The organism is Actinoallomurus sp. CA-150999, from assembly GCF_050942425.1.
In the GTDB taxonomy this organism is placed as follows: domain Bacteria; phylum Actinomycetota; class Actinomycetes; order Streptosporangiales; family Streptosporangiaceae; genus Actinoallomurus.
Window position 1 is genome coordinate 4,117,965 of record NZ_CP192063.1, and the last position, 53,815, is coordinate 4,171,779.

Below are 53,815 nucleotides of genomic sequence, written 5' to 3' on the forward strand. Positions count from 1 at the left end.
ACGGCGACGACCTGGCCGCGGACCTCGCGCGGCTCGCCGAGGACGAGACGACGCGGCGGTGGTGGCTGCTGACCGATCCGTGCCAGCAGCCGGTCGAGTCGGCGGCCGAAGGAGAGTGGTGGGCGCCGATGGAGGAGGTCTTCCACGACGGCGGATCGTAGGGGAGGGATGCCCGGCCTTCTCCCATGAGTCGTGTCCGCCGACTCTTGTGCGTTCATGGACAATGTGACATTTTACTGCCTGTGAGCAGCACTGACGTGGTCATCGTCGGCGGCGGAGTCGTCGGCGCCGCCTGTGCGTACTACGCCGCGCGGGCCGGGCTGAGCGTGACCGTCGTCGAGCGCGGCGCGGTGGCCGGCGGCACCACCGGCGCGGGCGAGGGCAACCTGCTCGTCTCCGACAAGGAGCCGGGCCCGGAGCTCGATCTCGCGCTGCACTCCTCGGCGCTGTGGGCGGAGCTGGCCGCCCAGGACGGGCTCGGCGCGGCCTTCGAGTACGAGGCCAAGGGCGGGCTCGTGGTCGCGGAGACCGAGGAGGGCGTCGCCGGACTGGCGGAGCTGGCGGCGCGCCAGCGCGCCGCGGGCGTCGACACGGACTCCGTGCCGGCGGCCGACCTTCCCGGCTACGAGCCGCAGCTGGCCCCGGACCTGGCCGGCGGCATGTTCTATCCGCAGGACGCGCAGGTCCAGCCGATGCTGGCCGCCGCACACCTGCTGCGCGCGTCGAAGGCCGAGGTCCGTACGGGCGTCACCGTGACCGGTATGCTGCGCGCCGGCGACCGGGTCACCGGGGTGCGCACGGACCGCGGCGATCTCGCCGCCGGGGCGGTCGTGAACGCGGCCGGGACGTGGGGCGGGGAGGTGGCCGCCCTCGCCGGGGCGCACGTGCCGATCCTGCCACGCCGGGGGTTCATCCTCGTCACCGAGCCGCTGCCGCCGCTGATCCGGCACAAGGTGTACGCGGCCGAGTACGTCGCGAACGTCGCCAGCGACGACGAGGGACTCGAGTCGTCCGCGGTCGTCGAGGGCACCCCGTCCGGCACGATCCTGATCGGCGCCAGCCGCGAACGCGTGGGGTTCGACCGGACGATGTCGCTGCCGGCCCTGCGACGGCTCGCCCGCCAGGCGATCCGGCTGTTCCCGGTGCTCGGCGACGTCGCGGCCATCCGCGCCTACTGCGGGTTCCGGCCGTACTGCCCCGACCACCTGCCGGTCATCGGACCGGACCCACGCGCTGAGGGCCTCATCCACGCCTGCGGCCATGAGGGCGCCGGAATCGGCCTGGCCACGGCGACCGGTCACCTGATCGCCCAGTCCCTGACCGGCGCGCGGCCCGACCTCGACCTTGGACCGTTCCGCCCCGACCGTTTTCCGGAGGCCGTATGACTGAGATCGTCTTCGAGGGGCGGCCCGTGCCGTTCGAGCCGGGCCAGAGCATCGGCGCCGCTCTGACCGCCGCCGGGATCCGGTCCTGGCGGACGACCCGGTTCGACGAGCGGCCGCGCGGGCTGTTCTGCGGGATCGGCGTGTGCTTCGACTGCCTGATCACCGTCAACGGCCGTCGGTCCCTGCGGGCCTGCATGGTCGAGGCGCGGTCCGGCGACGTGGTCGAGGGCGGTGGTCCCGATGCATGACGTCGTGGTGATCGGGGCCGGGCCGGCGGGCCTGGCCGCGGCGGTGACGGCGGCGACGGCCGGGCTGGACGTCGCGCTCGTCGACGCCGGGCGGCGCCCCGGCGGGCAGTACTACCGGCACCACGCGGCCGAGACGGGCGGCCTCCACCACGGCTGGGACGCGTTCGTCCGGTTGCGCGACGCGCTCGACCGGCTGACCTACCTGCCGGGCCACCGGGTCTGGCACGTCGAGGACGGCTTCACCGTGCACGCCCTCGCGGGGGACCGCGACGAGCGGCCGGTACGGATCGACGCGCGATCGGTGATCGTCGCCACCGGAGCGTACGACCGTTCGCTGCCGTTCCCCGGCTGGGACCTGCCGGGCGTCCTCACCGCGGGCGGCGCACAGGCCCTGCTCAAGGGCGACCGGGTCACGGCGGGCGAGCGGATCGTCGTGGCGGGCACCGGGCCGTTCCTGTTCCCCGTCGCGACCGGCCTCGCCGGGGCCGGCGCCACCGTCGTGGGCGTCTTCGAGAGCAACCGGCCGTACGGCTTCGCCCGTCACCTCGCCCGGAATCCGGGCAAGGCATGGGAGGGCGCGGGGTACGCCGCCGCGCTGGCGCGGCACCGGATCCCGTACCTCACCGGGCACGCCGTGGTCGCGGCGCACGGCGACGGCCGGGTCGAGGCGGTCACCGTCGCCCGGCTCGACCGGGACTGGGCTCCGGTGGACGAGCGGATCATCGCCTGCGACACGGTCGCGGTCGGCTACGGCTTCACCCCGCAGCTGGAGATCCCCCTGCAACTCGGCTGCGCCACCCGCATGGACGCCGACGGCAGCCCGGTGGTCGCGGTCGACGTCGCCCAGCGCACGAGCGTGCCCGGCGTGTACGCGGCGGGGGAGACCACCGGGGTCGGCGGCGCACAGCTGTCGCTCGTCGAGGGAGAACTGGCCGGGCTCGGGGTCGCCGAGGCGGCGGGCGGGGTCGCGCCGGACCCGGCCCACGTGAGCCGGCTGCTCGCGAAACGACGGCGGCTGCGGGCGTTCGCCGAGGCCATGCACGAGGCGTACCCGGTCCGCCCGGGATGGATGGGCCGCCTGGACGACGACACGCTCGTCTGCCGCTGCGAGGAGGTGACCTGCGGGCGGCTCGCCGAGGCGGCCGGTCTGGGGGCCACCGATCCGCGGTCGGCCAAGCTGCTCAGCCGCGCGGGCATGGGATGGTGCCAGGGCCGGGTCTGCGGCTACGCGACCTCCTGGCTCACGGCCGCGGCCTGCGGCCGGTCGCCGAGCCCGGACGACCTGCTCGCCGCGGCGCGACGACCGATCGCCCAGCCCGTACGCCTCCGCGACCTCGCGGAGGACGAGTCCGTGTCTCCTCGGGACGCTGCGGAGGGCCCGCCCGTACGCCTCCGCGACCTTGCCGGCGACCAGTCCGTGCGTCTCCGCGACGCCGCGGAGGATCCGCCCGCACGTCCTGGCGGCCTCGCTGACGACCAGTCCGTAGGTCTCCGCGAGGCTGCGGAAGATCCGCCGGTACGTGCCGGCGGCCTCGCCGACGACCAGTCCGTGCGTCTCCGCGACGCCGCGGAGGATCCGCCCGCACGTCCTGGCGGCCTTGCCGACGACCAGTCCTGACCGTTCCGCGTCGTACCGGCGCGGGAACCATCCGATTAACCCGGCATAACGGACGTATCACGAGTCCGGGGACATCTTGACGGCCACGCTCAGCAGAACGTGAAATGTCACATCGCATCAGGGAGAACCGCATGATCGCCCACCGTAAGCCCTGGCACGGCATCCTGGTCGCCACCGCGCTGCCGCTGCGAGAGGACCTGTCGGTCGACTTCGACCGGTACGCCGAGCACGTCCGCGCGCTCGTCGACGCCGGCTGCGACGGCGTGTGCCCCAACGGCTCGCTCGGCGAGTACCAGAATCTCACCGACGACGAGCGGGAGCGGGTCGTACGGACCGCCGTGGAGGCGGTCGGCGGAGATCGGGTCGTCCCGGGCGTCGCGGCGTACGGCTCGGCCGAGTCGCGGCGCTGGGCGGAGCAGGCCGCCGAGGCGGGCGCGGGCGCGGTCCTGCTGCTCCCGCCGAACGCCTACCGCGCCGACGACCGGATCGTCGAGGAGCACTACGCCGACGTGGCCAAGGCCGGCCTGCCGATCGTCGCGTACAACAACCCCTACGACACCAAGGTGGACCTGACCCCGGAGATGCTGGCCGGGCTGCACGAGGCCGGGCACATCGTCGCGGTCAAGGAGTTCAGCGGTGACGTGCGCCGCGCCTACCGGATCGCCGAGCTCGCGCCCGAGCTCGACCTGCTGATCGGCGCGGACGACGTGCTGCTGGAGCTGGCCATCGCGGGCGCCAAGGGCTGGATCGCCGGGTACCCGAACGCCCTGCCGAAGGCGAGCGTCGCGCTGTACCGGGCGGCGGTCGACGGCGACCTGGAGCGGGCGCTGCCGCTCTACCGCGCGCTGCACCCGCTGCTGCGCTGGGACTCCCGGACCGAGTTCGTGCAGGCCATCAAGCTGTCCATGGACGTCATGGGCGGGTACGGCGGACCGTGCCGCCCGCCCCGCCTGCCGCTGACCGAGGAGCAGGCCGTGACCGTGCGGGCGGCCACGGAGGCCGCCGCGCACCTGGAGACCAATGCGTAGCAAGCACGTGTTCCACGCCGTGGACTCGCACACCGAGGGGATGCCGACCCGCGTCATCACGGGCGGGGTCGGCGTCATCCCGGGTGCGACGATGTTCGAGCGGCGTGCGCACTTCATGGAGCACCTCGACCACATCCGCACGCTGCTGATGTACGAGCCGCGCGGGCACGCGTCGATGAGCGGCGCGATCCTGCAGCCGCCGACGCGGCCGGACGCCGACTACGGCGTCCTGTTCATCGAGGTCTCCGGCTGTCTGCCGATGTGCGGGCACGGCACGATCGGCGTCGCCACCGTGCTGGTGGAGACCGGGATGGTGCCGGTCACCGAGCCGGTCACGACGATCCGGCTCGACACGCCCGCCGGGCTCGTCGTCGCCGAGGTCGCGGTGCGCGACGGCGCGGCGAAGAGCGTGACGATCCAGAACGTCCCGTCGTTCGCCGACGCCCTGGACGAGACCGTCGAGGTGCCGGGGATCGGCCCCGTCACGTACGACATGGCCTACGGCGGCAACTTCTACGCGATTCTGCCGATCGAACGGGTGGGGCTCCCGTTCGAGCGAGCCCGCAAGAACGACATCCTCACCGCCGGACTGGCGATGATGGACGCGATCAACGAGCAGCGCCGTCCGGTGCACCCGGAGAACCCCGACATCGCCGGCTGCCACCACGTGCAGTTCGTCGCGCCGGGCTCGGACGCGAAGCACTCCCGGCACGCGATGGCGATCCACCCCGGCTGGTTCGACCGCTCGCCGTGCGGCACGGGCACCTCGGCCCGGCTCGCTCAGCTGCACGCGCGCGGCGAGCTGGCGCCCGGCCAGGACTTCGTCAACGAGTCGTTCATCGGCAGCCGGTTCATCGGCCGGATCGCCGAGGAGACGACCGTCGCCGGCTCGCGGCCCGCGATCGTGCCGACGATCACCGGCCGGGCCTGGGTGACCGGCACCGCGCAGTACTTCCTCGACCCCGACGACCCCTTCCCCGAGGGGTTCCTGCTGTGACCCCCCTCTCCTGACACCGACCATCCCCGACGCGGCGCGGCCATCCCGGCCGCGCCGCCATCTCCTCCTACCTGTCACACATCGGAGATCGTTATGAGAAAAGCAGCGCTCGGCGTCGCGCTGGTGGCGACCGCCCTGACCGCCTCAGCCTGCGGCCAGGGTGTGCTCGGCGGCGGCAGCAAGAAGGACAAGGGCCCCATCCTGCTCGGGATGGACATCCCCCTGTCCGGCAGCAGCGCGGACATCGGCCCGTACATGAAGAACGGCGCCCAGATGGCGATCGACGAGATCAACGCGAAGGGCGGGGTGATCGGCCGCAAGCTGCAGCTGCGCGCGGAGGACGACGCGTGCGACCCGAAGACCGCGGTCGCCGCCGCGAACAAGCTGGTCGCCGCGAACGTCGCGGTCTCGGTCGGCGGCTACTGTTCGGGCGCGACCCTGCCCACGCTGCCGGTCTTCGACCGCCGCAAGATCCCCATGATCATCCCGGCGGCGAACTCCACCGAGCTGGTCGACCAGAAGCTCAAGCACGTGTTCTTCGTCAACGGAACCGGCGACCAGCAGGCCGCCGCCGCGATGGCGTGGCTGACCAAGAGCGGCGCCAAGAAGGTCGCGCTCATGCACGACAACACCTCGTACTCCAAGGACATCGCGGTGCGCACCGCCGCCGAGCTCGACAAGCCCGGCGGCCCGGACAAGGCGACGCTGGAGGCGGTCACGCCCGGTGAGTCCGACTACTCCGCGAACATCACCAACGTCCTGCACGCGAACCCGGACTTCATCTACTGGACCGGCTACTACCAGGAGGGCGGCCTGATCCTCCGCCAGCTGCGGCAGGCCGGGTACAAGGGCAAGTTCATGGTCGGCGACGGCGCGGTGGACGCCAAGCTCGTCAAGATCGCCGGTGGGACGGCCGCCGAGGGCACGTACGCCACGATGACCCAGACCCCGGACACCATCCAGGGCGCGGAGAACTGGATCAGCAGCTACAAGCAGAAGTTCGGCGCCGAGCCCGGTCCGTACTCCACCCAGTCCTACGACGCGGTGCGCGTCGCGGCCGAGGCCATCAAGAAGGCCGGCAGCACCGACGGCGACAAGCTGGTCACGGCGCTGGAGGGCATCGACGGGCTGCAGCTGTTCTCCGGCCCGCTGAAGTTCACCCCGCGGCACACCCTGACCAGCGGCGGCTTCGTGATCCTCGTCGTCAAGAACGGCAAGTTCGTTCTCCAGGACGCGCTGAAGTAGGCCCGCGTCAATGTCACAGCTGATCTGGAACGGCCTCTTCGTCGGCTCGTTCTACGCGCTGGTCGCGCTGGGCTACAGCATGGTGTACGGCGTCATCAAGCTGCTCAACTTCGCCCACGGCGACCTGTACATGCTCGGTGCGTTCAGCGGGTTCGCGATGCTCGGGGCGATGGGCGGGCTGGTGAAGTCCTCCTCGCTCGTCGCCCTGTTCGTCGTGCTGATCCTCACGATGGTGGCGACCGGCCTGTCCGGCGTCGTCATCGAGCGGATCGCCTACCGCCCGCTGCGCGGCGCGCCCCGGCTGTCCCTGCTGATCACCGCGGTCGGCGCGTCGTTCGCGCTGGAGTACGGCACCCGCATCGTCGCCGGTCCGAACCCGAAGGTCTACCCGGTCCGGCTGGACGGCACCTCGCTGAACGTCCTGGGCGCGCGCATCACCTGGCAGCAGATCGCCCTGATGGCGGTCTCCGTCGTCCTCATGGTCGCGCTGAACGTCCTGATCACCCGGACCCGCCAGGGCCGCGCCATGCGGGCCATCGCCCTCGACCCGAAGGCGTGCCTGCTCATGGGCATCGACGTCGACAAGGTCATCTCGCGGACGTTCTTCATCGGCTCGGCGCTCGCCGGGGCGGCGGGCGTCATGGCCGGCGGCTACTACGGCAAGATCGACTTCCTGATGGGCTTCATCATCGGGCTCAAGGCGTTCACCGCGGCCGTCATCGGCGGCATCGGCAACATCCCGGGCACGATGCTCGGCGGCCTCCTGCTCGGCCTGCTGGAGTCGTTCGGCACCCACTTCGTCGGCGGGCAGTGGCGTGACGTCTTCGCGTTCGGCTTCCTGATCCTGTTCCTGACCGTGCGGCCCACCGGCCTGCTCGGCGAACGTGTGACGGAACGCGTATGAGCGCGGGCGAGGGAGCGGGCGTGAGCGCCGGCAACGGCGCGGGTAACGGCGCCGCCGTGCAGGACCCGCCGGTCAAACCGGTGAAGGGCCGGGGCCCGACGTTCGTCACGCGATTCCTGGAGAGCCGCCACCTCGGCTGGGCGGGCCTGGCGATCGGGCTGCTCGCGCCGTTCATCATCGCCACGCCGTACGCGATGGACGTGATGACCAGCGCGGTCGTGTTCGTCATGCTCGCGGTCGGGCTGAACATCGTCGTCGGCTACTGCGGCCTGCTCGACCTCGGGTACGCCGCGTTCTTCGCGGTCGGCGCCTACACCAGCGGGGTGCTGTCCACCGAGTTGAAACTCCCGCTGCTGGCGACCATCCCGGCGGTGATCGTCGTGACGGTGCTCGCGGGCGTCATCATCGGCGGGCCGACGCTGCGGCTGCGCAGCGACTACCTGGCGATCGTGACGCTCGGCTTCGGGGAGATCATCCGGATCACCGCCAACAACCTGAGCATCACCGGCGGCCCGTCCGGCATCTACGGCATCCCAGGCCTGTTCGGCGACGCGACGTCCGACCCGGTGGTCTTCTACTACGCCGTGCTGGTCATCGTCGCCGTGGCCGTGCTGCTCGCGGCCCGGCTCGGCCGGTCCCGCATCGGCCGGGCCTGGCGGTTCGTCCGCGAGGACGAGGACGCCGCCGAGGCGATGGGCATCAACACCTACAAGGTGAAGCTCGCCGCCTACATCGCGGGCGCCGTCTGGGGCGGCCTGGCCGGCGTGCTGTTCGCCGCGCAGCTGTCGGCGATCTCCCCGGCGAGCTTCACGTTCCTGCAGTCGGCGCTCGTGCTGATGGCGGTCGTGCTCGGCGGTATGGGCTCGACGCCCGGCGTGGTGCTCGGCGCGATCGTGATCAGCCTCCTGCCGGAGGTGCTGCGCGGCCTGGCCGACTACCGGTTCTTCGCCTTCGGCGTCCTGCTGATCATCGTCATGATCGCCCGTCCGCAGGGCCTGTGGCCCCATCGATCGAGGGAGCGGTGATGCTGGAAGTCGAGGACCTGCGGCTGTCCTTCGGCGGCGTGCTCGCCGTGGACGGGCTCAGTTTCAAGGTCGGCGCGGGCGAGATCGTCTCGGTGATCGGCCCGAACGGCGCGGGCAAGACGTCGGCGTTCAACTGCGTCACCGGGTTCTACAAGCCCACAGCGGGCTGGATCCTGATCGACGGCGCGGACGTCACCGGGCGGCGGCCGTCGCTGATCGCCGGGAAGGGCGTCTCGCGGACGTTCCAGAACCTGCGGGTGTTCGGCGAGATGTCCGTGCTGGACAACGTACGGGCCGGCACGCACCTGTGGCTGCGGCAGCGGGTCGTCGACGCGCTGCTGCACACGCCCCGGTACCGCCGCAGCGAGCGCGAAGGCACCGAGGAGGCGAACAAGTGGCTCGACTTCGTTTCGCTGCGCGGCGACCGGACCGGCCTCGTCCGGAACCTGCCGTACGGTGAGCAGCGCCGGGTCGAGATCGCCCGCGCGCTGGCCCGGCGCCCGAAGCTGCTGCTGCTCGACGAGCCCGCGGCCGGCCTGAACCACGGAGAGAAGGCCGAACTGCTCGACCTCATCCGGCGGATCCGCGACCTCGGCATCGCGATCGCGCTGATCGAGCACGACATGGGCCTGGTCATGGAGGTCTCCGACCGGGTGGTCGTGCTCAACTTCGGCAAGGAGATCGCCGACGGGCCGCCCCAGGAGGTCCGGGGCGATCCGGCGGTGATCGAGGCGTACCTCGGGCGGGACGCCGACGAGGCGGAGGTCGAAGCGGCGAGAGAGGAGGTCAGCGGTGCTCGAGGTGAGTGACCTGGAGGTGAGCTACGGCGGGGTCCAGGCCCTGCGCGGGATGTCGCTCACCGTGGGCGAGGGCGAGATCGTCGCGCTGCTCGGCAACAACGGCGCCGGCAAGACGACGACACTGTCGGCCGTCTCCGGCCTCGTCCGGCCGGGCGCCGGGCGGATCGCGTACGAGGGCGCGGACATCACCCGCGAATCCGCGCCCAAGATCGTCGGCCGGGGTCTGGTGCACGTCCCGGAGGGCCGCCGGATCTTCAGCACCCTGACCGTGCACGAGAACCTGCTGCTCGGCGGCTACCTCGTGCGCGACGCCAAGGAACTGGCCCGCCGCGTCGACCGGTCGTACGCCCTGCTGCCCAAGCTGGCCGAGCGGCGCGACCAGCACGGCGGCACCCTGTCCGGCGGCGAGCAGCAGATGCTCGCCATCGGCCGCGCGCTCGTCGCCGGCCCCCGACTGCTCATGCTCGACGAGCCGTCGATGGGGTTGGCACCGCTGATCGTCGCGGCGGTGATGGACGTCATCCGCGACATCAACGAGGCCGGCACGTCGGTGCTGCTCGTCGAGCAGAACGCCAAGGCCGCGCTGAAGATCGCCCATCGCGGTTACGTGCTCGAGAACGGCCGCTGCGTCCTCGACGGGCCGGCGGCCGACCTGGCCGCCGACTCCCGCGTGGTCGAGGCCTACCTCGGCGGCGTCACGTGAGTCCCTCCCCGCGCGCCGCGGAGTCGCGGCCGGCTCGCCCGAGCCGGCCGCGACGGCGCGGCGGCGAGCGGGTGCCGTCGTGTGGCGGTGAGCGGGTGCGGCCGGGAGGTGGTGAGGTGTGGCCTGGCGGTGATGAGCGGGTGCGGCCAGGCGGTGGTGGGGTGTGGCCCGGCGGCGGTGAATGGGTGCGGCCGGGCGGTGGCGAACGAGTGAAGCCAGGCGGTGGCGAACGGTGTGGCCGGGAACCGGCGAGCGGGTGCCGCTCGTAGAGGCATACGTGGTGGCGCGAGCGCCGGAGGCCGTGCATTCGCGCCGGTACGGGCCTGGGAGGATCGTCTCGTCGCCGGGGCCGTCATAGGAAGGACGGGGCATGAGTGAGCTGAACCTGCCGCAGCTGGGGGCGCGGCAGAACGTCCGCGAGCAGATCGCGCAGGCGTTGCGTGCCTCGCTCGTGGCCGGGGAGATGCGGCCGGGCGTCGTGTACTCCGCGCCGGCGTTGGCCGAGCGGTTCGGAGTCTCACCGACCCCGGTCCGCGAGGCGATGCTCGACCTGGTCAAAGAGGGCCTGGTCACCGTGGTCCGGAACAAGGGCTTCCGGGTCACCGAGCTGTCCGACCGCGACCTCGACGACATCACCGAGATCCGCGCGCTGATCGAAGTCCCGACCGTGGGCCGGGTCGCCGCGTCCCCCGCCGGGGTCGAGAAGCTGCGGCCGCTCGCCGAGGCCATCGTCGACGCCGCCGAACGCCGCGACATCCTCGGCTACATCGAGGCCGACCAGACCTTCCACCTGGAGCTGCTCGCCCTGACCGGCAACGCGCAGCTCGTCGAGGTCGTGCGCGAGCTTCGCCACCGCTCCCGGCTGTACGGCGTGCCGAAGCTGGCCGAGCGCGGCGAGCTGCTGCCCTCGGCGCGCGAGCACCTCGACCTGCTCGACGTGGTCGCCCGCGGCGACGTCGGCGGCGCCGAGGCGCTGATGCGCCACCACCTGCGCCACGTCCGCGGCATCTGGGCCGGCCCCGCCAACGGGACCGGCAGCTGACCTCCACGGGGGATCGGCGGCCGGCTCGCGCGGGGATCGGATGTTGACCCGCGCGCGGACTGGGAGCTGACCCCCGAGGGGACCGGGAGCTGACCCGCGCGCGGACTGGGAGCTGACTCCCGCGGGGATCGGGAGCTGACCCGCGCGGGGACCGGGAGATCCACAGCATCGTACGGCCCGGAAAGCCGGCGATTCCGCACGCGGCGGAGCGCCACGGCGTACTCCCCGGGGAGTAGGCGGTGCATCGGCGGCCTACCGTGGTCGGCGCAGCGTCGCTGCATCTTCCCGCCCGATGACCGGCCGCCGGCCCTCCCGCCATCCTTCAGGGAGCGAACGGGAGGCATCATGACAGCTCCATCGAGCGCCCGGACGGCGAGGACGGCCCTGACCATCCGAGGCGCGAAGAACACCGGCCGGGTCCGCCGCCGGTGGGCGGGTCTGCGCCGGATCGAGCGCGCCTGTCTGCTCATCGGGGCCCTGCTGATCGCTTCGGGGGTCTTCCACTTCGGGGTGTTCCTGGTCCGGGGCGGGCCGTGGGAGGGGCCGGTGTCCTGGCGCAAGCCGACGACGTTCGGTCTGTCGTTCGGGCTGACCCTGATCACGATCATGTGGGTCGCGTCGTACCTGACGTTGCGCCCGCGCGTGCGGGCCTGGCTCCTCGGCGTCTTCGCGGCCGACTGCGTGCTGGAGGTCGCCGGCATCACGGTGCAGGCATGGCGGCACGTCCCCTCGCACTTCAACACCGAGACGCCGCTGAGCACGGTGATCGCGATGAGCCTCGCCGTCGGCGGCGCGGTCCTCATCGCGGTGCTCGGCACCCTGGCGGTCGTGGCGTTCCGGGGCCGGACGAGCGGCCCGGCGGATCTGCGGCTGGCGCTGCGGGCGGGCTTCGGGCTGCTCATGGTCGGGCTGGCGACCGGCGCGGCGATGATCGCCAAGGGTGAGGTCCTGATCCGGTCGGGGCACCGGCAGGAGGCGTACGACACCGCCGGATCGCTCAAGTGGGTGCACGGCATCACCCTGCACGCGGTCCTCGTCCTGCCCGCCCTCGCGGTGCTGCTCGGCGCCCTCGGCTGGGCGCCGCGGCGCCGGTCCAGGGCCGTGGCGGCCACCGTCGCGCTGTACGTGGCCGCCACGATCGCCGTTCTGGTGATCTCTCTGATCCGGTGAGAGCGGCTTGACTTCAAGTCGGCTTGAAGCAGCAGGATGCCGCGCATGTCCACGAACTCTGACATCGACGCCCTCATCCGCCGTCTCGACACGGCCGACGCCATGCCCGGCGCCGCCGACCTGCGGGCCCGCTCGTACGAGCTCCTCCAGCCGATCTCGGACGCTCTGGTCGTCGACGTGGGGTGCGGCGCGGGCCGAGCCGTCGTGGAGCTGACCGAACGCGGGGCGAAGGCGGTCGGCCTCGACGCCAGTGAGCGGATGGTGGCGGTGGCGCGGCGGCGGTGGCCCGGAGTCGACGTCCGCCTCGCGGACGCCTACGAGCTGCCGTTCGGCGACGGCGAACTCGCGGGTTATCGAGCGGACAAGGTCTACCACGAGCTCGACGACCCGGACCGCGCCGCCGCCGAGGCCCGGCGAGTGCTCGCGCCGGGCGGGCGCGTCGTGCTCATCGGCCAGGACTGGGACGCCTTCATCATCGACTCCGCCGACCCGGTGCTGACCCGGACCATCGTTCAGGCGCGGTCCGCCACGATCCCCGCTCCGCGCGTGGCCCGCCGCTACCGGAACCTGCTGCTCGACGCCGGGTTCGCGGACGTCACCGTCGAGGTGCGGACCGCGGTGTTCACCGGTACGGCGATGCTGCCGATGCTCGACGGGCTCGCCCAGGCGGCGAAGGCGACGGGCGCGATCGCGGGCGAGCGGGCCGACGCCTGGATCGCCGAGCAGACCGAACGCGCCCGGGCGGACCGGATGCTCCTCGCGGTCCCGATGTTCGTGGCGGCCGCCCGGAGACCCTGAGCGCCGTCACCGTGGCCGGAGGCCGTGAGGCGTCATCCGGTCACGCGCGCTTGCGGGCGAGTCCGCAGAAGAGGGCCACTTCCTCGGGCTCGCCCCACGGCTCCGCCTCGGGCCGCCATCGCGAGCAGGACACGACGCCCGGCTCCAGCAGGTCCATCCCGTCGAAGAACGCCGCGATCTGCTCGGGCGTGCGCTGGGTCAGCTTCGGCGTGCCGAAACGGTTCCAGTACTCCACGGCGGCGTCCATCGCCGGGCCGTACGTGGTGTGGGAGATGGCCAGGTGGCTGCCGGCCGGTGCGGAGTCCATGAGCCGCCGGACGATCGCGTACGCCTCGTCGAGGTCGGCGATGAAGTTGACGATGCCCAGCAGCATGATCGCGATCGGCCGGTCGAAGTCCAGGGTCTTGGCGGCGGCGGTCACGATCGCGTCCGGGTCGTGCAGGTCGGCGTCGACGTAGTCGGTGCTGCCCTCGGGGGCGCTCGTGAGCAGGGCCTGGGCGTGGACGAGGACGAGAGGGTCGTTGTCGGCGTACACGATCCGGGCCTCCGGCGCGACCCGTTGGGCGACCTCATGGGTGTTGTCGACGGTGGGCAGGCCGGTGCCGATGTCGAGGAACTGGCGGGTCCCCGCCTCCTCCGCGAGGTATCGCACCGCGCGGCCGAGGAACGCCCGGTCGGCCAGCGCGTACGTGATGATGCCGGGATGGAGCCGCTCGATCTCGTCGCCGACCTGGCGGTCCACCGGGTAATTGTCCTTGCCGCCGAGCCAGTAGTTCCAGATCCGGGCGGAATGCGGCCGGGACGTGTCGATCTTCGCAGCCGGCCGTGACGGGGAAGTGCCGTCGGTCATGAAGACTCTCCTGGCGCAGTGGTCACGGGCATCGATCACACCGTAGGCCCACACCGTCCCAAACGCCGCTATTTGCGGTAAGTTGCCACATCTGGCGAATTGCGGATCAAGATCACTGATCTGCCGTTATATAGGCCGCATGCCCTCCGTGGCTTACGAATCGTATTATTTCGCGGACGAGGCCGCCAAAAACGCGTCGAAGGCCCCTATTCGTACAGTGCCAGGTCGAGCACGATCGCCGTCATGACGATCAGCGTGCGGGCCGGCTCGGGTGCGGGGCCGGTGAACGTCACCTTGTAGTTGTCGGCCGGCGTGAGCCATTCCTTGACCGGCCCCGCCCAGGTCTTGCTCAGGTGGGCGATCCGCGCGCCCGAGGACCCGGTGACGTTGAAATGCTTGAGCGACAACTCCCCGACGATCTCCGCCACGACCTGCTCGCGGTCGTCGGTGAGGCTGTAATGGCGGGTGGTCCCGGTCGCGAGGATCCGGCCGACCAGGCCGCCGTCCGGCTGATGCACCTCGCTGAGCCGCCCGTCCGGATGCCGGGTCAGGAGCAGGATCGGGTCTTCGCCGGCCGCCGTGACCGTGAGGATCCGGGCGTTCGCCGGCGGTGTGGTGGGCAGCGTCGCCTTCAGTATTTGGAGACGCGTGCGCTTGTCGGTTTCGGTGGCGGACGCCAGGCGGTTGCGCCTGTCGTCAAAGATCTCGTATTTCGCCTGGGTGGGCAGAATCTTTCCAGGCTGCCGCACCCGTACGACCGGGGAATCGAAGAGCACGTCCATACTCACTGAGTATGCCTCGCTTAATTGTCCGTCTGGCAGGTCGGCGTGCATCATCTTGGACTCTCCGACTCGTTCATCGTCGGAGGGCGTTCGGGCCGTCGCGCGGACCTCAGTGACCGGATGTGGTGCGGATGTCATCCCCGTGATCGCGCAGCTCGCTCGCGCGAATCCGCGCGGTGCCGGAAGCGGTCTCGAAAGTGAAGCTCAGCGCGGTACACGCGTCATCCAAGATCTTGAACATGATCTGATGATCGGGCGCCGATCCGGAGATGATGTCGAGGCGTTGGGTCATCACGGTGTCCGTGACCATCTCGCCGGGCTGGATGAGGCGGCGGTACGCGGCGATTCCCGGGAGCCTGCGGACTTCCGCGGCCCCATGCGCCGCGGCCAGTTTCGCGGCCTGGCGAGGGGCCGGGTTGAAGTACTGGAAGAACACGTCGTTCGTCGCGGGAGCCGGGTGGCGGCCGACGTCTTCTCCCAGCGCGGTCCGTCCGGCGAGCTCCACCAGGTCCAGGCCCATGGCGCGGAGGTACAACTCGGTGAGATGGCCGCCCACACGGCCGTTGACCTCGATGATGTGCGGCCCGTCGCCGGTGAGCTTGATCTCGGTGTGCGTGACCCCCGAGTCGATGCCGAGCGCTTCCAGCGCCTTGCCGGCGAGCTCACAAAGGGCGGCGCATTCGGCCGACGACAGGCTGGACGGCCAGAAGGCGCCGGTCTCCCGGAACGGCGGGAGCAGCGGGTACTTTCCGGTGACCGCGACATGTGACACGCGGCCATGGGAGGTCACGCTCTCCACCGACACGTAATCCCCGAACGGACCACTGTCGCGGCCTCGCAGGTACTGTTCGAGCACCATGGGGCCCGGCAGTTCCCGCATCGTGCGCAGCCCATCCGCCTCGTCCTCGATGAGGTAGGTGCTGCGGCTGCCTTCGCCGATCAACGGCTTGAGGACGGCGGGCAGGCCGACGTCCCGGACACCTCGCGGCCAATCCTCTGGGCCGGTGAGCGTGGCACTCCGGATGGGGTCGACGCCGGTGCCCCGGAGGCGTTCCCGCTGGAGGGACTTGTCGGTGAGCAGGACGGCGGTGGTCTTCCGGTGGCCGGGGAGTCCGAATCGCTCGGTGAGCGCGGCGGTCAGCCGCACTCTGCGTTCACTGAAGGTCAGCACCGCGTCGGGCTTCAGCCGTGCCACCTCGTCGATCGCGGCCGGTTCGGCGTCGGGAACGGGGACGACGTCGCCGAGTTCACGGAGCAGCGGTGCGAGACGGTCGTTGTGGGCCGAGGGCGGCAGAACGAAGGTGACGTCCCCCAGCCGGGCGAGACCGGTGCGGATCTCCATCGGGCTGGCGGACCCCTCGTCGTACACGACGACCAGGTTCGGCATGTCTCCTCCTCCGTAGGCGGCCACCGGCTGCGTCGGACCGTACTTGATCACGAGGGGACCGCGTGTGTTCCGCTTGATCGAAAGATCGCTTCTTGGGAGGGTGATCACCATGATCCGCTCGTGTTCGGCGATCGGCCGTTGATGCCCGTACCGCAGGCCGCTTCCCTGCCGGACCTGTTCCGAGCGATCTGCGCCACCCGGCCGGCCGCCGTCGCGGTGATCGACCAGGGCACGTCGCTCACCTACGCCGAGCTCGACGCGGCGGCGGAGGCGGTCGCGTCCCGGCTCGTCGCGCGCGGTGTGCGGCGCGGTGAACTCGTCGGCCTGCAGACCGACCGCTCCGCCGCCGTCGTGATCGGAATCCTCGGGATCCTCAAGGCCGGTGCGGCCTACGTCCCGCTTGATCCGGCCTACCCGGAGGCGCGCCTGAAGACCATGGCCGCGGACGCCGGCCTCCGATTCGCCGTCGGGGACCGCGGCCACGCGGTGAAGTGCGGGCTGAGTGCGGATCAGGCCGTGCCCACCACTGCGGACGGCGCCGCCGGGTCCGTGGACCGGGTGATGGAACGGGATGACACCGCGTACGTCATCTACACCTCGGGGTCGACCGGGCGGCCGAAGGGATGCGTGGTCACGCACGGCAACGTCCTGGCCCTCCTCGAGGCCGCGTTGCCCTTGTTCGAGGTGGATCGCCGGGACCGCTGGGCGCTGTTCCACTCGACCAGCTTCGATTTCTCGGTCTGGGAGCTGTGGGGCGCGCTGGCGACCGGAGGCACGGTCGTCATCGTGCCGCAGCACGCCGCGCTCTCGCCCGAGGACTTCCTCGACCTTCTGATCCGGGAGCGCGTCACCGTTCTCAACCAGGTGCCCTCGGTCTTCCGCTATCTCGACCTGGCCTTCGACGAGGCCGATCGGCCGGCGCTGGAGGTCCGATACGTCATCTTCGGCGGCGAGAGCGTGGACCTCGAGGTGCTCCGGAAGTTCGTGGCCAAGTTCCCGGAGGAACGGCGGCCGACGGTCGTCAACATGTACGGGATCACGGAGACCACCGTGCATGTGACCTTCAAGCTGCTCGACGAGCAGGCCATGACCGGACCGGCGCGATCGCCGATCGGTGTCCCGCTGCCGCACCTCACGGTCGAGCTGCGTGACGAGGAGGGGCGGCCGGTCCCGCCGGGCGAGCCGGGGGAGATGTGGATCTCCGGTGCGGGCGTGGCCGCCGGATATCTCGACCGGGCGGAGCTGACCGCGGAACGTTTCGTGACGTTCGAAGGTCGCCGTTTCTACCGGTCCGGTGACCTCGCACGCCGGTCCGTCGACGGCGAGCTCGAGTACGTCGGACGCGCCGACCAGCAGGTGAAGCTGCGTGGTTTCCGCGTCGAGCTCGGCGAGATCGAATCGGTGCTGAGAGGGTGCTCGGAGGTCCGTGACGCCGCGGTGACCGTGGTCACGACCCGCGCCGGGGCCCGGCTCCTCGTCGCGTGCGTCGTCCCTCGCGAGGACTCCGTCACGGCGGCGGTGCGTCGTCACGCCGCGGCGATGCTGCCGCGCCATATGGTGCCGGACCGCTACGTGACCGTGGCGGCACTGCCGTTGACGCCCTCCGGGAAACTCGACCGGCGCGCCCTGGACGGACTGGCCGGGTCCGGACGGCGTTGACCTTGAAAGGGAGACCTATGTCCGGGTCGGTGACCGACACCTCACCCGCCGTTTCGCGGGATGAGGTCGAAAAGCTGTTCATCGACATCTGGCAGAACATTCTCGACGTCGAGGTCGGGCCGGACGACAACGTCTTCGACCTCGGAGGTTACTCACTTCTGGTCGTCGAGGCCGTCGCTCAGGCGCGCAAGGCGGGCGTGCGGGTGAAGGTGCTGGACGTCTTCGAACATCCGACGCCCGCGGACCTCGCGGGGTTTCTGACCCCTGCGGACGACGCGCCGGCGGCGGATCCGGTGGCGCTCGGTGACCTGGTCGCGCGTACCTGGCGCACGAGCGCCACGCCCTGGGATGCCACGGCGCCTCCCGCGCTGGTTCCCCTGCTGCCCGACGGTCAGGGTGAGCCGCTCTTCTGCGTTCATGTCGGCACCGGTCACGTCCGGTTCTTCACGCCGATCGCGGAGACCTTGCGCGCCGGACGTCCGGTCTACGGCTTCGAGATGCCCGGCATCAAGGCGGCCGTCCGCCCATTTCTCACGATCGCGGAGACCGCGGAGCAGTACCTGCGGGAGCTGCGGACGGTCCAGCCCGAGGGGCCGTACCACCTGACGGGATTCTGCTCAGGGGCGCTGATCGCGTACGAGATGGCTCAGCGACTCCGCGCCGCCGGCGAGGACGTGCACACCCTCGTCCTGGCCGGACCTCCGGTGCCCGAGCTCGACCCCGGCCTGGGGCTGAACGACCTCTTCCAGTACCTTCTCGGCACGCTGCACAGCCGGTTCGGGCTGGGCGGGCCGGGCGACGCACCCGAGGTCGTGCGCAAGCTGACGGACCTCACGTGGTTCGAAGAGGAGCTCAAACCCGAGGACCTCTACCGGCGCACCGTCCTGTGGGCCGCGATCCTGTTCGCCCAGGAACACTACGACCCCCGGCCGTACGACGGTCCGATCACCGTCTGCATGTACGGCAATCAGGACGTGACGGCCTACTGGCGGGCCCGGGCCCCGCAGGCCGACGTGATCCGGCTGGAGGCCGTGACGACACTGGGGCTGCTGCAGGAGCAGCGGTTCGGCGACGTTCTCCGGGGTCTACTGGCGTGAACCGACGCGCTGCGGCGCGTCGCTGGGCTCGGCGCGGGTCCGTTCCGCCCACGAGATCACCGGGCGGCCCGCGGCGAGTGCCGCGAGAAAGACGGCGGCGAGGACGAGCCAGCCTCCGAAATGCCATCGGCTGGTCAGCGCGGTGACGGTGACCGGCCCCAGCACCCGGGGACCCACCTGCCCGAGCCGGAACGCCGCTCCGTACTGGCCCTGGGCACCGGCCGGCGCGAAGCCGAAACGCAGCGCCCACCGAGAGCCCTGCCCCCACATCTCACCGGCGGTGAGCGCCACGACGCTCACCACGAGCAGGCCGCTCGCGGGCCAGGCCGAGAAATGTCCGGCCAGTCCGGCGAGCAGGCACATGGCGATGAGGGCACAGAACGCCCACCGTTGCGTTCGCACGGCTCCCGCCAGAGTCTCCGCCGACCGTGCCGCACGGACCTGCAGCCCGACCACGAGCAGCGTGTTGAGCGCCACGAGCCAGGCGGCGAGTGAGCGCGGCGCCGACGTCCCCGACACCAGCCACAGCGGCAGTCCGACGAAGAGGACGGTGTCGCTCAGCAGCGTCACATTGCTGATCTGCGCCACGGCCAGGTACGGCAGGTCCCGGACCGCGCGCAGCCCGCGTACCGGGGCTTCGCCGGGAGGGACACCGGGCGGTTTCGGCAGCCGGAGATAGGACACGGCGGTCGTCAGCGAGGCGAGGACGCACCCCCAGAACAGCGCGAGGTAGGCCGTACGCGTGTCGGCCGTGAGCGCGAGGCCCGCGCAGAACGCCCCCGCGGTGATTCCCACGTTGAACACGCTGCGCAGATAGGCGGAGGCGCGGATGCGGGACGAGCCGGAGATGGCGCCGGCGATTATCGCCTCGTTCGCGACACTCCAGCCGCCGTCCGCGATGCCGAAGACGGCGACCGCCAGCAGGAACTGCCAGTACGCGTGAATCCAGGGGAAGGCCGCCAGGGGCACCGCCTTGAGCACGGACATCGCGATGGCGGTCGTGCGCGGTCCGTGCCGGTCCGCCAGCTGCCCGATCGGGATGCCGAACAGCAGTCCGGCCAGGCCCGCCAGGGACAGCCCCAGTCCGACCCGGTTCTCCGCCATTCCGGCCGACCGGACGAAATAGATGGCGCTGCCGGACTGGTAGAGCCCGAAGCCGAAGCTGCCGAGTAGGGAGGTCAGGGCCAGCAGCCTGGCCGGCCCGGGGTCCGGCAGAACGGCGGCCCAGAGCCTGCTGAACCGTCCGGCGGGGATGCTGGCCATCGAGACTCCTGCGCGGCGAATCGGGTCACTGCCGGCGTAGCCGTACAGCGGTGCGGAATGCGGCGTCGAGTTCGTTGCCCCGGCACCGATCCACGAGGCGGGTGGAGGTTACCGGCGTCATGAACCACGGCTGTGTCGAACTCAGCAGAGGTGAGAAGACGGGGACGAACCCTTGGTCGGAAAGAGAGACCGCGTAGTCGATCGACACGATCCCACCGGCGTCGACCACACCCACCCCGTGCCAGGGCAGCACGCACGAACCGCCGAGGTAGGAGAACCCGAGGCTGCCCGGCCGCGGGTTGGGCGTCAGCCGGACCCGCCCGGGAAAGAACGCCGTGTCGTCGCAGTCGAACTCGCCGTCCACCTGCATCACCGCCAGGTACCGGACGGTGTCGTGCCACGCCGTGGCGAGGACGGTGCGACGGCCGGCGGTGATCTGCGGACCGGCGGCGGGACCGACGACGTCGAAGACGTCGGCGTAGAGCTGCCTCGCCCAGTTCGTGCGAGCCGGGGAAGGCGGCAGGTGCACGGAGTAGACCAGCGAGTGGAACAACGCGGAGAAGGAAAGGATCGGCGTGCCGTCGGGGCGGTCGCCGATGAGCCCGCGGCAGGCCCGGCTCGCCTCCTCCAACGCCTCGATCGGCGCCTTCGTGACGTCGATCCCGGCCAGTGCCGTCTCGATCAGCCCGACGTACTCCTCGATCCGCCGGATGCGGCGATGCGACCTGAGCGGGCCGAGGTGGTCCGCGACCACGTCGTTCAGATCCACGATCTCCAGGACGTCCGAGCCGCCGACGAGACGGAGGTACTCCTCGAGTTTCTCCCGGTAGGCCCGCAGCGTCTCCGCCGGGCGCGAGCGGTAGTGGTTGCCGTCGGTGAGGATGGTGATCCGCAGACCCGGCGGGTAGACGTGCGTGATGGTGCGCTGGAGTTCCCGGAGCCGTACGAGGGCCGCGAGCTCCGCCAGGTCGGGCAGGGCCCCTGCCGTCTTGAGGCCGTTGTAGTGCAGCTTGACGGGAAACCCGCAGGTCACGACCGGCAGCGGCGCTCCGCGTTCCACGAACGGGCGGACGGCCTCTTCGGTGAAATGGCGGCGCGGGCCCTTGAGGAACTGTTTGCGGGTGAGGAGGTGATGCACGAGCGCGACCGTCGATCCGGTTCCCCGCCGCACCGCGCTCTCCGCGGTCTGTTCCGCCGCGTGGTCCGCCGCCGTCGTCAGGGCGTCGACGATCTGCAGCGACTCCGGTGCCGTCAGGCGTACGGCGTGATCGTCCGCGACCGGGTGAGCGGACATCTCGCCGATCCGCAGCTCGGCCGGGGACCGCGTGTGCGACAGGGCCGGCCCGGCCATGAGGCGACCGCGCGGGACGGTCTCGAACGTCCTGACGACCGGAGCCCCGTCACCTGTTCTGCCGCCGGGCGGACGCTCGGCGACGAATCCCGGGAGCTCGACGGCGACCATCTGCGCGGACGGCAGTTCCTTGGCCATGGCCTGCCGGTTCTCGCAGAGATCGTCGAAGATCGCCAAGACCTCGAGATCGGCCAGGGCACGCAGGTTCTCGCTCTTCAGCTCGTGAACGGGCCGCACGCGGTCGTCGGGCAGCATCAGCAGCCGCGGGCGCACGATGCCGGCCTGGGCCAGCGCGTACTCGGTCGGCGCGCGTACGCGATGCCGCCGGGCGGTGTTGAAGACGACACACCCTCCCGCGTCATGGACGTCCCAGACGAAGCGCGACAGCCCGGGGGCCGGGGCATCCCAGCTCAGCTGCTCCCACGGCCGGTAGAACGCCCAGCGGTACTCCGCGAGCACCTGGTCCCAGTCGACGTCCGGATACCGGCCGCGCAGGCCCGCTCCGGTGACGAACAGGTCCCATGTCGGCTCGTGGTACGTGGGGAGGTCCGGGAACCGATCCGGCGTGGTGAACTCCGTGATCCCGTCCGGCGCGCCCGGCCGGGGCGCGGCCACCACCTGGAGTGCGTGGACCGTACGCCGCCGCGGGTCGAGAGCGCACAGGTCGACATCGAGCACCACGGCGGGCCGGCGTACCCGCGGATCGAGGCGCCGGCGCCGCGCGTGGTCGGCGACGCGCCGCAGGATCTCGGTGAGCACGTCATGCTGCTGCGGATCCACCGTGTGGAGCAGGTCGTTCTCCGCACCGCTCAACGCGGCGTGGGACTCGGGCCGCAAGAACCGCAGCTCCGCGCCGAGGCGCGCGTCGACCGCCGCGCGAACGACCTCGACGGGCTCGGTGACCCCGCCGATGCCCGCCGTCGCGAACAGGACGCCCAGCCGTCGTACGGTGGAGCGGATCGCCGACAGCACGTCTCGGGCATCCGGTGGTTCGGTCGCGTCCGTCACGACGACACGTCCGGTCGCCCGGCGCCCGGACGACAGCTCATAGGCGAGGCTCGACGGGCCGGGCGGGCGGAATCCGTGGTCCAGGCATGCCCGGAAGACCCGGGCGAGCGGACTCACGAGACGATCCAGGAAATGCTCCAGTGCGTCTTCACGAGAGTCGCGTGCTTCGACGATCTCGCGCACGGCGCTCCGGCCGGCGTCGTCGTCGGTCAGGGCGGTCACGCCGAGGACCACGGTGCCCGCCGTTCGACCGGGGTGAGCGGGTACCGGCTCGGCGGCGCCGTCCGGCAGCATCGCGCAGTACAGCCGGAGCAGGGGAGCCGTACGGATCAACTCCGCGAGTCGGTCCCAACGGGCGACGTCGCTGGTCATGATCGGCCCGCTCATCGAAAAATGATCAAACCGCACAAGATCGTCTACGTCAATGCGATCGTGTGATGCCCGACCCGAGCCACCAGACGGGAGTTCGCCAGTGATCGAGGGAGACCATCCGCCGTCCGACGACATGGTGGCCCACGTCTGGCGCACCAGCGACAGCACGTGGACGGCGCCGGGCAGCCTGATCCCACTCATCCCCGAAGGGCGCGGAGAACCTCTGTTCTGCGTTCATCTCGGAAACGGGCACGTCAAGTTCTTCGGGCGCATCGCCGAGTCCCTGCGCGCCGGCCGTCCCGTACACGGCTTCGAGGCCATCGGCTACCGGACCCGTGTTCGCCCACCCGTCTCGATCGCCGAGATCGCCGAACGCTACGTACGGGAGCTTCGGGCGGCCCAGCCCGACGGCCCCTATCACCTCGCCGGGCTCTGCACCGGAGCCGTGATCGCCTTCGAGATGGCGCACCGGCTCCGTGCCCAGGGCGCGGAGGTCGCGCTCCTGGCACTCGCGGACCCGCCATCGGGGATGCCGGAGTACGACCCGAGCTGGGGGATGAACGACCTCTACGAGTTCCGGCTCGGGTGGCTGCGGACCACGTGGGGCCTCGAAGACCGGGTCGCGGACCTTCCCCGCGTCCTCGAGGAGATGAAGACGCGCATCACCCTCTACGAACCAGAGGTCCGGCCGGAGGACTTCTACCGGCTGCAGGTCCTCTGGGCCGCCACCGTCTTCGCCCAGGAGCACTACGAACCCCGGCCCTACGACGGCCCGGTCCACATCTTCGCCAAGACGAGAGACGACCGCCGGGTCCGGGACTACTGGCTGCCGCTGCTCGCCGACCCGGCACTGTGCCTCATCGACGCCGAGACGACGCGCGAACTCCTCCACCACCCCCTCCTCGCCCGGACGCTCGGCCGCGCGCTCGCGGCCGAGTCGTGACGGGCCGCCGGTCAGAAGAGGGTCGGCGGCTCCTCCGGTGCCCGCATCGGCTCGGGCAGCGGCTCGACCTCGGGTAGCCGCGCCCGTACGTCCTCGTGGAACCGGCGGGCGAGCGACAACGCGTCGGCGTTGTCGGGCGTGTGGATGAACACGGTCGGCGAACGGCCTTCGCGCAGCCACCGGGCGACCTGGCCGGCCCATCCCCGCCAGCCCTCGACCGTACGGTCGGCGGAGTCCCGGCCGATGTACCGGACGATGGGACGGTCGGTGAGCGCGACCGTACGGCGCGGCACGCGCGGCTTCTTCGTCCACGCGTCCCGTTCCACGTCACTCGTCGGCGGGGTCTGGAAGAGGGTCGTCGTGTCGAAGGGGATCCACTCCGCCCCGGCGCCGGCGAGCGCCTTCTCGAGGAGCCGCGCGGCGCTCTCGTTCTCGAAGAACGCGGGGTGACGGACCTCGACGGCGTACCGGTGCGAAGACGGGAGCCGGCGCAGGAAGCCCGCCAGTACTCCGACGTCGGCCGGGGCGAACGCCGGCGGCAGCTGGATCCACAGGGTGTGGGCGCGCGGCCCGAGCGGTTCGATCGCGTGCAGGAACGACCGTAGCTCCGCGCCGACGTCGCCGAGGCGGCGTTCGTGCGTGATCGACCTGGGCAGCTTCAGCACGAAGCGGAAGTCCGGGTCGGTCTGGTCCGCCCAGGTCTGCACCGTGTCTCTCGCCGGAATGGCGTAGAAGGTGGTGTTCCCCTCGACCGCGTTGCACCAGGACGCATACGCCGTCAGCCGCTCCTGAGGAGGCAGCCGCCGGGGCAGGAAACGCCCCTGCCATGGCGCATGCGTCCACATCGCGCATCCCACATGAAGCCGCACGGACGCGACGCTACCCAAATTCCCGCCCTCGCCGCGGCACCGTCAGAACATGGTGTTGTCGTTCTTGGAGGTGCTCGGGATGCTCTGGAGGACGTCCCAGTGTTCGACGATCTTTCCGTTGGGGTCGAAGCGGAAGATGTCGATGCCGGCGTACTCTTCGTCGGGCCAGGTCTGGTGGCAGTGCAGGATGACGTGGTCGCCGTCGGCGAACGCGCGTTTGAACTCGACGTGTTTGCCGGGGTATTCGGCGGTCATGCGGTTGAAGTACTCGATGAACGCCTGCTTACCGTCGGCGACGTGCGGGTTGTGCTGGATGTAGGTGTCGCCCGCGAACAGGTCGATGGCCTCGGCGGGTCGGTTCTGGTTGAACATCAGGTCGTAGAACGCCTTGGCGGTGGCCTTGTTGGTCTCCGGGTCGCTCATGGTGCTCCTTGCGGGTCGGGCGCCGGGTGTGGCGCGGTGAGATCGTCGCCGCGCAAGGCGGGTGTGAGGGTGCCGGTGTGGAGTTCGGCGGCGCGTCCGTGGCCGGTGTCGCGCTCATCAGAACAGCCCGTTTCCGTGCGGAAGGCTGTCGGGGATCGGGGCGACGACGTCCCAGTGCTCGACGATCTTGCCGTTCTCGACGCGGAACAGGTCGAAGGCGACCAGCGGGTCCGGGCCGAACCCGTAGTAGGTGCCGTGCAGGGCGACCAGATCGCCGTCGGCGATCACCCGGGCGCCTTCGTAGCGGAAGTCGTCGCCGAGGGAGGCGACCAGGCCGCGCAGCGCCTCGGGCCCGTCGGCGGCCAGGGAGCTGTGCTGTCGGTAGGTAGGCGTGACCCAGCGGTCCACCGCCGAGGGGTCCTTCTTGTCGAACAGTTCGTCGGCCGCCTGCAGAACCGTGTCCTTGGAGTTCATCGTGCTCTCCGATCCGTTCATCTGGCCTCGTCGGCCCTTGGTCTTCGGATTGCGCACGGCATGGTTACTTACGACCCCATGCTGCGCTTGCGACAATAAGAACAAAGGTCAGCGTGGTGAATCGGAGATCAGTCATGGTCAATCGGCGACAAGTTGGTGTGCGTCAGATCGGGTATCGCCCGGCTGACGGCCGCTTGGTGGGGATCGAGGTCGTGACGCTGGCCGACATCAGCGGCCGGATCCCCGCCCACATGCTGGCCTCAGCGCATCGGGCGGACTTCCACATCCTCATCCTGATCACCGGCGGCAACGGCCATCACGAGATCGACTTCGTTCCGCACCCCGCCCGGCCCGGCACCCTGCTGTGGATACGACCGGGCCAGGCCCACCGCTTCCACCTCCCCGGTCACCTCGAAGGCACGGTCGTGCTGTTCACCGCCGATTTCCCGCCCGAACTCGGCGGTGCGGGGCCGCGCCTGTCCGACTGGCTCGCTTCCCCCTACCGGCCGGCGGCCGAACCCGACCTCACCGCGATCTCCGCCACGATCGACCAGATCGCCGCCGAACGCTCCGCACCCATACCTGCGATGTCCGTCGCCCTGCTGCGCCACCTGCTGGCCGTCCTGCTCCTGCGGATCGACCGGCTGCCCACCGAGGACGTCCACCGCGTCGGATCCGCCACCGACGAACTCTTCGACCGGTTCCAGGCCGAGCTCGAATGCTCCTACGCCATCACCCGCTCCGCCGAGCACTACGCCGCCCGCCTCGGCTACACCGTCAAAACCCTCACCCGTGCCTGCGTCGCCGCCACCGGCCACCCCGCCAAGCACCTCATCGACGCCCGCGTCATCCTGGAGGCCAAACGCCTGCTCGCCTACACCGACACCCCCATCGCCGACATCGGCCGCAGCCTCGGCTTCCCCGACCCCACCAACTTCGGCAAGTTCTTCACCCGTCACACCGGCACCACGCCCGGCACCTTCCGCCAGACGCAGAAGACACCGACCTGAACCCATTGCCGACAGAGAGATCCCTTGACCCTGCCCACGAGGGCAAGGTCTAGGTTCGTCCTCATGGAGGACACGAGCGTCTTCGCAGGTAGGCAGTGGTGAGGATCGGACAGCTCGCCCGGCGTGCCGGAGTGACCACCAAGACGGTCCGGTACTACGAATCGTTGGGGTTGATCACGCCGGAGCGGTTGCCCAACGGCTACCGGGATTACTCCGAGCACGATGTCCGGCTCGTCCGTGAGGCACGTGCGCTGAGCGAACTGGGGCTCCGGGTCGAACAGACCCGGCCGTTCCTGGAATGTCTGGCATCCGGCCGGGAGCACGCCGACGACTGCCCGGCCGCGCTGGCCGGTTACCGCGAGGCCATCACGGATCTCAACGCGCGGATCGAGGCGCTCACCGCGCGGCGGGACCTCCTCGTCCACCACCTGCGACAGGCCGCCTACCGCGGCAGCGCGGTGAGCGATCCCTCCGACGAAAGGATTGTCATGCACGACTGGACCAGAATTCCGACGGACCTGCCGGTGCCCCAGGACGACGGCGCGGCGGATCACCTGCCGGGTCTCGCCGTCCCCTCCCTGCGGCTGCCGAGCACGGCCGGCGACGTGATCGACCTCGCCGAACTCGGACGGACGGGCCGCTCGATCCTCTACTGCTACCCCCTCACGGGCCGGCCGGACACCGATCTGCCCGAGGGCTGGGACGCCATCCCCGGCGCCCGCGGCTGCACACCGGAGGCGTGCGGCTTCCGCGACCACCACGGCGAACTGAGGGCGGCCGGCGTGAACAGCGTGTTCGGGCTGTCCAGCCAGGACACCGACTACCAGCGCGAAGTCGTCGACCGGCTCAACCTGCCCTTCGCCATGCTGTCCGACACCGGCTTCCGGCTCGCCGACGCCCTCGACCTGCCCACCTTCCACGCCGGCGGGTCCCGGCTCTACAAGCGCCTGACGCTCGTCATCCACGACGGACGGATCGAGCACGTCTTCTACCCGATCTTCCCGCCCGACCAGCACGCTCAGCAGGTGCTGCGCTGGCTGCATGCCGATCCCGTCGGCTGAGCCGATCCCGTCGGTTGAGCGGCCGATCCCTTCCTGACCCCGGAGGGTGTGCGAGCAGTACGTGGAGCGGCTCCGGAACGACCTTCGTTCCGGAGCCTGGGATGAACGCCACGGTGCCCTGACTTGTCGTCGTACGTGCGACTCCGGTGGGATGACGGGATGCTGAGCACATCGCTGGGAGACGACGCCGAACTGCGTCCGCTGGAGCCGTGGCAGGCGGCCGAGTTCGCCGCATACGCGGACCGGGTACGGGCCACGCTCAAGCCGTGGATCCCGTGGGCGTACACCGTCGTCGACAAGGAGTCGGCCCGCGCCTACCTGCAGGGTTACGCCGACCGTCAGGCCGCCGACGGCGCTCGTATCTTCGGCCTGTACGTCGCGGGCACCCTGGAGGGCGGCGTCATCTTCCGCACCTTCAACGCCGCCCAGGGCGTCTGCGAACTCGGCGTCTGGCTCTCCCCGGAGGCACGCGGCAGGGGGCTGATCAATCGTGCCTGCCGTGTGCTCATCGACTGGGCGATCGACGTACGGGGGATGGTCCGCGTCGAGTGGTTGTGCGACCCTCGTAACGAGGCGAGCATCGCCGCTGCCCGGCGCCTCGGCTTCACCCACGAGGGCACTCATCGCAAGGCCTTCCACCTCGACGGCGAGCACCGCGACGTCCAGGTCTGGGCCATCGTCACCTGAGTCCCTCGGGGCGGGCGCGTGTCCGGGCGGCTCGCACCCACGCCGCCTCGGCCGACCGGGCTCTCGTCCAGAGCCCGCAGTTTCTGGAGGAATCATGGCCTCTCGGCTGAACCCGTATCTCAGCTTCAACGGCAACGCCCGCCAGGCGATGGAGTTCTACGCCGGAGTGTTCGGCGGCAACCTCATGTCCAACACCTTCGCCGACCTCGGCGCCGCCGACTCACCCGACGCCGACCGGATCATGCACGCGATGCTCGAGACCGACGCCGGTTACACGATCATGGGCGCCGACGTTCCCAGCGAGATGGAGTACCAGCCTATGACGGGCGTCTCGCTGAGCCTCAGCGGCGACGACGCCGACCGGTTGCGCGGCTACTGGGAGAGGTTGTCCGCGGGCGGGACGATCACGATGCCGCTGGAGAAGCAGGCATGGGGCGACGAGTTCGGCATGTGCGTCGACCGGTTCGGCGTCCCGTGGATGGTCAACATCGGCCAGCCCGCGTAGTCGCACCGGCGCTCCCGTATCCGCCGGCCGCTGATCCGACGGGTCAGCCCTGAGGGCCGGTTCGGGCGGCGGCGGACAGGAGGGCGAGCGCGGCCTGGCGGGCGTGCTCGCCCACTCCGGACGCCTCCTGATACGCGGCGACGACGGTCGCTCCCTCGACGAGCATGAGCAACTGCCGTCCCAGGGTGTGCGGGTCGGCGGCCCCGGCGCGCCCGGCGATGCCGGTCAGGAGCTCGAGGTAGCGGTCCAGGTGGCGCGCGGTGATGGCGCGCACGGCCTCGACGTGGTGCTGGGCGGCCGCGTTCAGCATCGCGCAGCCGCGGAAGACCGGGTCGTCGTACCACTGCTGGAGGGCGTCGAACACCGCGGCGAGCTGGTCGGCGGGGTCCTGCCCGGCGGCCGCGACGGCCTCGGCCAGCCACCGGGTCACCCGCTCGCTGCGCGCCTCCAGCATGGCCTGTACGAGCCCGTCCTTGGTGCCGAAGTGTCGATAGAGCGTCTCCTTGGAGACGCCGAGGCGGGTGCACAGCTCGGCGACACCGATGCCGTCGAGGCCGCGCTCGTACAGCATCGGGGTGGCGGCTTCCAGGATGGCGGCGCGGGTGCGCGCCGGGTCGATCGTCGAGCCCTTGGGGACCGGCATGCCATAGATGGTACCGCTCGGTTCGATCAACTGTTATCGTCCAGGTCGTACCGACCGGTTCGATCTGGGGGGCTGTCATGCCGGATCTCCGCGCTGGGCCGAGGAGGCCCACGGCACGGTCGGCGGTGTGGCGGGCCGCGCAGCTTGCCCTGGGCACCGCCTCGGGGCTTGAGCAGCAACCGAACGGCCAGTCACGTTAAGGAGCCCGGCGGACGTCTCTTATCGTCGCTGGCCGTTCCGATGCGGATGGTGTCGGGCGGGACGCGGATTTTGTAACGGTTCGGTGGCTCTGGGTTGGTTACCGACTGGCCGGTCGTACTTTGCGGCTTATGCCGGTGGGGTTCTTGACTGATGATGAGGCGGCGGCGTACGGGCGGTTCGCGGGACCGCCGACGCAGGCTCTGCAGACGCCACTGCACACCCAGCCACGCCTTCCACCACGCCCCATCGCACCGCCCCGGCCGACCGGACGGAGCTGAGACGCATCAGCGGGTACCACGTGCGGTGTTCGGCGAGGGCCACCAGGCTGCGTCTGAGATCGGGGTCGCCGGTGAACCGGTGAGCCGGGGGACGACGTCGGTGACCATGGAAACCTCGCCTCTTTCGATCGCCTGGTACCACGAGATCCAGGTCTCGATCTGTTCCCCGCTCATGCCCAGTCGCCATCGCCGCGCGAAGGCTTCCTCAAGGGTCTCGGTTTCGTAGCGGTAGGGCCGACCGGTGGCCGCGGCGATCCGGGTGACGGCTTCGTCGAGGGTCAGGGCCTCGGGCCCGGTGATCTCAAGGGTCGCGCCGTCGTGCTCGGAGCGGGGACCCTCGTCGAGGGCCACGGTCGTGATCACGTCGGCGATGTCCTCGTGGGTGACGAAGGCGGCCCGGCCGGTGCTCGCGGGGCCGCTCACGACGAATTCCTCGTTGGCGAGGGCGGCCGGCGTCGATGTGTAGAAGCCCGCCCGGAGCACCGTGTAGCGGATCCCGGCCCCTGCCAGGAACTGTTCGGTCAGCCACTGGTCGCGGGCGTTGATGTAGGTGGCGACGGGCGCCGCGCTGACAAGGGACACATACAGGACCCGGTCCACGCCGACCGCCTTCGCGGCCTCGACCGCGGTGGCGTGTTCCTCCAGTCGGCGCCCCGTTCGGTGTCCGGAGACCAGGATGAGGGTCGACGCGCCCTCGAGCGCCTTGCGCATGTTCGAGGCGTCGGCGTAGGCGGCCGGACCGCGTCGCTCGGCGCCTGGCAGTTCGGGCATGCGGTCGGGGCTGCGTCCGACGAGGAGTTGGGGGACGCCATGGTCGGCGAGTCGGGCCGCGATCCGGCTGCCCAGCGCCCCGGTCACCCCGGTGACCGCCACCGTGGCGTGGTTCTTCTCAGACATGGGTTTTCCTCCGTCCGGGGCCGCCGTCGATCGCGGCCTGCCTCTGATTACGACTATGCCGCGGCCTTCCACCAGCGACCCGCGCCGGCGATGTCGGCCTTCATGCACCGACCACACCGCGACCCCCCGATCAGGACCCCGGTTCGACCAGACAAGCCCGTTGATCGGTAAGCGGATGGCTTCTCAGGGAATGGACTCCCGCCTCAGTGCGGCGGTCCTGATCGGCGCCGCGAGCCGTGGCAGTGAGATGCCGCGCACCGGAAGACTCAGCCGGTCCAGCCCGCCTAAGACCACTAAACGTATTCGGACAGACTTGTCTAGGGTGTGGTGGTTGCGGTGCGGTAGAACTCAGCTGCGGTGAAGGTGGCGGGGACACCGAGTCCGGCGGCGACCGCAGTGATCGCGGTGGCACCGACAGCGAGGTCGGCTTGGCCGTCGGCGGTGAAATACGGTGCGATGAACGCCTCGTAGTGAGCTCGGACTTCGTCCTCGGTGTGTCGGCCGAGGAACGTCTGCAAGTGCCGCACCGTGGTGTCGGGGTCGTTGTGGATCACCTGCAGGGCGCGCCGGTGGGCTCGTACGACGGCCTGGACCGCGGGGTCGTCCGGGTCGATGTAGGTGGGGTCGACGGCCACGCCCACAGTGGGGATCTGGAAGTAGTCGCCGACAAAGGCCAGCATGTGCCAGCCATACTCGGCGGCTACCGCCTCCGGAGCCATGGTGCTGCCGACCAGGGCCGCGTCGATCGTACCGTCGCGCAGCCAGCGCAGATCCATGCCGTAGTCGCCGGGCCAGCGGACGACGGTCTGGACGTCGCGGTCCAGGTCGAGGCCGGCCTGGCCCAGCACGATCTGGGCGAAGCGCCCGGGTCCGGTGCGGGGAGGGTGTACCGCCAGCCGCCGGCCGGCCAGGTCGGCCAGCGAGGTCACGCCGGGGCGGGCAAGGAACCAGAACAGCGGGCGGTCGGTGTTGACATTGAGCGCCACCCAGGGGATGCCATCAACCAGTCGGGACACCAGTGTCCGACCGAGCCCGATGGTGGCGCCGCGCCGCAGCCGCTCCGCGTCCCAAGTGCAGCCGTCGCGCAGCGCGACGTGGACGCCCTCGTCGGCGTAGTAGTCCTCCTGGTCGGCGATGTAGGTGACCAGTTCCTCGTGCGGGCCCCGCTCGACGTAGGTGAGATCGATCGTGTGCATGAACGCTTTCCTTTGAGGTGACGATGTATCGGATGCGGTCCGGCCGTCAGCCGGACCGGGACGGTATACCGCCCCGGGGATCAACGGAACCGTGGTTGGCGGTAGGGCCGGGAACTGGCGCGGTGATGATCGTGGTGGACGCCGCGCTTTCGCAGCTCGGAGACGATCGCGATCAGGTTCTGCAGGGAGCGGCCGAGCCGGTCCAGGGACGGCACAACGAGTGTGTCGCCGGCGCGTAGATAGTCCAGCGCCTTCCACAGTTCCTCGCGTTCGATGTTCTTGCCGGATTTCTTGTCGGCGAAGATCCGGATGCAGCAGGCCTCGGTGAGGGCGTGCATCTGGCGGTCCAGGCGCTGCCCGCCGGTGGAGACGCGGGCGTAGCCGATCAACGCCCCGGTCGGTGCGACCGGTTCGGGCTGCGGCGGATTTTCGCCGAGCGAACCCTCCAGCAGCGAGCCATCGGGAGGTGCGGCGCTGGTCACCATGATTCGCCGCCGGGGCGCAACAGGGTGACGGCCACGGCGAGCGGTGCGCCGGGCGAGATGGCGCCGGACCGGGACATCGCCATGGTGGCCATCCAGCGGCCAAGGCGGCCTTGACAGAACCGGCGAGGTTCACGGCCCGTCCAGTCCGGCGGGTCATCCTGGCCTCCGCGCTGATCTACGGGGCGACGTTCATGGGCGTCCCCGCCGCCATCACCACCCTCGTCAGACGCCACGTCCCGCCCGCCGACTGGACCGCCACCCTGGCGGCCTCCACCACGGTGTTCGCGATCGGCCAGACCGCCGGGCCGTGGATCGCCGGCGCGATCGCCGACCACACCTCCACCGAGGCCACGCTGGCGTGGACCGCGATCCTGCGCGTCGCTGGGGCCGCGATCGCCTTCGCCGGGGACCGTACGCCTTCCGGCCGGGCGCGGCGCCTCGCCGAGACCCGCACCTGACACCGGCGAGCCCGAACGAAGAGATCACCCGCACGGTCGGTAATCTCCGAATCCTGCTCGCCCGCCCGCGCGAGCACAACGGCCGGACTTTGCCCACCCCGAGGACGGCGGCAGAAAAAAGAAGCGCGGGCCACCGGCGTCGCCAGTCAAATACCCGGGACGATGCCGGCGAGAGTGTCGGAGCCTGGACGGAGAGCTTCTGTCCGAGTATTTTGACTTCTGTCGACAAGTATCCGGGTGGAGTCGATAGGTGTGATGTGTGCACGGGCGAGCAGTGCTGGTCGACACAGGCGTACGCTCGTCATCGGCGCAGGTGCAGGCGCGTTCGCGGCATTGTCATTGGCCGACGCCGGCGCAAGGGTCACCCTCGTTGACAAGGCGTCTGGTCTTCTTACCGGAGCTTCGGGACGCAATGGCAGACGGCTGCACTTAGGTGAGCATTACAGTGCGGACATCGTCTCCTCTCAAGACGAAACAGCGTTGAACACGGGCCGTCTCTGTTTTCTGGGTGCGCTCCAGATGGCTCGGAAGTTCCCCTTCCTTTCGTCTCGTGATGCTGTTTGGTGGCAGTTCTTGCCGCCAGATTCCATGACTTCGGTGGCGGCATACGACGAGCATCTTGCGGGGCTTCGCGTCTTTCATCGCTTCCTGGCGCGGATCGATGACTCCGTCGACGCGCTATTCGGCGAGGCCGCCGCCAGGCACGCCCGCCTTCCTGAGTCTGTATTACGAGCACATGTCGCACCTGATGCGGCCGTGGCGGGCTACTCCTCCAGGGAGAGTGTGATCGACTTGGCGCGCCTGCGTCGAGTTGTGACAGCGCGGCTTAAGCAGTCCGATAACCCGGCCGATATCCGCATGAACACCTACGTCACGCGGATCGATCGTGTCGGGGACGAGTATCAGGTATGGATGCGAGCGCGGCATGGGAGGACGACCCGGGAGAACTTTGACCTGGTGGTCAACGCCACATGGCATGACATTCCGAGGCTGGCGAGCATGGTCGCGCCCGATTCGGGGAGCCGGGACACCGTTCGTCTGAAACTTTTCGTCACTGCGCGGATGCCGCCGAAGTTGGCCGCGGCCCCGAGCTTCTACTTCCATCGGGGAGTCTTCGGCAATCACACGAATGCCGGAAACGGCCTGGCCATCGTGACCTCCGAGGCGATATCCAACTTCGCCTTCGCGCGTGCGGACCGCATACCTCGTAGCTGGCGTACGCTCCTGCACGAGGGCCTCTACGGTGCGGCGGGCATCGACGCGCTGTCCAGACTCGCGGACGAGCCGAACAACGCGGCGGGAACCACCGGCTGCACCCGTGCCCGCGACGCACTCGAGATCGCGCTGCGAAACGCCGGGCAAGGGGCGCCGGCGAGAGCGGTCGCCGTCGCCGCACGGCATGCGCTCGCCCAAGAGGTCGTCAGTGACTACGCGGAACTCGTCCCCGAGTTCAAGGCGGCGGCTGCGACGGGGTTGAATTTCTCCACCGTGGTCACCGTCGGCCGGGCAGATCTTCCCGACCCGGACAGTCCAGTCCATATCCGCTCATTCTGCGTCAAAGAGGTGGCACCCGGATTCTATAACCTGAATCCCGGAAAATTGACCCTAGTGCAGCTCGCCGGCGATTTTCTTGCCGCCATTGCACTGGATCGAACCATGCACGATAATCCATTCGACGAAGTGATTCATGGGCTCATCCAAGCCAATTGGCTGCGAGATGGTGAGGTGTTGATCAATGAATGGTCCGAGCATCACCGGCATCAGCCTGAACATTGCCACGACGAATGAGGCGAGCGTTGCGACTTTCGCGCGCTCGGGGGCTTCGTATGTGCGATTCATCGCAAAGGGGATAGCTCCGGCGATTTACGTTTCGCTCGCGCAGGCCTTGCAGGATGCGGGTAAGGCCGTCCGCAAGGATTTCGAGCTGATGATAGACCTCCCCGGCGAGCGTCCCCGTATGGGCATGCAATTCGAAGAATTCACGGTCTACCAGGGCATGACGGTGCTGCTCGTCGATGAGGCGGCCTCCACCGACGCCCTGCACAGCAGCATGCGCGTCCCCACGGTAGGGCTGCTGGATCACCGAGAGTTGCTGCGTCAAGGCGACCGCATGCTGATCTCTGATGGAGCGACAGAGCTACGGGTTCTGGAGATATTGCCGACCGGGATCCTGGCGGAGGCGACCCGCCCGGAGGCTCTGCTCTCCCCGAACCGCTCAATGCTGCTCCCCGATACGGACGTGCGGTATCAGGCACTCTCCGAGCGCGACCTGGCGATGGTCGATGCGGTGGCGGCATCGCCGTTCCGGGATGGCAAGATCGCGGTCTCGATGGTCGAATCCGCAGAGCCGATCAATCGACTCCGCCAGATGCTGCCCAATGCCGTGATCGCGGCCAAGATCGAGACGAGGCTCGGCGTCGTCAATCGAGCGGAGATCATCGACGCGGCCGACTACGTCATGCTGGCGCGAGGCGACCTGTCCCTCTCCATCGGGACGGACCTGGTGCCCGCCGCGCTCGACCAGATCATCGAGAGGGCTCAGGAACGCGGGCGCGACGTCATCCTCGCCACCGGAATATTCGATGGCGTACGGCTGCAGGGCAGCCCGACCATCGCCGACCTCACCGACCTCTGGTATTACTGGCGTCGCGGGATCCGCAACTTCCTCATCAGTGGAGGCCGGCCGGACCAGCATGGGCGTCAGTCACTCCAAGAACTCGAGACCGCGCTGAGTGACTTCCGATTCGCCATGGACAACGTCTCTGAAGGGCACCGGTCGAACCGGCCGCTCTGAACGGGTGGCGTGTGTAATGGAGTAGACGACGTCGATGAAGAGCGCCATTGCAGGTGGGCTACGCTTTCTACGGGACAATCTGGTCGACCTTGCTACTGTGGCGGTCGCGCTTTACTTTCTGATCAAAGGCCAGATAACGGGGTTCTCATCCAAAGACGTCCCGGCGTTGTTGTCGGTGGTGGTCGGCCTGATCGGATTGAATTCGCTCGAACTCTTCATCGATCGTCAGGTTCGGCTCCGAAAGATCACCACGACCGTGGAGAGGACGAACTCCTCGACGGACGGCGTGGCCGTCGGCATCGTCGCCCTCCAGCAGCAGGTAAGAACTCTTGGACTGTCGGTCAGCGCTCTGCGTCTCGGCGCCAGCGCGACGCAATTGCTGGTGGAGCGGCCGGAGGTCCCCCGAGAGAGGATCATGCATGCGGAGAAGATCTACTGGAGTGGAGTAACGCTGCGATCGAGCCTTCGGCAGCAGCTTCACGATCTCAACATCGCGATATCGCATGGCGCCGACGTGCGGATCCTGATAATCGATCCCTGCAAGGTGCGCCTCAAGGACGAACTGACGTTCCGGGAGGATGTCAAGTACGAGTACATCGATGCCATCCTCAAGTCGACGGAACTCAACCTGCAGTTACTCGCGAGCGGCCTGCAGCAGGGAAGCAGTTTTCACCTAGGACTGCATCGTGTCCTACCCAGCTACGGAATGCTGATCCTTGATCCCGACGACAGCGACGGCGTCTGTTATGTCGAGCTGTACCACCCGGAGAAGTCCCGCCAGACCACATTCGTCGTCCATGCCACCGCCGACGCGGCATGGTTCCGCTTCTTCGTCGATCAGTTCGATGCGACGCTGAGACGGTCGGAGGTCTACCGGATCTCGACCACGCTTGACGTGGAGAACGCCGTCAAACGTGGAGCGCCCGATGCCTGACAGGCGGTCGATCCGCCTGACCGCGGTCGCGGTGACGCCGATTCCCGGCGCGGGATCACCCCTCGTCGTGCGGCACGACCTCGCAGGCGTCGACGCCGTGGGGCGCGTCTTACTGATCTCGGGAACGATCGGTCCCGGCGTCGCCGCGCTCATGACGAAGTGCGCGGGCCTGATATGTAAGTCGGGAGGTCTCACCGCGCACATCCCGATACTGGCGCGTGAGATGGGCCTGCCCTGTCTGATCGGCGTGTCGGAGATTCACCGCCTGGAAGGTGCCACGCTCGTGGCGTTGCGGCCGCACGAGAGCGCCGTGATCGGCGTATGGCTGTAGCGGACCTGCTGGCGGACTTCCGCGAGGGTATGCAGGCCAGTCTCGCGGTCAAGGACAACAACGGGTTCTGGCCGCGCGGTATACCGGCGTTGTCCTTTCCATCGAGCCACGTGCTGCTCGACTCCCTTCGGAGTCCGAAGTGCAGCGCGGAGAGCTCGTTGAATCCGACTTCCGTGCTCTGTCTCTACCTCTATCTGATCCACGGGGTACGCCGCGTCCAATGGCAGCGAGATGACCGACTACGCCTGGCCGAAACGCTCCTCGGCCACGTGGCGGTGAGCAGGGGAGGGTCGTTGCTGCCGACCGGCCCGATCCACCTGCGGGATTGGAAGAGCCTGGTAGGCGGGCAGGACGTTCTGGCGGGGATCTTCCGATCGGACAAGGACCATCTTGCGCAGACGTTCCTGCTGGGGGGCCAGGCGTTCGCCTTAGGAGAGGCGGTGTACTTCTTCTGCCACCGGTTGCTGACGGAACGTCACGGCCCTTACGAGATCTCTCCGGACCTGGCGGTCTCCTGCAGGCACATCGTTAACCTCGACCTTTGCGATGTGTGGCCGGAAGTGCCGCGGCCTCCGGACATGCCGGAAGAGGTAACGCTCTGGAGCTTTTACGACGCACGAACCCGGCCAGTGTTCTCGTACGACATGTTCGCGAACCCGGTGTTCTCATTCGACCCGCTGACGGACTGCATCGGATCAGTGGTCTACGCGAGATATGCGGATGCAGGCCGCGTCCGACTGAACACGCGGGAGATCATGGCATTGCGCAGTAGGTTCGAGGCGCTCACGAGGGCGGTGCTGGATCGCATCGATGAGGCGAGTGATCGACGTCTCGCCGAAGCGATGAGGTCGACCATGATCGGCGTTGCGGAGCGGGTGTTGAAGGTCGTGCCGGGCGCCGCCGCGAAGGCGGGGCCGCTCGAGCCGCCGTTCGACTTCAAGATCGACAGCCCGCTGCCCCGGCTGGTCGAATACTACGATCTGCGCTCCTCGTGGCGGTCGACGGCCGTCTAACCGAATCGCAGCATTGCCGGGTCCCGTGCTATCCGGAGCAACTGCATCGCGATGACGTCCTCGATTATGTGACCTTCCCATACCAGTGACTCAAGTTGCTCGATCTGGTAGACGGCCGGGCGAATGCGCTCGTCCGGCTCGGGACTCGAAGGACCGATCTCGGGCATGTCGGCGAGGACGTGATGAACGACGGAATCGACTTTCAGGATGGGGCGCGATGTGGCGAACGTTGTCATGCTCGTCGTCATCCCGCCGAGCTCTTCGCGGAGCTCCCGCCGGCCGGCCTGCTCTGGGGATTCTCCTTGTTCGATCCGTCCGCTGACGGTGCGGAGAATGTCTCGATCGAGCTCCCTCCGGTATTCTCGGATCAGCCAGATCGAGTCCCCGCGTACCGGATAGACCCGCACGACGTCAGGTGCATTAACGGTCTCGAATACGCTCGTCGACCCGTCCTGATTGAGGCGCTCGTCCCATACGATGGAGAATATCTTCCCGGAAAACACTGTCTGCTTTGCCATCGTGTCTCCTGTTTCGGGAGTCTATCGGGTCTGGGTCGGGCCAGTTTACCGAGGGTGATAAATCCCGGGTGGCAAAGAGGCGCCGGGGATTTTCCTGAGCGTTCGAATCTTGCCGATCGCCGGTATCGGCGGACGGTTCCGTACGCGTGAGGCGCGTCACCCGGGGGTGAGCATCCGGTGCGCCATGTCCACGAGGTGGCTGCGGTAGCGGCGACGCAGATCGGGGTCCCCAGGGTCTCCGACCACCATGTCGGTGATCTGCGGGGCCGCCACGAACCAGCTCACCAGGCTGATGAGGCTCATCACCACGAAACGCGCGTCCAGGCGGGGATCGACCGTGCCGGCCTCCTGTGCCGCACGGACGGCCGCGACCTTCTCCTCGTAGTGCGCTTGGCGAGGGCCGCGGTGCGGCACGTCACCGACCGCGAAGTGGCAGGCCTCATGCTGGACCAGCCGCAGCACGTCCGGGTTGGACGTCATGAAGTCGAACAACTCACCGATGTAGTCGCCCACTCGGTCGGGATCCAGCGCGACCGCCTCGGCCAGGTCGGTGAGCCGGCTCTGTAGGACGGCGGCGAACAACTGCTCCTTGTTGCCGAAGTAGCTGTAGATGAGTGCCTTGTTGCTGTCCGCCAGTTGCGCGATCCGGTCCACCCGCGCACCTGAGACTCCCTGCGCGGAGAACTCCTTCACCGCGGCCTCGAAGATCCGGCGGGTGGTCTCGGCTCGGTTGTAAGGAGGCACGGGTCACATCCTCTCAAGGTTGCGATCAGGGGTGGACGGGAGAAAGATTATAACTAACCAGTTAGAAATTTTGGGAGGAGGGGCATGGAGAACCAACCGCGCAGCTGGCCCTGGTCCGTTCGGCTGGCGGTGATGTCCGTCGCGGCGGCGGTCGCGGTGAGCGTCATCTACCTGCCGCAGCCGATGCTGGTGGCACTGTCCGGTTCCCTCGCGGCCCCCGTGCGATCGGTGAGCGTCATCGCGACCGCCGTGCAGGTCGGGTACGCCGTCGGCATCCTCTTCCTGGTCCCGCTCTCCGAACGCGTGCAGCCCCGCCGGCAGATCACCGTGCAGGTGACCGCGCTGGCGGCGGCGCTCGTGGTGACGGCCGCGCTGCCGAGCGTGGCCACCGTGGCGCTCGGGTTCGCCGTCGTCGGGCTCGTGGCGAACATCGCCCAACTGATCATCCCGGCGGCCGGGAAGCTCGCCCCCGCCGACCGCAGGGGCACCACGACCGCCGCGCTGGTCGGCGCCCTGCTGTGCGGGATCTTCGGCGGCCGCGTCGTCGCGAGCGTCCTCGTGGGCGCGATCGGCTGGCGGTGGGTCCTGGTCGTCTTCGCGGCGCTCGTCATCATGACCTTGCCGTTCCTGCGCGTGGCCATGCGTCAGGAGGTGCCCCTGTCGGCCACGGGCAGCTCGTACGGGCGGCTCCTGGGATCGACGCTCGCGCTCGTCCGCTCCAGCCCGACGCTGCGGCAGAGCTCCGCGATGCAGTTCTTCGGGTTCGCCACGTTCAACTCCATCTGGACGGTCATGGCCCTGCACCTGACCACGGGGCCGTTCCACTGGAGCGTCCTGGAGGCGGGGCTGTTCGGGCTCGTCGGACTCGCCGCCGGACTGGTCACACCGCTGGGCGGGCGGCTCGTGGACCGCTTCGGCGCCCTGCCGGTCACCGGCGCGTTCGCCGGCCTGCTGCTCGCGGCGACGGCGCTGTCCGTCGTCGATTCACGCCGCATCTGGCTGTTCGGGGTCACGACGTTCCTGATCACCTTGGCGAACCAGTCGATGCAGGCGGGCAACCAGAGCCGCGTACTGGTCACCAACCCCGGTGCCGCGGCCCAGGCGAACACGCTGTTCATGGTGTTCGTCTTCCTCGGCGGTTCCTTCGGCGCGTACGCGGGGCCGGTCGCCTACGGCCGCGGCGGCATGCCCGCCGTGGCGCTCCAGGGCGTCGTCCTGATCACCCTCGCCCTTGCCGTATGGGCCCACGCCATGCGGTACGCGCGCGGACACCCGCCCCGCGATCGCGACGCTCCGGCGACCGAGCACACCGGCGTCCTGCACGAGCCCGGGTGAACGGCAGCCCGCAGTCGCGACCGTGGCGAACGCGCCGCGAAGTCCCCGTACACGGTGCGTCTCACGCGCCTCGAAAGGAGCAGTCATGACCCCACTCGGACACAGCGGCATCGAGGTCTTCCCGCTCGCACTGGGCGGCAACACCTTCGGGTGGACCAGCGACGAGACCTCGTCCCGGCAGGTCCTGGACGCCTTCGTCGCCGCCGGTGGAAACCTCATCGACACCGCCGACGGCTACTCCGCCTGGGTACCGGGCAACTCCGGCGGCGAATCCGAGACCGTCATCGGCGACTGGATGGCCGACCGGAAGAACCGGGACCAGGTCATCGTGGCCACCAAGGTCAGCCGGCACCCCGACTTCCGCGGACTGGCGGCGGCGAATGTGGCAGCCGCCGCCGACGCCTCCCTCAAGCGACTGAAGGCCGACCACATCGACCTGTACTACGCCCACTTCGACGACCCCGACACCCCGCTCGCCGAGACGGTGGGCGCCTTCGACGCCCTCGTCAAGAAGGGAAAGGTACGGGCGGTCGGCGTGTCCAACTACAGCGCCGAACGCATCCGCGAATGGATCGACATCGCGCGGCGCGAGGGTTACGAGCTCCCCGTCGCGCTGCAGCCGCACTACAACCTCGTCAAGCGCTCCGCCTACGAGCGCGACATCGCCCCCGTCGCGGCCGACGAGGACCTGGCCGTCATCCCGTACTTCGCGCTCGCCAGCGGATTCCTGACGGGCAAGTACCGGACCAGGGCCGACCTCAAGGGCGCATCGCGTGAGCAGATGGCCAACGCCTACTTCTCCGACGCGGGACTCGCAGTCGTGGAGGCCCTGCGCGACATCGCCACGGCCCGCGGTGCCGAGCCCGCCACCATCGCCCTCGCCTGGCTGCGACAGCGTCCCAACGTGGTGGCCCCCATCGCCAGCGCCCGGACCGTCGACCAGCTTCCGGCTCTGGTGGCGTCGGTCGAGGTGGAGCTCGACGAGGACGAGTTGAAGGCGCTCGACGAGGTCTCCGCTCGCGTACCGGCGTAACCCGTGACCGTGGCCACGGTGTCGGTAGCGTGGATCATGCTCCCGGCACCGACCACGCTCACCCCACGACCGACCTCACTCTCACCGGCGCTGATGGCCGCGACCAAGGAGATTCCACCCATCGGCGGTTTCAGTACGTCGCAAGCCTCGACCGATGAGCAGCCTCGCTGTTGCGAGCATCGACTGCCGGTGCTATGCGTTGGGGAAGCAGCGCTCGCAGGGTGCGTATCTGCGGCTCTGTGCGACTGTCAGCGGTGTTCGGACAGGATCGTGGAGTTCCTGACCGAGCCTTTCGGCGTAGCGCTGGCCGTCGAGTAGTGCTGGACAGTCAGGCGTCCGGTGCAAGCTCCTTCCACCGGCCGTGATGTAAACGTGTGCCGTGAGCCCGCGGGGGACGGGTGAGCATTGGACCTCCCCGCACTGACCGACGATCATGTCGTGGATGCATCGCTCCTCGGCCCGGCGTACTGGCGGACCCGCAGATGGAACACCGCCTTGTGATTCCACCTCACGATCTCCGAGAAGGTCGTCGCGATACTCCTCGGCCCGAGGGCCCCAGTCTTGGGTGAGCAACTCGGCTTGGATCTCTTCGCGCCCCTGAGCCGCGAGCTCGTCGGCGCGCTCGTTGTCAGGGATGCCCGCATGGCCCTTGACCCACTCCCAGATGATCTCGTGGCGTTCACATGCGGCCTCGAGGCGGCGCCAAAGGTCGGCATTCTTCACCGGCTGCTTGTTAGAAGCGATCCACCCGTTGCGCTTCCAACGCACCACCCATTTGGTGATTCCTTGGCGAACGTACTGACTGTCGGTGCAGAGCCGCACCTTGCACGGACGCTTCAGGCACTCAAGTGCCTCTATGGCCGCCCGCAACTCCATCCGGTTGTTCGTGGTCTCCTCTTCGCCACCGCGAATCTCACGGACGTGCGGACCAGAGCGCAAGACCGCCCCCCAGCCGCCGACGCCCGGATTCGGAACGCAGCCGCCATCGGTGTGAATGACCACGACCTCAGACATCACCTACGGCCCCCCTTCTCGGCCACCACAGTCTCCCGCGATCTCCATCACGTGGGAAGCGATCGCCCCCGGCAGGGGAGCCGTGGACACTCCACGGCCGGGGCGGCATCGGTGTCCTCGGCCGGAAGGCCCTTGAGCCGCTAGGTGATCCCCCATGCGGCTCGGCCGGCTGCGTGATCGGTGTCCCACGCCCCACCGAACGAACTCCGCACAGGCGCCCCGACCTCCCCGAGGTACGTAGAGAGCCGCGTGCGTGGGACCCCAAGAGGTGGCGAGCACCGCGTCGACGTCGGCCGCCGCGATCAACTCGGGGCCGTCCGCGAAGACCCGGGCGCCGCCGTGTCCTCGGCGCGTGCTTGTAGGGGTTGGATTATGCAGGTATTTACCTGCATAATGGTCTCGTGAGCCTCGAAGCGATGGACTCGGTCTTCAAAGCGCTGGCCGATCCCACCCGACGACTCCTGCTCGACCGTCTGCGCGAGCACAACGGCCAGACGTTGCGCGAGCTGTGCGAGCGGCTGAACATGGCGCGCCAGTCGGCGACACAGCATCTCGACATCCTCGAGCGCGCCAACCTCGTGACCGTCGTACGGCGCGGGCGGGAGCGGCTCCACTACCTCAACCCGGCGCCGATCCACGAGATCGAGGAGCGCTGGATCTCGGAGTTCGACAAGCCCCGCCTGCAGGCGATCAGCGCCATCAAGAACCAAGCAGAGGAGTACGCCATGACCGACGCACCCACCACCGTGCCGACCTACGTCTACGTCACCTACATCCGGGCGAGCGCGGAGCAGGTGTGGAAGGCGCTGACCGACGCCGACCTGACGGCGCGCTACTGGGGACACGCCAACGTCTCGGACTGGCAGCCGGGCTCGCCCTGGGAGCACCGGCGCGTCGACGGATCAGGCGCCGTCGACGTCGTGGGTCGAGTGCTCGAAAGCGAGCCCCCGACGCGCCTGGTCATCACCTTCGAGGACGCACCCGACGCCGAGCGAGAGCCGTCGGTCGTCACCTTCCTCGTCGAGCCGCACCAGGACATCATCCGCCTCACCGTGACCCACGAGAAGCTCCCCAACCTGGAGATGCTCGGTGGTATCTCGCAGGGCTGGCCGGCCGTGCTGGCGAACCTCAAGTCGCTCCTCGAGACCGGCGACGTCCTCCCGCAGGCACCATGGGAGATGTCCAGCGCGCACGCCTGAGACTGCGTTACGAGAGAAGACATGATGGACACCGCCCCGCTTCGGGATGCCTACCGCGCGCTGCTGGACGCCGCCGCCACCGTGGCCGACTCCGGTACGAGCCCCGTCCCGCCGGCCGGCGAATGGAACGCCGACCAGATCCTGGCGCACGTCACCCTCATCAACGCCGCCACCCTCGCCGCCGTCACCTCGATCGCCTCGGGAACGAACACGACGTACGACAACCGCACGGCGCTCGACGCCTGGACCATCGAACGCGTCATCACGCTCACCGGCGGCAACGCGGGACTTCGGGACCGCATCCGCACTCAGGCGGACGCCCTCTGCGCGCTCGGCGGACCGACGCTCAGCGACGCCGAACTCGACACCCTGGTCCCCACCCGGCTCTTCTCCAACGGCAGAGTTCTGGCCGATCAGTGCATATCGCTGAGGGACCTCATCACGGGCCTCGCAGAAGCGGAACTGCCCGGCCACACGGAACAACTCCTGGCCCTGCTCCCGGAAGGTGCCGAAGCCGTAGCGTGACCTTCCTCCGGACGCCGGTCCGCTCGTGGGCTCAGTGCCCCCGCGCTGCTTCACGCGGAGCGGCACTGACCCGGGCCGACGGCGCGCACCGGTCCAGGACTCCGGGCGGTACGGAGACGGACGGCGGACAGTGCGATGGCGGTCAGCTGTCGCCGGTACCGCAGCTGGTGCGGATGACCGGGCTGGTCGCGGGGGAGTCTCCGACCGGTGAGTCGTCGGCCGTGCCCCCGATGGGAAGACGGTCATCATCGAGTTCGATCGCGACCGCCAGGCGATAGGTGTACGTTCCGACCCTTCCGCGTGGACACCCCACGGAGATCGGCTGACCCGTCTGGTTCTGATCCGCAGTCCAGCGTGTCTCCTGCAGAGGGGCGTAGGGACGCATGCCGTTCCAGCTGTCCCGCTGGATCTCGTACCGCTGGCGCATCCGGTGCGGGCGGCCGGAGCATCGGGTCGAAAAGCCCGCACCATGAATTCGGGCGCGTGACCTGCCGCCGCCGACCACGATCTCTCCCGACTCCTGGATCTTGTCCACGGTAGTGGTGCACCACCAGCCCTTGACCCGCACGATCCGTACGTCGTCGCAGTCGTTCGGGTTCCACGGGTGGCGGAAGTCCGCTCTTCGTCGAGCCCCGGAGGTCCGTGGCGCCGCATCGACGTCGCCGACCGTCATCCGAACGGCACCGTCCGAGGTCTCCTCGGCCCGCCACGCCAGCTTCGTCACGCTGGGGCTGGGACGGGGGGTGGGTTTCGGTGACCGTGTCGCGCAGGCTGCGGCGTGATCCGGCAGCACCGGATCACCGGGGCGTGCCGGTGAGCAGCCCGTGCCGGAGAGAGCGGCGGCGGCCAACAACGCAATGGATATTGCGGTCCGTCGGGACATGTGGACTTCGACGATCAAGGTGTTCGCGTCGTTCCGGTGTGTGCATGGTTTATTCCGGACCTGGCCGGATCAGTCCCACCAGAACGACCAGACGGGGGCGCCCATGATGGCCTCCGCTTGGTTGGTCGTCCGACGGCAGATCGTCAAGGTCGTTGCGCGCGAGATGTTGTCACGGAATGCGCGATCATGCCGGGATGAGATGGACCTATCTCTTGATCGCGCTCGGTGGTCTGCTGGTCATCACCGCAGGGTCGGCGATGATCAACCCCTACGGTTTCATCGGCCTCGGCGACTGGCTCTGGCTTTGGTGCTTGCTGGCAGCAGTCGGATTCGGCCTGCTCAGCGTCGCAGGTGTGCGGCTGGCGATCGCGGGGCGTGACGCCCGGCGCCGGCTACTGGCGTGCTGTGCCGGCGGTACGGTGCTGGCGGGACTCGCGAGCATTGCTTGGTGCCTGCTCACCACGATGCTTGTGGATTACTCGAACGAGCAGAGGGTGGCGGCGGTGTCCTCCAACGGCCAGTTCGTCGTCGTTCTGTACTACGCCGACCGTCGATCAGCAACCATGACCGATCGACCGGATGGCCTGTACCTGCAAACGACGGAGGGTTTTTTCAGTAAGCGAAAGTATCTTGGCTGCCTGTCCGACAGCGGTGACCATCGGCTGGGATCGGTACGGTTCGCTGGCGTGAGTACGATAGTTGTCCGAGAAGAGGGCGGAGAGGGTGAAAAGGAATATTCAGTAGCCTTTGACCCGGTCAAGTTCCGTGTCAGCCAACCCATGGGCGACAGTTGCCCGCCAGACCTCTACACCAGCTGACGGGGGCGCCGTCCGCCTGCCGCGCCGATACGGTCACCTTGTGCGGTACGGCAGCACCGGATCATCGGGGCGTGCCGGTGAGCGGCCCGTGCCGGAGAGAGCGGTAGCGGCCAACAACGCAATGGATATTGCGGTCCGTCGGGACATGTGGACTTCGACGATCGAGGTGTTGACGTCGTTCCGGTGCGCGCATGGTTTATTCCGGACTTGGCTCGATCAGTCCCACCAGAACGACCAGACGGGGGCGCCCATGATGGCCTCCGCATACTCCTCGAACTCGAAGTCCTGTTGCGTGTGATCGGGGCAGAAGGCGTAGTGCTCGGCTGCGACGCGGCGGGCGTGTTCGAGGGTGCGCGGCGGCCACGCGACAGTGACGTTGAGACTGTCGAAGCCTAGGGAGCAGACCCGTATGCCGAACCGTTCCTGCCAGGTGCGGAGCACGGCGGTAATCGCCTCGTGCTGGACGTCCGCGACCCAGCCAGAGGCGAGGACGGCCTCGGCGCTGTCGCGTGCGCGGACAAGGCCTAGAAAGGGGGCGTGGCCGGTGTAGGCGAGTGTCGCGGATGCCGGGGCCGGTCGCCAACTCGACTGCTCGCTGGTCGGGGTCTGCTCCTGGCTCGCTCGCGGGAGCCCGCCCGGGCCACACGTCGAATGGGAAGGGTTCCTCGTCCTCCTCGCGGAACTCTTCGTTGAACGCCTCGGACCAGCCTTCGGCGAGCCAGTCGCTCACGTTCACCTCGTCCACCCCGCTCGGCGAGAGAACGTTGAGTTCGCCCACGTGCCATGGCCTGCCATGGTGATCGTGGTTGCCCAGCAGCAGCGGCCACTGGCCGGTCTCGTGATGGCGCGAAAGAAGGTCGGCCCAGAGGCGGCCGGCCTCATCCTCATGCAGCAGGTCGTCGGTGATCCACAACACCGGTTCGGTCGGCGGCGGAGCGCCGAACAGTGTGGGTTCTGGCGTGATCAGACGGCCACTCAGGCCTTCGGGCACATCGAATACGGTCATGGGCGATCATGGTCGTGCTGATCCCGACGCACCGCAATCTTGTGCTGTGACCACATACGTTCACCGGTTTGATCATGCTGCTCGGCCGGCCGGGCGTCCCCAGCGTTGTTGTCGCTCGCTGCGGCCCAATCATCGCGGAGCTGGAGGCTCTTACGCGCTGCTTCCGGATATTTACGGATAAGGCGGTCGAGTTGGGTGAGTTCGCACGCCGCCGTCATCGCGCGCAGCCCGAGCCGGTCGATGGCGGCATTGAACGCCCGGACCGACTCCAGGGTCGCCCGGGCGATCGGGTCGGTCACCTCCTGGGGTTCGGTCATGGCCGCCGCCTGATCGGTACGGCGACGACGCGGGCGATGGCGTCCACGAGATCGTCGACCTCGCCCGGGGTGAGGATGCGCGCGGAGTCGTTTCCGGCGGCGATCGGCTTGCCCCAGGACCACCACCATCGGAGGTCTCCGTCGCTGTCGGGGCGGCATTCGACCTCTTCGGTGAGAAAGTGGGAGCTCGCGATAATCCGGACCTTTGCCCCGTACTGCTCCGCACGCATCCCTGCCTCCTGGCAGGCCTGCGTGAGCCACTTCGCGAATGCGCTCATCTCTTCGCTCGTGTGCGGCCTCATTGACTAATCTCCTAGCGTGATGTTGGTGCTACACAGCGTGGCGGTGAGGGATTAAGCTGTGAAGGGCTAAGGCCCCGTCGCTCGTGCGTGAAGTCCCGAGAGCCATTCACATGAGGATGTGAACCCCCAATGGCACCGAAACGAGAGACAGCGCTCGACGCGTGGGGTAGGGAGCTGGCCTACGCCTGTGAAGCGGCTGGCCTAGCCGGCAAACAGCTCGCCGAAACCCTGCACGTCGCGCCCTCCACCGTGAGCCAGTGGATGAACGGCCGCCGTACCCCGCATTTGGAAGATGTGGAGCGCTGCGATCAGGTGCTAGGAACGAACGGCTACCTCGCCCGCTACTTCCAAAAATGGGTCACTCGCGAGACGCCTTCGGAGTGGAACGGTCGATGGCTGGTCGCCGAAGCGCACGCGAACCTGTTTCAGAGCTTCGATTCGTCAGTGATCCCTGGACTGCTGCAAACACCCGACTACGCACGCGCGGTGCTGCAGCAGAACCGGCACTCCCCGTTCGCCATCGAAGAGCGCGTACGTCGCAGGATCGAGCGGCAAACGATCCTCGATGATGAGAACCCTCCGATGTGCATCTTCGTGATCGATGAATATGCACTTCACCGGCTGTTCGGCGGGCGCGAGGTCATGGTCGAGCAACTTAAGCGGTTGCATGACCTGGCGAACTGGCGCAACATCGTCATCAAGATCGTGCCTTCGGGCACCGAGTACTACGCAGGGACTCCATTCATGATCGTTAGGATGGATGGGGCGGAGATCGCGAACCTCGACGATGCTCTGGCTGGGCGCATCATCGAAGGAGGGGATGAGCTTGTACAGATCAACAAGGTTTGGGAAGACATCAGAGAATCAGCGTTGTCGGCCAATGGCTCGCTGGAATTGATTGAGAAGGTGCTCAAAGAATGGGAAGTCTGAGATGGCGACGGTCATCCTATAGCGGCTCGAATGACCATCAGTGTGTCGAGGTTGCTGTCGTTGAGAACGGGCGTTCGGTGTCAGGTGCCTGAGCCTGTTTGAAAGACCGGCCAGCCGATCTCGGTGCGCCACTCGGAGGTGTCGGGGGTGTCGCGCTGGCCGATGAGGTAGTACTCGCGGATGGGGCCGGCGACGGCGAGGGCATGGCGGGTCACGTACGAGGCGAGGGTGCCGTAGGCACGGTCGGCGTCGCTGGGTGGTCCCGCGTGGGTGATGACCGCGAGTTCGGCCGGTGGCACGACCAGGGAGGTGACCCGGCCTACCGGGCGGATCTCGCCGGTGCAGGGGATGAAGATCATTCTTGTCCGCGGTGGTCGGTGAACAGTTCGTCGGCGTAGATGCCTCCGGCGTGCCCGTCGGGTGACACGTTCTGCGCGGTCAGGGTCGCGTACAGCTCACCGAGGGCGCCTTGCAGCCAGGAGACGGAGTCCTGGGCGTCGACGACCTCGCTGATCGCCGCTGCGGGCGTCGCCGGGATACTGCGCAGCTCGATGCAGGCCGGGACGTCGGCCGGGGGAGGAGTCAGGAGGTCGCGCAGTGAGGTGACGGCGCGCTGGGTGCGGCCGAGTTCTTCCTCCAGGTGTTTCAGGTGCGCGCCGATCCGGTCGTTGCGGGTTCGCAGGTCGGGAGCGGTCAGCACGGCCTGGATCTCCTCCAGCGGCATGTCCAGGTCCCGGAAGCGGCGGATGACCTGGGCGGTGGGGATCTGTTCGGGGGTGTAACGGCGGTAGCCGGTGTGCGGGTCCACGGCGGCGGGCTCGAGCAGGCCGATGCGGTGATAGTGGCGCAGCGTCTTCACCGTCATGTGGGTGGCACGGGAGAAGTCGCCGATGGACAGGTACCTCAGCATGCGGTCCATTGTGCGGCCTCCCCTTGGGGGAGAGTTCCGTCCGCGTTCCGGCTTGACCCTTCCGCTGTGGCAGCGGTGAACGTTGCCTGCACGGCCGCATCGGCCGACGGAAAGGACGGACGGCCATGACGGAAATGACCGCAGCGAAGACATCGACCATCGATCCCGAACGGATCGTCGGCCGCTACGTGGCCGTGTGGAGCGAACCCGACCCCGAATCCCGACGCAGGGCCATCGCCGGCCTTTGGGCGCCCGGCGGCGTGGAGTTCGTCGAGGGCGTGCAGTTCCGTGGGCACGAGGAGCTCCACGCCAGAATCACCGAGGCCCACCGGCAATTCGTGGAGAGCGGCGAATACGCCGTCACGTCCGCGGATGACGTGACCGTCCATGGCGACATCGTCACCCTCACCGTTCAATTGATCCCCCCAGGCGGCGACGAGGCCGCCTGGGCCGCCCGTGTCTTCCTCATCCTCGATGAAGACGGCCTGATCCGGCAGGACTACCACCTGACCGTGAAACCCCTCGCCGCCCAGTAGGACCGGCTCGACGGGCGGCTCCGCCGGCGGGCGCCGCGCTCCCACCCGGAGCCGCCCATCACCAGGAGCGTTGATCTTCTGGTGACAGTCAGCCGCGGACCTGGTGTTCCACGCGGTGACGGATGTACTCGTCCGGATGCGAGCGGGCGATCGCCACCGCCGCGTCCACAAGGTCGTGCAGTTCCGGCGGGTACGCAGACCGCCACAGAGGCAGTTCGGGGAGAATGCAACGCCGAACGTCCAAGTGCTCGTTGCTCACGAATTCCCGGAGCGCGGCCTCGCACCACTCCCGCGCCAGGACCGATCCGTCATCGGGTCCTGCCTGGCTTTCGGCGCGGGGGTTCTCTGCCCGTACGTTGTGGAGCCGGAGTGGTAGAGCCGACCAGTACCACGCTCGTGCAGCACCGGCCCGCTCCACGTTGGTACCCGTTCGCAGATAGTCGAGGAGCGCGGAGCGGACGCGCCGGCGTCCGAATGCGTTCAGAGCCGGTTCGACGAACTGACGATTGAAGCTCGGGTTCGGGTCGTAGACGGCCGCCTTGATGAGGACGTCGAAGGCGGCGTCGGGCAGCGTCAGGCCTTGGCGGCAGGCATCTCGGAGTGCCGCCCGTGCGAACTGATGCCAGCGGCGCTGGTCACCGGGATCCGGCTCGGGCGCGATCTCGATCCCGATTCCGATATCGATCACACGGACGACATCGGCCAGACACCGTAGGAACGGTGTCCATCCGTCATCGGTTCGCGCGGGCAGCACCATGAACTCCTGCGCAGCGCCCGTTCGGTCCTTCGACGCTCGCTCCGGCAGCGCCATGAACCTCTGCGCGGCGCCCGTTCGGTCCTTCGCCGCTGCTTCGTCCTCACCCGCGCTCACTCCGACCTCTCAATCCGGAATCTGCCCACAGCAACGATCATGGCCGACCGACACGAGAGATCAACATCAAGGCGAACCCTGGCCCGGTGCGGTGACCACGAAAGATCATCGCCCTCCCCACCGGCCGAACTATGATTCGGCTTCGGACCTCCAAAATCCTTGGGGAAGCATGAGTGATGTGAGCATCGGCACCGGCAAAGTGGTCGTGAACAGGGCGATGTCGCTGGACGGTTTCATCGCCGGTCCTGGCCACGCGATGGGCTGGATCGCCGAGTACCTGTCTGCGGACACCTTTCCGGAGGTCATGGCGGCCACGGGCGCCATGCTCGTCGGCCGGGGCACGTACGAGGTCGCCAAGCGTATGGCCGCGCAGGACACCACCTACGACGGGGGACCACAGTTCGTCCTCACCCACAGGCCTCCCGAAGAGCCGGACCCTACCGTCACCTTCCTCACCTGTGAACTTGAGGAAGCCGTTGCCACGGCACGCAGCGCCGCGGGCGACGAGAACCTGGAGATCCTCGGTGCGGATGTCGCCGCCCAGTGCCTGCAGCGCGGGCTCGTCGACGAGATCCTGGTGTATGTCCTACCGGTGCTACTCGGCGACGGTGTCCGCTTCTCACCCCCAAGCCTCGACCGGATCGACCTGGAACCTTTCAGCAACACCCAGTCGGGCGCCGTCACGATGCTCCGCTTCCGCGTGCGATGTTAGGCGCGGCCCTTAGACCGACCGGCAAATGGATCACTTGAGGTGGCGGCTGGTGGGTCGGCCATCCCAGCGGTAGCGGCTGCGTGCCGGCCAGATCAGCATGCGGACCGACCCTGAGCTCAGGGCGGGTTCACCACGGGAGGTTCCCGGATCGGTCGATGAACTGTCCCGTCGGCCCGTCCGGGCCGATCGTCGCGAGGGTCACGATGGACTCGGCGCCGTCGGCGACGCTGTGTCCGAGGCCGCCGGTGAAGTCGGTCGCGGTCTGCCCGGGGTCTGCGGCGTTGACCTTCACGTCTTTCAGTTCCTTGGCGTACTGCGTCGTGAGCATCGTGGCCGCGGCCTTCGAGGCGGAGTAGAGGGGCAGGGCGTACTGTGACTCGATTCGTGCCGGGTCCTGGGTCATGCTGAAGGAGCCCATCCCGCTGGACACGTTGACGATGACGGGGTTCGGCGACGTGCGCAGCAGCGGGAGGAAGGCGTGCGTGACGCGCACGATCCCGACGACGTTCACGTCGAGCACGGCGCTCACGTCGGCCGCGGTGTAGTCCTCGACAGGGCCGACCTTGCCGAGGACGCCGGCGTTGTTGACCAGGACGTCGATCGTTCCCTCATGCGCGGCGACATCCGCGGCCGCGGACTGGACCGAGGCGTCGTCGGTCACGTCGATCTGAACGAACCGGGCATGCAGCAGCCTGGTCCACCGGACGAGGCAGAACACGGGCCCTCATCCCTGAGGAGCCATCTTCTGGACCCCAATGGCGGCCAGGAGTTCGAGTTTGCTGCGGGCATCGGTGCCTGGCCGCGGTGTGTACACCACGAGGCGTAGGTTCGTGTCCTGGGTGTTCAGGATGTCGGAGTTCATGGCGATGTCTCCGACGTCCGGGTGCTGGACGAGTTTGTGCGCACTCTGGTGACCGCCCACCGCTCGGCGGTTCCACAACTCGCAGAACCGTGGGCTGAGGTTCAGCCTCGATACCAACGCCGTGAGGTCGGGATCGTCGGGGTACCGGCTCGTCGTCGCGCGCAGGTCGGCGACAAGGGACTCCTCGAACGCCGCCCGCTCGGCCGCCGTCTGCCGGACCCGGGGCAGCTCACCCAGGAACTGCCAGACCAGGACGTTCCGGTCTCCCACGCCGCGGACCGTGGGATCGCCGAACGTGGCCGCGAACAGCGGATTCCAGTGCAGCAACTGCCAGGTGGCGTCGTAGATCGCCAGCGGGTGGCCGGCGAACTGGTCCACGATCCGGTACAGGCTCCCCGGGATCATTCGCGGAACCCGGCTCGGATCCGCTGCATGACCGGCCATGCGCAGAAGGTGGGCGTGCTCGTCGTCGGACAGGTGCAGGGCGCGAGCCAGGGCCGAGCAGACCTGCGCCGAGGGTGTCGCCACCCGTCCCTGCTCCAGCCGGACCACATACTCGACCGAGATGCCGGCCAGCGTCGCCAGCTCCGCGCGTCGCAGACCGGGGACCCGACGGGGTGAGCCGTGTGCGAAGCCCACCACCGCGGGGTCCAGCCGGTCCCGCCACGCCCGCAGCGCGGCACCGAGTTGATCCATGCACACCATCCTCCCGCGCACCCTGCCCCGCTGGGTGGTACGCGCTGTACCAGGAAGTCCCGTAGCTCCCACCAACCCTCCCGGGGACCCAGCCTGGAGTGCGTGAACAGCGCACGACCGTGCTGTTCGGAGTCAGGAGGAGCAAGCATGACCACCACGTCGAACCACTACGTCACCGTTTTGTGGGAAGCCCGGGCCAAATCCGGGAAGGAAGCCGCGATGAAGGCGTTCATGACAGCCGCCGTCACCGCATCGCGCTACGACGCGGGCAACATCGACTACGAGGCTCACCAGGTCGAGGGACAACCGGGCGCGTTCGTCATCTTCGAGCGCTGGGAGAGCCGAGAGGCCTTCGAAGGTCACCTGCAGGCACCCCGCATGCAGGACCTGGTGCCCCAACTGCTGGAACTGATGGACGGCAGCGTCGAGGACGGGATCCGCTTCCTGCAACCGTTCCGCCCGGCACGGTAGGCCGACCCGGAGCGCGGCGGTCGTGATCGTCGCCCTCCGACGCTGAGTGGTTTCGAGCAGCAAGACGGCAGCGCGGGCACGGCCGTCCTCAGTACGGTCGGTGACATTGTCGTCACGGTCCGGATGCTTACGCTGGTGAGTCGGCCAGGAATAGCCTCCGGGCGATGTCGTCCCACCCCCACCTGGAGGAACCGTGGCC

General features: G+C 68.8%; 61 protein-coding genes and 1 pseudogene (2 of these 62 only partly in view). 38 read left to right on the forward strand and 24 right to left on the reverse strand.

What is annotated here, in order from left to right:
- The 14 genes from ACQP2O_RS19310 to ACQP2O_RS19375 form a co-directional block, all read left to right on the forward strand.
- Positions 1-161: the final stretch of an L-rhamnose mutarotase gene (locus ACQP2O_RS19310; protein ID WP_433186736.1), read on the forward strand. 169 nt of this gene lie to the left of the window's left edge; 161 of the gene's 330 nt are visible here — the last part of the coding sequence; its start codon lies beyond the left edge, outside the window; it ends in the stop codon at positions 159-161.
- A 24-nt stretch (positions 162-185) separates the two neighbouring features.
- A complete protein-coding gene (locus ACQP2O_RS19315) occupies positions 186-1,385 on the forward strand; it encodes an NAD(P)/FAD-dependent oxidoreductase (RefSeq protein ID WP_433186739.1) in 1,200 nt (399 codons plus the stop codon).
- Positions 1,382-1,633 carry a (2Fe-2S)-binding protein gene (locus ACQP2O_RS19320; protein ID WP_433186742.1) on the forward strand — a complete coding sequence of 84 codons (252 nt, stop codon included), beginning with the start codon at positions 1,382-1,384 and terminating at the stop codon, positions 1,631-1,633. Before ACQP2O_RS19315 ends, ACQP2O_RS19320 begins: the two co-directional genes overlap by 4 nt.
- On the forward strand, positions 1,626-3,251 hold the full coding sequence (locus ACQP2O_RS19325; protein WP_433186745.1) for an FAD-dependent oxidoreductase: 1,626 nt from the start codon (positions 1,626-1,628) through the stop codon (positions 3,249-3,251). Before ACQP2O_RS19320 ends, ACQP2O_RS19325 begins: the two co-directional genes overlap by 8 nt.
- A gap of 131 nt (positions 3,252-3,382) precedes the next feature.
- Complete coding sequence (locus ACQP2O_RS19330) at positions 3,383-4,279, forward strand: dihydrodipicolinate synthase family protein (RefSeq protein WP_433186748.1); 897 nt, start codon at positions 3,383-3,385, stop codon at positions 4,277-4,279.
- The gene (locus tag ACQP2O_RS19335) at positions 4,272-5,276 is read left to right on the forward strand and encodes a 4-hydroxyproline epimerase (RefSeq protein ID WP_433186751.1); all 1,005 of its coding nucleotides are present in this window, start codon (positions 4,272-4,274) and stop codon (positions 5,274-5,276) included. The genes ACQP2O_RS19330 and ACQP2O_RS19335 overlap by 8 nt, the downstream gene beginning before the upstream one ends.
- 93 nt (positions 5,277-5,369) lie before the next feature.
- On the forward strand, positions 5,370-6,521 hold the full coding sequence (locus ACQP2O_RS19340) for a branched-chain amino acid ABC transporter substrate-binding protein (protein ID WP_433186754.1): 1,152 nt from the start codon (positions 5,370-5,372) through the stop codon (positions 6,519-6,521).
- Between the two features lie 10 nt (positions 6,522-6,531).
- A complete protein-coding gene (locus ACQP2O_RS19345) occupies positions 6,532-7,425 on the forward strand; it encodes a branched-chain amino acid ABC transporter permease (protein WP_433186757.1) in 894 nt (297 codons plus the stop codon).
- A 20-nt stretch (positions 7,426-7,445) separates the two neighbouring features.
- Positions 7,446-8,450 carry a branched-chain amino acid ABC transporter permease gene (locus ACQP2O_RS19350; RefSeq protein ID WP_433186759.1) on the forward strand — a complete coding sequence of 335 codons (1,005 nt, stop codon included), beginning with the start codon at positions 7,446-7,448 and terminating at the stop codon, positions 8,448-8,450.
- On the forward strand, positions 8,450-9,259 hold the full coding sequence (locus tag ACQP2O_RS19355) for an ABC transporter ATP-binding protein (RefSeq protein WP_433186762.1): 810 nt from the start codon (positions 8,450-8,452) through the stop codon (positions 9,257-9,259). The genes ACQP2O_RS19350 and ACQP2O_RS19355 overlap by 1 nt, the downstream gene beginning before the upstream one ends.
- On the forward strand, positions 9,243-9,953 hold the full coding sequence (locus ACQP2O_RS19360; protein ID WP_433186765.1) for an ABC transporter ATP-binding protein: 711 nt from the start codon (positions 9,243-9,245) through the stop codon (positions 9,951-9,953). The genes ACQP2O_RS19355 and ACQP2O_RS19360 overlap by 17 nt, the downstream gene beginning before the upstream one ends.
- A gap of 370 nt (positions 9,954-10,323) precedes the next feature.
- Positions 10,324-10,995, forward strand: a complete 672-nt coding sequence (locus ACQP2O_RS19365) for a GntR family transcriptional regulator (RefSeq protein ID WP_433186768.1) — start codon at positions 10,324-10,326, stop codon at positions 10,993-10,995.
- Between the two features lie 345 nt (positions 10,996-11,340).
- On the forward strand, positions 11,341-12,165 hold the full coding sequence (locus tag ACQP2O_RS19370) for a hypothetical protein (RefSeq protein WP_433186771.1): 825 nt from the start codon (positions 11,341-11,343) through the stop codon (positions 12,163-12,165).
- Between the two features lie 45 nt (positions 12,166-12,210).
- Complete coding sequence (locus ACQP2O_RS19375; protein ID WP_433186773.1) at positions 12,211-12,963, forward strand: methyltransferase domain-containing protein; 753 nt, start codon at positions 12,211-12,213, stop codon at positions 12,961-12,963.
- 40 nt (positions 12,964-13,003) lie between these two features.
- Here ACQP2O_RS19375 and ACQP2O_RS19380 read toward each other — a convergent pair whose 3' ends face one another.
- The 3 genes from ACQP2O_RS19380 to ACQP2O_RS19390 form a co-directional block, all read right to left on the reverse strand.
- A complete protein-coding gene (locus ACQP2O_RS19380; RefSeq protein WP_433186776.1) occupies positions 13,004-13,813 on the reverse strand; it encodes an SAM-dependent methyltransferase in 810 nt (269 codons plus the stop codon).
- Between the two features lie 206 nt (positions 13,814-14,019).
- On the reverse strand, positions 14,020-14,649 hold the full coding sequence (locus ACQP2O_RS19385; protein ID WP_433186779.1) for a phospholipid scramblase-related protein: 630 nt from the start codon (positions 14,647-14,649) through the stop codon (positions 14,020-14,022).
- Between the two features lie 55 nt (positions 14,650-14,704).
- The gene (locus ACQP2O_RS19390) at positions 14,705-15,982 is read right to left on the reverse strand and encodes an ATP-grasp domain-containing protein (RefSeq protein ID WP_433186782.1); all 1,278 of its coding nucleotides are present in this window, start codon (positions 15,980-15,982) and stop codon (positions 14,705-14,707) included.
- A 120-nt stretch (positions 15,983-16,102) separates the two neighbouring features.
- Between ACQP2O_RS19390 and ACQP2O_RS19395 the strand changes: the two genes are divergently transcribed.
- Positions 16,103-17,641, forward strand: a complete 1,539-nt coding sequence (locus tag ACQP2O_RS19395; RefSeq protein ID WP_433186785.1) for an amino acid adenylation domain-containing protein — start codon at positions 16,103-16,105, stop codon at positions 17,639-17,641.
- Between the two features lie 17 nt (positions 17,642-17,658).
- Positions 17,659-18,738 (forward strand): alpha/beta fold hydrolase, encoded by a 1,080-nt coding sequence (locus ACQP2O_RS19400; RefSeq protein ID WP_433186788.1) that lies wholly within the window; start codon positions 17,659-17,661, stop codon positions 18,736-18,738.
- Here ACQP2O_RS19400 and ACQP2O_RS19405 read toward each other — a convergent pair.
- The gene (locus ACQP2O_RS19405; RefSeq protein WP_433186791.1) at positions 18,727-20,001 is read right to left on the reverse strand and encodes an MFS transporter; all 1,275 of its coding nucleotides are present in this window, start codon (positions 19,999-20,001) and stop codon (positions 18,727-18,729) included. The genes ACQP2O_RS19400 and ACQP2O_RS19405 overlap by 12 nt on opposite strands.
- Positions 20,002-20,026: 25 nt before the next feature.
- Positions 20,027-22,747, reverse strand: coding sequence for an L-tyrosine/L-tryptophan isonitrile synthase family protein (locus ACQP2O_RS19410; protein ID WP_433186793.1), 2,721 nt, complete (start codon positions 22,745-22,747; stop codon positions 20,027-20,029).
- 85 nt (positions 22,748-22,832) lie between these two features.
- Between ACQP2O_RS19410 and ACQP2O_RS19415 the strand changes: the two genes are divergently transcribed.
- Positions 22,833-23,675, forward strand: coding sequence for a thioesterase domain-containing protein (locus ACQP2O_RS19415; protein WP_433186796.1), 843 nt, complete (start codon positions 22,833-22,835; stop codon positions 23,673-23,675).
- Positions 23,676-23,686: 11 nt separating this feature from the next.
- Here the strand turns inward: ACQP2O_RS19415 and ACQP2O_RS19420 are convergent, their stop codons facing one another.
- The 3 genes from ACQP2O_RS19420 to ACQP2O_RS19430 form a co-directional block, all read right to left on the reverse strand.
- Entirely contained in the window at positions 23,687-24,544 is an 858-nt protein-coding gene (locus ACQP2O_RS19420; protein WP_433186799.1) for a DUF72 domain-containing protein, read from the reverse strand.
- Positions 24,545-24,586: 42 nt separating this feature from the next.
- On the reverse strand, positions 24,587-24,967 hold the full coding sequence (locus tag ACQP2O_RS19425) for a nuclear transport factor 2 family protein (protein ID WP_433186801.1): 381 nt from the start codon (positions 24,965-24,967) through the stop codon (positions 24,587-24,589).
- Between the two features lie 117 nt (positions 24,968-25,084).
- Complete coding sequence (locus ACQP2O_RS19430; protein WP_433186804.1) at positions 25,085-25,462, reverse strand: nuclear transport factor 2 family protein; 378 nt, start codon at positions 25,460-25,462, stop codon at positions 25,085-25,087.
- Positions 25,463-25,638: 176 nt separating this feature from the next.
- Here ACQP2O_RS19430 and ACQP2O_RS19435 point away from each other — a divergent pair, with 176 nt between their 5' ends.
- The 4 genes from ACQP2O_RS19435 to ACQP2O_RS19450 all read left to right on the forward strand — a co-directional run bounded on the left by ACQP2O_RS19435 (position 25,639) and on the right by ACQP2O_RS19450 (position 28,704).
- Positions 25,639-26,451: an AraC family transcriptional regulator gene (locus tag ACQP2O_RS19435; protein ID WP_433186806.1), complete on the forward strand. Its 813-nt coding sequence runs from the start codon at positions 25,639-25,641 to the stop codon at positions 26,449-26,451.
- Between the two features lie 98 nt (positions 26,452-26,549).
- Positions 26,550-27,512, forward strand: a complete 963-nt coding sequence (locus tag ACQP2O_RS19440) for a MerR family transcriptional regulator (RefSeq protein ID WP_433186809.1) — start codon at positions 26,550-26,552, stop codon at positions 27,510-27,512.
- A gap of 159 nt (positions 27,513-27,671) precedes the next feature.
- Positions 27,672-28,199 (forward strand): GNAT family N-acetyltransferase, encoded by a 528-nt coding sequence (locus tag ACQP2O_RS19445; RefSeq protein ID WP_433186812.1) that lies wholly within the window; start codon positions 27,672-27,674, stop codon positions 28,197-28,199.
- A gap of 94 nt (positions 28,200-28,293) precedes the next feature.
- The gene (locus ACQP2O_RS19450; RefSeq protein ID WP_433186815.1) at positions 28,294-28,704 is read left to right on the forward strand and encodes a VOC family protein; all 411 of its coding nucleotides are present in this window, start codon (positions 28,294-28,296) and stop codon (positions 28,702-28,704) included.
- Positions 28,705-28,747: 43 nt separating this feature from the next.
- On the opposite strand, the gene ACQP2O_RS19455 is transcribed toward ACQP2O_RS19450, so the two are convergent.
- The 4 genes from ACQP2O_RS19455 to ACQP2O_RS19470 form a co-directional block, all read right to left on the reverse strand.
- Complete coding sequence (locus ACQP2O_RS19455; protein WP_433186818.1) at positions 28,748-29,347, reverse strand: TetR/AcrR family transcriptional regulator; 600 nt, start codon at positions 29,345-29,347, stop codon at positions 28,748-28,750.
- 485 nt (positions 29,348-29,832) lie between these two features.
- Entirely contained in the window at positions 29,833-30,723 is an 891-nt protein-coding gene (locus ACQP2O_RS19460; protein WP_433186821.1) for an NAD(P)H-binding protein, read from the reverse strand.
- A gap of 317 nt (positions 30,724-31,040) precedes the next feature.
- Entirely contained in the window at positions 31,041-31,919 is an 879-nt protein-coding gene (locus ACQP2O_RS19465) for an ABC transporter substrate-binding protein (protein WP_433186824.1), read from the reverse strand.
- A gap of 80 nt (positions 31,920-31,999) precedes the next feature.
- Positions 32,000-32,404, reverse strand: coding sequence for a recombinase family protein (locus ACQP2O_RS19470; protein WP_433186827.1), 405 nt, complete (start codon positions 32,402-32,404; stop codon positions 32,000-32,002).
- 110 nt (positions 32,405-32,514) lie between these two features.
- Here ACQP2O_RS19470 and ACQP2O_RS19475 point away from each other — a divergent pair, with 110 nt between their 5' ends.
- From ACQP2O_RS19475 to ACQP2O_RS19500, 6 genes are all read left to right on the forward strand, one after another.
- On the forward strand, positions 32,515-32,862 hold the full coding sequence (locus tag ACQP2O_RS19475) for a YbfB/YjiJ family MFS transporter (RefSeq protein WP_433186830.1): 348 nt from the start codon (positions 32,515-32,517) through the stop codon (positions 32,860-32,862).
- Positions 32,863-33,117: 255 nt separating this feature from the next.
- Complete coding sequence (locus tag ACQP2O_RS19480) at positions 33,118-34,650, forward strand: FAD-dependent oxidoreductase (protein WP_433191070.1); 1,533 nt, start codon at positions 33,118-33,120, stop codon at positions 34,648-34,650.
- Positions 34,598-35,656, forward strand: a complete 1,059-nt coding sequence (locus tag ACQP2O_RS19485; RefSeq protein ID WP_433186833.1) for a pyruvate kinase — start codon at positions 34,598-34,600, stop codon at positions 35,654-35,656. The genes ACQP2O_RS19480 and ACQP2O_RS19485 overlap by 53 nt, the downstream gene beginning before the upstream one ends.
- 34 nt (positions 35,657-35,690) lie before the next feature.
- Positions 35,691-36,590, forward strand: a complete 900-nt coding sequence (locus ACQP2O_RS19490) for a hypothetical protein (protein ID WP_433186836.1) — start codon at positions 35,691-35,693, stop codon at positions 36,588-36,590.
- Positions 36,583-36,921 (forward strand): PEP-utilizing enzyme, encoded by a 339-nt coding sequence (locus ACQP2O_RS19495; RefSeq protein WP_433186838.1) that lies wholly within the window; start codon positions 36,583-36,585, stop codon positions 36,919-36,921. The genes ACQP2O_RS19490 and ACQP2O_RS19495 overlap by 8 nt, the downstream gene beginning before the upstream one ends.
- Positions 36,912-37,934, forward strand: coding sequence for a hypothetical protein (locus ACQP2O_RS19500; protein WP_433186841.1), 1,023 nt, complete (start codon positions 36,912-36,914; stop codon positions 37,932-37,934). The genes ACQP2O_RS19495 and ACQP2O_RS19500 overlap by 10 nt, the downstream gene beginning before the upstream one ends.
- On the opposite strand, the gene ACQP2O_RS19505 is transcribed toward ACQP2O_RS19500, so the two are convergent.
- Together ACQP2O_RS19505 and ACQP2O_RS19510 are read right to left on the reverse strand one after the other, a co-directional pair.
- Positions 37,931-38,452 carry an NUDIX hydrolase gene (locus ACQP2O_RS19505; protein WP_433186844.1) on the reverse strand — a complete coding sequence of 174 codons (522 nt, stop codon included), beginning with the start codon at positions 38,450-38,452 and terminating at the stop codon, positions 37,931-37,933. The two genes, ACQP2O_RS19500 and ACQP2O_RS19505, sit on opposite strands and share 4 nt — an antisense overlap.
- A gap of 156 nt (positions 38,453-38,608) precedes the next feature.
- On the reverse strand, positions 38,609-39,196 hold the full coding sequence (locus tag ACQP2O_RS19510) for a TetR family transcriptional regulator (RefSeq protein ID WP_433186847.1): 588 nt from the start codon (positions 39,194-39,196) through the stop codon (positions 38,609-38,611).
- An 84-nt stretch (positions 39,197-39,280) separates the two neighbouring features.
- On the opposite strand from ACQP2O_RS19510, the gene ACQP2O_RS19515 reads away from it, so the two are divergent.
- Entirely contained in the window at positions 39,281-40,531 is a 1,251-nt protein-coding gene (locus ACQP2O_RS19515; RefSeq protein WP_433186850.1) for an MFS transporter, read from the forward strand.
- Between the two features lie 85 nt (positions 40,532-40,616).
- The gene (locus tag ACQP2O_RS19520) at positions 40,617-41,564 is read left to right on the forward strand and encodes an aldo/keto reductase (protein ID WP_433186853.1); all 948 of its coding nucleotides are present in this window, start codon (positions 40,617-40,619) and stop codon (positions 41,562-41,564) included.
- A 192-nt stretch (positions 41,565-41,756) separates the two neighbouring features.
- Here the strand turns inward: ACQP2O_RS19520 and rnhA are convergent, their stop codons facing one another.
- Positions 41,757-42,578, reverse strand: coding sequence for a ribonuclease HI (rnhA, locus tag ACQP2O_RS19525; protein WP_433186856.1), 822 nt, complete (start codon positions 42,576-42,578; stop codon positions 41,757-41,759).
- A 401-nt stretch (positions 42,579-42,979) separates the two neighbouring features.
- Between rnhA and ACQP2O_RS19530 the strand changes: the two genes are divergently transcribed.
- The gene (locus tag ACQP2O_RS19530) at positions 42,980-43,777 is read left to right on the forward strand and encodes an ArsR/SmtB family transcription factor (RefSeq protein ID WP_433186859.1); all 798 of its coding nucleotides are present in this window, start codon (positions 42,980-42,982) and stop codon (positions 43,775-43,777) included.
- 21 nt (positions 43,778-43,798) lie between these two features.
- Positions 43,799-44,302 carry a hypothetical protein gene (locus tag ACQP2O_RS19535; RefSeq protein WP_433186862.1) on the forward strand — a complete coding sequence of 168 codons (504 nt, stop codon included), beginning with the start codon at positions 43,799-43,801 and terminating at the stop codon, positions 44,300-44,302.
- A gap of 142 nt (positions 44,303-44,444) precedes the next feature.
- Here ACQP2O_RS19535 and ACQP2O_RS19540 read toward each other — a convergent pair whose 3' ends face one another.
- The gene (locus ACQP2O_RS19540) at positions 44,445-45,026 is read right to left on the reverse strand and encodes a hypothetical protein (protein WP_433186865.1); all 582 of its coding nucleotides are present in this window, start codon (positions 45,024-45,026) and stop codon (positions 44,445-44,447) included.
- A gap of 353 nt (positions 45,027-45,379) precedes the next feature.
- Here ACQP2O_RS19540 and ACQP2O_RS19545 point away from each other — a divergent pair, with 353 nt between their 5' ends.
- Positions 45,380-46,003, forward strand: coding sequence for a hypothetical protein (locus ACQP2O_RS19545; RefSeq protein WP_433186867.1), 624 nt, complete (start codon positions 45,380-45,382; stop codon positions 46,001-46,003).
- A gap of 216 nt (positions 46,004-46,219) precedes the next feature.
- Here the strand turns inward: ACQP2O_RS19545 and ACQP2O_RS19550 are convergent.
- The 3 genes and pseudogenes from ACQP2O_RS19550 to ACQP2O_RS19560 form a co-directional block, all read right to left on the reverse strand.
- A pseudogene (locus ACQP2O_RS19550) lies at positions 46,220-46,519 on the reverse strand (DUF4253 domain-containing protein); the annotation flags it as partial.
- 486 nt (positions 46,520-47,005) lie between these two features.
- Positions 47,006-47,326, reverse strand: a complete 321-nt coding sequence (locus ACQP2O_RS19555) for a hypothetical protein (protein WP_433186870.1) — start codon at positions 47,324-47,326, stop codon at positions 47,006-47,008.
- On the reverse strand, positions 47,323-47,604 hold the full coding sequence (locus ACQP2O_RS19560; RefSeq protein ID WP_433186873.1) for a hypothetical protein: 282 nt from the start codon (positions 47,602-47,604) through the stop codon (positions 47,323-47,325). Before ACQP2O_RS19560 ends, ACQP2O_RS19555 begins: the two co-directional genes overlap by 4 nt.
- Positions 47,605-47,757: 153 nt before the next feature.
- On the opposite strand from ACQP2O_RS19560, the gene ACQP2O_RS19565 reads away from it, so the two are divergent.
- Entirely contained in the window at positions 47,758-48,558 is an 801-nt protein-coding gene (locus tag ACQP2O_RS19565) for a helix-turn-helix domain-containing protein (RefSeq protein ID WP_433186875.1), read from the forward strand.
- Positions 48,546-48,650, forward strand: coding sequence for a DUF397 domain-containing protein (locus tag ACQP2O_RS19570; RefSeq protein ID WP_433186878.1), 105 nt, complete (start codon positions 48,546-48,548; stop codon positions 48,648-48,650). Before ACQP2O_RS19565 ends, ACQP2O_RS19570 begins: the two co-directional genes overlap by 13 nt.
- On the opposite strand, the gene ACQP2O_RS19575 is transcribed toward ACQP2O_RS19570, so the two are convergent.
- Entirely contained in the window at positions 48,639-48,917 is a 279-nt protein-coding gene (locus tag ACQP2O_RS19575; RefSeq protein WP_433186881.1) for a GyrI-like domain-containing protein, read from the reverse strand. The two genes, ACQP2O_RS19570 and ACQP2O_RS19575, sit on opposite strands and share 12 nt — an antisense overlap.
- On the reverse strand, positions 48,914-49,468 hold the full coding sequence (locus ACQP2O_RS19580) for a MerR family transcriptional regulator (RefSeq protein ID WP_433186884.1): 555 nt from the start codon (positions 49,466-49,468) through the stop codon (positions 48,914-48,916). The genes ACQP2O_RS19575 and ACQP2O_RS19580 overlap by 4 nt, the downstream gene beginning before the upstream one ends.
- A 125-nt stretch (positions 49,469-49,593) precedes the next feature.
- Between ACQP2O_RS19580 and ACQP2O_RS19585 the strand changes: the two genes are divergently transcribed.
- Positions 49,594-50,004, forward strand: coding sequence for a nuclear transport factor 2 family protein (locus tag ACQP2O_RS19585; protein WP_433186887.1), 411 nt, complete (start codon positions 49,594-49,596; stop codon positions 50,002-50,004).
- An 88-nt stretch (positions 50,005-50,092) separates the two neighbouring features.
- On the opposite strand, the gene ACQP2O_RS19590 is transcribed toward ACQP2O_RS19585, so the two are convergent.
- Positions 50,093-50,815 (reverse strand): hypothetical protein, encoded by a 723-nt coding sequence (locus tag ACQP2O_RS19590; protein WP_433186890.1) that lies wholly within the window; start codon positions 50,813-50,815, stop codon positions 50,093-50,095.
- A 229-nt stretch (positions 50,816-51,044) separates the two neighbouring features.
- Between ACQP2O_RS19590 and ACQP2O_RS19595 the strand changes: the two genes are divergently transcribed.
- On the forward strand, positions 51,045-51,587 hold the full coding sequence (locus tag ACQP2O_RS19595; RefSeq protein WP_433191072.1) for a dihydrofolate reductase family protein: 543 nt from the start codon (positions 51,045-51,047) through the stop codon (positions 51,585-51,587).
- A gap of 127 nt (positions 51,588-51,714) precedes the next feature.
- Here ACQP2O_RS19595 and ACQP2O_RS19600 read toward each other — a convergent pair whose 3' ends face one another.
- Entirely contained in the window at positions 51,715-52,305 is a 591-nt protein-coding gene (locus ACQP2O_RS19600) for an SDR family NAD(P)-dependent oxidoreductase (RefSeq protein WP_433186892.1), read from the reverse strand.
- Between the two features lie 6 nt (positions 52,306-52,311).
- Entirely contained in the window at positions 52,312-53,145 is an 834-nt protein-coding gene (locus ACQP2O_RS19605; RefSeq protein ID WP_433186894.1) for a helix-turn-helix transcriptional regulator, read from the reverse strand.
- 147 nt (positions 53,146-53,292) lie between these two features.
- Here ACQP2O_RS19605 and ACQP2O_RS19610 point away from each other — a divergent pair, with 147 nt between their 5' ends.
- Together ACQP2O_RS19610 and ACQP2O_RS19615 are read left to right on the forward strand one after the other, a co-directional pair.
- Complete coding sequence (locus ACQP2O_RS19610; protein WP_433186897.1) at positions 53,293-53,616, forward strand: putative quinol monooxygenase; 324 nt, start codon at positions 53,293-53,295, stop codon at positions 53,614-53,616.
- Positions 53,617-53,809: 193 nt separating this feature from the next.
- On the forward strand, positions 53,810-53,815 hold the beginning of the coding sequence (locus ACQP2O_RS19615; RefSeq protein ID WP_433186900.1) for a hypothetical protein. It continues 315 nt past the right edge of the window; 6 of the gene's 321 nt are visible here — the first part of the coding sequence; the start codon lies at positions 53,810-53,812; its stop codon lies off the right edge, out of view.

Coding starts and splice junctions, on each gene's coding strand:
- ACQP2O_RS19315 (WP_433186739.1), top strand. CDS start 186: ATGAGTCGTGTCCGCCGACTCTTGTGCGTTCATGGACAATGTGACATT.
- ACQP2O_RS19320 (WP_433186742.1), top strand. CDS start 1,382: ATGACTGAGATCGTCTTCGAGGGGCGGCCCGTGCCGTTCGAGCCGGGC.
- ACQP2O_RS19325 (WP_433186745.1), top strand. CDS start 1,626: ATGCATGACGTCGTGGTGATCGGGGCCGGGCCGGCGGGCCTGGCCGCG.
- ACQP2O_RS19330 (WP_433186748.1), top strand. CDS start 3,383: ATGATCGCCCACCGTAAGCCCTGGCACGGCATCCTGGTCGCCACCGCG.
- ACQP2O_RS19335 (WP_433186751.1), top strand. CDS start 4,272: ATGCGTAGCAAGCACGTGTTCCACGCCGTGGACTCGCACACCGAGGGG.
- ACQP2O_RS19340 (WP_433186754.1), top strand. CDS start 5,370: ATGAGAAAAGCAGCGCTCGGCGTCGCGCTGGTGGCGACCGCCCTGACC.
- ACQP2O_RS19345 (WP_433186757.1), top strand. CDS start 6,532: ATGTCACAGCTGATCTGGAACGGCCTCTTCGTCGGCTCGTTCTACGCG.
- ACQP2O_RS19355 (WP_433186762.1), top strand. CDS start 8,450: ATGCTGGAAGTCGAGGACCTGCGGCTGTCCTTCGGCGGCGTGCTCGCC.
- ACQP2O_RS19365 (WP_433186768.1), top strand. CDS start 10,324: ATGAGTGAGCTGAACCTGCCGCAGCTGGGGGCGCGGCAGAACGTCCGC.
- ACQP2O_RS19370 (WP_433186771.1), top strand. CDS start 11,341: ATGACAGCTCCATCGAGCGCCCGGACGGCGAGGACGGCCCTGACCATC.
- ACQP2O_RS19375 (WP_433186773.1), top strand. CDS start 12,211: ATGTCCACGAACTCTGACATCGACGCCCTCATCCGCCGTCTCGACACG.
- ACQP2O_RS19380 (WP_433186776.1), bottom strand. CDS start 13,813: ATGACCGACGGCACTTCCCCGTCACGGCCGGCTGCGAAGATCGACACG.
- ACQP2O_RS19385 (WP_433186779.1), bottom strand. CDS start 14,649: ATGATGCACGCCGACCTGCCAGACGGACAATTAAGCGAGGCATACTCA.
- ACQP2O_RS19390 (WP_433186782.1), bottom strand. CDS start 15,982: ATGCCGAACCTGGTCGTCGTGTACGACGAGGGGTCCGCCAGCCCGATG.
- ACQP2O_RS19400 (WP_433186788.1), top strand. CDS start 17,659: ATGTCCGGGTCGGTGACCGACACCTCACCCGCCGTTTCGCGGGATGAG.
- ACQP2O_RS19405 (WP_433186791.1), bottom strand. CDS start 20,001: ATGGCCAGCATCCCCGCCGGACGGTTCAGCAGGCTCTGGGCCGCCGTT.
- ACQP2O_RS19410 (WP_433186793.1), bottom strand. CDS start 22,747: ATGAGCGGGCCGATCATGACCAGCGACGTCGCCCGTTGGGACCGACTC.
- ACQP2O_RS19425 (WP_433186801.1), bottom strand. CDS start 24,967: ATGAGCGACCCGGAGACCAACAAGGCCACCGCCAAGGCGTTCTACGAC.
- ACQP2O_RS19430 (WP_433186804.1), bottom strand. CDS start 25,462: ATGAACGGATCGGAGAGCACGATGAACTCCAAGGACACGGTTCTGCAG.
- ACQP2O_RS19445 (WP_433186812.1), top strand. CDS start 27,672: ATGCTGAGCACATCGCTGGGAGACGACGCCGAACTGCGTCCGCTGGAG.
- ACQP2O_RS19450 (WP_433186815.1), top strand. CDS start 28,294: ATGGCCTCTCGGCTGAACCCGTATCTCAGCTTCAACGGCAACGCCCGC.
- ACQP2O_RS19455 (WP_433186818.1), bottom strand. CDS start 29,347: ATGCCGGTCCCCAAGGGCTCGACGATCGACCCGGCGCGCACCCGCGCC.
- ACQP2O_RS19460 (WP_433186821.1), bottom strand. CDS start 30,723: ATGTCTGAGAAGAACCACGCCACGGTGGCGGTCACCGGGGTGACCGGG.
- ACQP2O_RS19465 (WP_433186824.1), bottom strand. CDS start 31,919: ATGCACACGATCGATCTCACCTACGTCGAGCGGGGCCCGCACGAGGAA.
- ACQP2O_RS19470 (WP_433186827.1), bottom strand. CDS start 32,404: ATGGTGACCAGCGCCGCACCTCCCGATGGCTCGCTGCTGGAGGGTTCG.
- ACQP2O_RS19480 (WP_433191070.1), top strand. CDS start 33,118: ATGTGTGCACGGGCGAGCAGTGCTGGTCGACACAGGCGTACGCTCGTC.
- ACQP2O_RS19485 (WP_433186833.1), top strand. CDS start 34,598: ATGAATGGTCCGAGCATCACCGGCATCAGCCTGAACATTGCCACGACG.
- ACQP2O_RS19490 (WP_433186836.1), top strand. CDS start 35,691: ATGAAGAGCGCCATTGCAGGTGGGCTACGCTTTCTACGGGACAATCTG.
- ACQP2O_RS19495 (WP_433186838.1), top strand. CDS start 36,583: ATGCCTGACAGGCGGTCGATCCGCCTGACCGCGGTCGCGGTGACGCCG.
- ACQP2O_RS19500 (WP_433186841.1), top strand. CDS start 36,912: ATGGCTGTAGCGGACCTGCTGGCGGACTTCCGCGAGGGTATGCAGGCC.
- ACQP2O_RS19505 (WP_433186844.1), bottom strand. CDS start 38,452: ATGGCAAAGCAGACAGTGTTTTCCGGGAAGATATTCTCCATCGTATGG.
- ACQP2O_RS19515 (WP_433186850.1), top strand. CDS start 39,281: ATGGAGAACCAACCGCGCAGCTGGCCCTGGTCCGTTCGGCTGGCGGTG.
- ACQP2O_RS19520 (WP_433186853.1), top strand. CDS start 40,617: ATGACCCCACTCGGACACAGCGGCATCGAGGTCTTCCCGCTCGCACTG.
- rnhA (WP_433186856.1), bottom strand. CDS start 42,578: ATGTCTGAGGTCGTGGTCATTCACACCGATGGCGGCTGCGTTCCGAAT.
- ACQP2O_RS19535 (WP_433186862.1), top strand. CDS start 43,799: ATGATGGACACCGCCCCGCTTCGGGATGCCTACCGCGCGCTGCTGGAC.
- ACQP2O_RS19545 (WP_433186867.1), top strand. CDS start 45,380: ATGAGATGGACCTATCTCTTGATCGCGCTCGGTGGTCTGCTGGTCATC.
- ACQP2O_RS19555 (WP_433186870.1), bottom strand. CDS start 47,326: ATGACCGAACCCCAGGAGGTGACCGACCCGATCGCCCGGGCGACCCTG.
- ACQP2O_RS19560 (WP_433186873.1), bottom strand. CDS start 47,604: ATGAGCGCATTCGCGAAGTGGCTCACGCAGGCCTGCCAGGAGGCAGGG.
- ACQP2O_RS19565 (WP_433186875.1), top strand. CDS start 47,758: ATGGCACCGAAACGAGAGACAGCGCTCGACGCGTGGGGTAGGGAGCTG.
- ACQP2O_RS19570 (WP_433186878.1), top strand. CDS start 48,546: ATGGGAAGTCTGAGATGGCGACGGTCATCCTATAGCGGCTCGAATGAC.
- ACQP2O_RS19575 (WP_433186881.1), bottom strand. CDS start 48,917: ATGATCTTCATCCCCTGCACCGGCGAGATCCGCCCGGTAGGCCGGGTC.
- ACQP2O_RS19580 (WP_433186884.1), bottom strand. CDS start 49,468: ATGCTGAGGTACCTGTCCATCGGCGACTTCTCCCGTGCCACCCACATG.
- ACQP2O_RS19585 (WP_433186887.1), top strand. CDS start 49,594: ATGACGGAAATGACCGCAGCGAAGACATCGACCATCGATCCCGAACGG.
- ACQP2O_RS19590 (WP_433186890.1), bottom strand. CDS start 50,815: ATGGCGCTGCCGGAGCGAGCGTCGAAGGACCGAACGGGCGCTGCGCAG.
- ACQP2O_RS19595 (WP_433191072.1), top strand. CDS start 51,045: ATGAGTGATGTGAGCATCGGCACCGGCAAAGTGGTCGTGAACAGGGCG.
- ACQP2O_RS19605 (WP_433186894.1), bottom strand. CDS start 53,145: ATGGATCAACTCGGTGCCGCGCTGCGGGCGTGGCGGGACCGGCTGGAC.
- ACQP2O_RS19610 (WP_433186897.1), top strand. CDS start 53,293: ATGACCACCACGTCGAACCACTACGTCACCGTTTTGTGGGAAGCCCGG.